General features: G+C 65.0%; 49 protein-coding genes and 4 pseudogenes (1 of these 53 only partly in view). 30 read left to right on the forward strand and 23 right to left on the reverse strand.

What is annotated here, in order from left to right; translation table 11 throughout:
• The 7 genes and pseudogenes from ASG25_RS23545 to ASG25_RS21080 form a co-directional block, all read left to right on the forward strand.
• Positions 1-130 (forward strand): annotated as a pseudogene (locus tag ASG25_RS23545) (ABC transporter substrate-binding protein); the annotation flags it as partial.
• A 71-nt stretch (positions 131-201) separates the two neighbouring features.
• A partial coding sequence (locus tag ASG25_RS23550) for an ATP-binding cassette domain-containing protein (protein WP_244479473.1) occupies positions 202-479 on the forward strand: 278 nt, incomplete at its 3' end.
• A gap of 1 nt (position 480) precedes the next feature.
• Positions 481-1,120, forward strand: a pseudogene (locus ASG25_RS21065) (ATP-binding cassette domain-containing protein); the annotation flags it as partial.
• Positions 1,117-1,473: pseudogene (locus ASG25_RS23555) on the forward strand (sugar ABC transporter permease); the annotation flags it as partial. The pseudogenes ASG25_RS21065 and ASG25_RS23555, both read left to right, overlap by 4 nt.
• Before the next feature lies 1 nt (position 1,474).
• A pseudogene (locus ASG25_RS21070) lies at positions 1,475-2,308 on the forward strand (sugar ABC transporter permease); the annotation flags it as partial.
• A 122-nt stretch (positions 2,309-2,430) separates the two neighbouring features.
• Positions 2,431-3,159, forward strand: coding sequence for an SDR family oxidoreductase (locus tag ASG25_RS21075; protein ID WP_062479102.1), 729 nt, complete (start codon positions 2,431-2,433; stop codon positions 3,157-3,159).
• Between the two features lie 62 nt (positions 3,160-3,221).
• On the forward strand, positions 3,222-4,859 hold the full coding sequence (locus ASG25_RS21080; RefSeq protein WP_062479105.1) for an FGGY-family carbohydrate kinase: 1,638 nt from the start codon (positions 3,222-3,224) through the stop codon (positions 4,857-4,859).
• A gap of 74 nt (positions 4,860-4,933) precedes the next feature.
• Here ASG25_RS21080 and ASG25_RS21085 read toward each other — a convergent pair whose 3' ends face one another.
• The 5 genes from ASG25_RS21085 to ugpC all read right to left on the reverse strand — a co-directional run bounded on the left by ASG25_RS21085 (position 4,934) and on the right by ugpC (position 12,052).
• Positions 4,934-7,714, reverse strand: a complete 2,781-nt coding sequence (locus ASG25_RS21085) for a glycoside hydrolase family 2 (protein ID WP_062479107.1) — start codon at positions 7,712-7,714, stop codon at positions 4,934-4,936.
• Between the two features lie 116 nt (positions 7,715-7,830).
• Complete coding sequence (locus ASG25_RS21090) at positions 7,831-9,162, reverse strand: extracellular solute-binding protein (protein ID WP_244479474.1); 1,332 nt, start codon at positions 9,160-9,162, stop codon at positions 7,831-7,833.
• A 52-nt stretch (positions 9,163-9,214) separates the two neighbouring features.
• Positions 9,215-10,063 carry a carbohydrate ABC transporter permease gene (locus ASG25_RS21095; protein WP_200942849.1) on the reverse strand — a complete coding sequence of 283 codons (849 nt, stop codon included), beginning with the start codon at positions 10,061-10,063 and terminating at the stop codon, positions 9,215-9,217.
• Positions 10,060-10,947 carry a sugar ABC transporter permease gene (locus tag ASG25_RS21100; RefSeq protein ID WP_062479116.1) on the reverse strand — a complete coding sequence of 296 codons (888 nt, stop codon included), beginning with the start codon at positions 10,945-10,947 and terminating at the stop codon, positions 10,060-10,062. Before ASG25_RS21100 ends, ASG25_RS21095 begins: the two co-directional genes overlap by 4 nt.
• The gene (ugpC, locus tag ASG25_RS21105) at positions 10,934-12,052 is read right to left on the reverse strand and encodes a sn-glycerol-3-phosphate ABC transporter ATP-binding protein UgpC (protein ID WP_062479119.1); all 1,119 of its coding nucleotides are present in this window, start codon (positions 12,050-12,052) and stop codon (positions 10,934-10,936) included. The genes ASG25_RS21100 and ugpC overlap by 14 nt, the downstream gene beginning before the upstream one ends.
• Before the next feature lie 126 nt (positions 12,053-12,178).
• Here ugpC and ASG25_RS21110 point away from each other — a divergent pair, with 126 nt between their 5' ends.
• Positions 12,179-13,213: a LacI family DNA-binding transcriptional regulator gene (locus ASG25_RS21110; protein ID WP_062479121.1), complete on the forward strand. Its 1,035-nt coding sequence runs from the start codon at positions 12,179-12,181 to the stop codon at positions 13,211-13,213.
• A 113-nt stretch (positions 13,214-13,326) separates the two neighbouring features.
• Here ASG25_RS21110 and ASG25_RS21115 read toward each other — a convergent pair whose 3' ends face one another.
• On the reverse strand, positions 13,327-14,928 hold the full coding sequence (locus tag ASG25_RS21115; RefSeq protein ID WP_082480447.1) for a globin-coupled sensor protein: 1,602 nt from the start codon (positions 14,926-14,928) through the stop codon (positions 13,327-13,329).
• Positions 14,929-15,268: 340 nt separating this feature from the next.
• On the opposite strand from ASG25_RS21115, the gene ASG25_RS21120 reads away from it, so the two are divergent.
• A complete protein-coding gene (locus tag ASG25_RS21120; RefSeq protein ID WP_062479125.1) occupies positions 15,269-17,290 on the forward strand; it encodes an EAL domain-containing protein in 2,022 nt (673 codons plus the stop codon).
• A 63-nt stretch (positions 17,291-17,353) separates the two neighbouring features.
• Here ASG25_RS21120 and ASG25_RS21125 read toward each other — a convergent pair whose 3' ends face one another.
• From ASG25_RS21125 to ASG25_RS21140, 4 genes are all read right to left on the reverse strand, one after another.
• A complete protein-coding gene (locus ASG25_RS21125; protein ID WP_062479128.1) occupies positions 17,354-18,307 on the reverse strand; it encodes a sugar-binding transcriptional regulator in 954 nt (317 codons plus the stop codon).
• Between the two features lie 21 nt (positions 18,308-18,328).
• Complete coding sequence (locus ASG25_RS21130; RefSeq protein ID WP_062479131.1) at positions 18,329-19,795, reverse strand: FGGY-family carbohydrate kinase; 1,467 nt, start codon at positions 19,793-19,795, stop codon at positions 18,329-18,331.
• A 108-nt stretch (positions 19,796-19,903) separates the two neighbouring features.
• The gene (locus ASG25_RS21135; protein ID WP_062479134.1) at positions 19,904-20,860 is read right to left on the reverse strand and encodes a transketolase family protein; all 957 of its coding nucleotides are present in this window, start codon (positions 20,858-20,860) and stop codon (positions 19,904-19,906) included.
• Positions 20,860-21,669, reverse strand: coding sequence for a transketolase (locus ASG25_RS21140; protein ID WP_062479136.1), 810 nt, complete (start codon positions 21,667-21,669; stop codon positions 20,860-20,862). The genes ASG25_RS21135 and ASG25_RS21140 overlap by 1 nt, the downstream gene beginning before the upstream one ends.
• A 253-nt stretch (positions 21,670-21,922) precedes the next feature.
• Here ASG25_RS21140 and ASG25_RS21145 point away from each other — a divergent pair, with 253 nt between their 5' ends.
• The 10 genes from ASG25_RS21145 (at position 21,923) to ASG25_RS21190 (ending at position 32,941) form a co-directional block, all read left to right on the forward strand.
• Positions 21,923-22,903 (forward strand): ABC transporter permease, encoded by a 981-nt coding sequence (locus ASG25_RS21145; protein ID WP_062479139.1) that lies wholly within the window; start codon positions 21,923-21,925, stop codon positions 22,901-22,903.
• A 154-nt stretch (positions 22,904-23,057) separates the two neighbouring features.
• Positions 23,058-23,987, forward strand: coding sequence for a sugar ABC transporter substrate-binding protein (locus tag ASG25_RS21150; RefSeq protein ID WP_062479148.1), 930 nt, complete (start codon positions 23,058-23,060; stop codon positions 23,985-23,987).
• Positions 23,988-24,015: 28 nt separating this feature from the next.
• Entirely contained in the window at positions 24,016-25,494 is a 1,479-nt protein-coding gene (locus ASG25_RS21155) for a sugar ABC transporter ATP-binding protein (RefSeq protein WP_062479151.1), read from the forward strand.
• A 22-nt stretch (positions 25,495-25,516) separates the two neighbouring features.
• The gene (locus ASG25_RS21160) at positions 25,517-26,305 is read left to right on the forward strand and encodes an SDR family oxidoreductase (protein WP_062479154.1); all 789 of its coding nucleotides are present in this window, start codon (positions 25,517-25,519) and stop codon (positions 26,303-26,305) included.
• Between the two features lie 218 nt (positions 26,306-26,523).
• Positions 26,524-27,306, forward strand: a complete 783-nt coding sequence (locus ASG25_RS21165; RefSeq protein WP_062479157.1) for an SDR family oxidoreductase — start codon at positions 26,524-26,526, stop codon at positions 27,304-27,306.
• A gap of 154 nt (positions 27,307-27,460) precedes the next feature.
• Positions 27,461-27,802: a metalloregulator ArsR/SmtB family transcription factor gene (locus ASG25_RS21170; RefSeq protein WP_062479160.1), complete on the forward strand. Its 342-nt coding sequence runs from the start codon at positions 27,461-27,463 to the stop codon at positions 27,800-27,802.
• Between the two features lie 29 nt (positions 27,803-27,831).
• Positions 27,832-28,734, forward strand: a complete 903-nt coding sequence (locus ASG25_RS21175; RefSeq protein ID WP_156379657.1) for an SRPBCC domain-containing protein — start codon at positions 27,832-27,834, stop codon at positions 28,732-28,734.
• A gap of 131 nt (positions 28,735-28,865) precedes the next feature.
• Positions 28,866-29,561: a DUF72 domain-containing protein gene (locus tag ASG25_RS21180; protein WP_062479165.1), complete on the forward strand. Its 696-nt coding sequence runs from the start codon at positions 28,866-28,868 to the stop codon at positions 29,559-29,561.
• Between the two features lie 121 nt (positions 29,562-29,682).
• Positions 29,683-31,599 (forward strand): diguanylate cyclase, encoded by a 1,917-nt coding sequence (locus ASG25_RS21185; RefSeq protein WP_210168468.1) that lies wholly within the window; start codon positions 29,683-29,685, stop codon positions 31,597-31,599.
• A gap of 184 nt (positions 31,600-31,783) precedes the next feature.
• A complete protein-coding gene (locus ASG25_RS21190; protein WP_062479168.1) occupies positions 31,784-32,941 on the forward strand; it encodes a capsular biosynthesis protein in 1,158 nt (385 codons plus the stop codon).
• Between the two features lie 75 nt (positions 32,942-33,016).
• Here ASG25_RS21190 and ASG25_RS21195 read toward each other — a convergent pair whose 3' ends face one another.
• Together ASG25_RS21195 and ASG25_RS21200 are read right to left on the reverse strand one after the other, a co-directional pair.
• The gene (locus ASG25_RS21195) at positions 33,017-34,396 is read right to left on the reverse strand and encodes a gluconate:H+ symporter (protein WP_062479170.1); all 1,380 of its coding nucleotides are present in this window, start codon (positions 34,394-34,396) and stop codon (positions 33,017-33,019) included.
• 151 nt (positions 34,397-34,547) lie between these two features.
• On the reverse strand, positions 34,548-34,757 hold the full coding sequence (locus ASG25_RS21200) for a hypothetical protein (protein WP_062479173.1): 210 nt from the start codon (positions 34,755-34,757) through the stop codon (positions 34,548-34,550).
• A 334-nt stretch (positions 34,758-35,091) separates the two neighbouring features.
• Here ASG25_RS21200 and ASG25_RS21205 point away from each other — a divergent pair, with 334 nt between their 5' ends.
• Positions 35,092-36,072, forward strand: a complete 981-nt coding sequence (locus ASG25_RS21205; RefSeq protein ID WP_062479176.1) for a TerC family protein — start codon at positions 35,092-35,094, stop codon at positions 36,070-36,072.
• Between the two features lie 104 nt (positions 36,073-36,176).
• On the opposite strand, the gene ASG25_RS21210 is transcribed toward ASG25_RS21205, so the two are convergent.
• Positions 36,177-36,827: a pyridoxamine 5'-phosphate oxidase family protein gene (locus tag ASG25_RS21210; RefSeq protein ID WP_062479179.1), complete on the reverse strand. Its 651-nt coding sequence runs from the start codon at positions 36,825-36,827 to the stop codon at positions 36,177-36,179.
• A gap of 133 nt (positions 36,828-36,960) precedes the next feature.
• Here ASG25_RS21210 and ASG25_RS21215 point away from each other — a divergent pair, with 133 nt between their 5' ends.
• The gene (locus ASG25_RS21215; RefSeq protein WP_062479182.1) at positions 36,961-37,923 is read left to right on the forward strand and encodes a LysR family transcriptional regulator; all 963 of its coding nucleotides are present in this window, start codon (positions 36,961-36,963) and stop codon (positions 37,921-37,923) included.
• Here the strand turns inward: ASG25_RS21215 and ASG25_RS21220 are convergent.
• Positions 37,895-38,542: a DUF1109 domain-containing protein gene (locus ASG25_RS21220; protein WP_062479185.1), complete on the reverse strand. Its 648-nt coding sequence runs from the start codon at positions 38,540-38,542 to the stop codon at positions 37,895-37,897. The two genes, ASG25_RS21215 and ASG25_RS21220, sit on opposite strands and share 29 nt — an antisense overlap.
• The gene (locus ASG25_RS21225; protein WP_062479187.1) at positions 38,526-39,083 is read right to left on the reverse strand and encodes a sigma-70 family RNA polymerase sigma factor; all 558 of its coding nucleotides are present in this window, start codon (positions 39,081-39,083) and stop codon (positions 38,526-38,528) included. The genes ASG25_RS21220 and ASG25_RS21225 overlap by 17 nt, the downstream gene beginning before the upstream one ends.
• A 183-nt stretch (positions 39,084-39,266) precedes the next feature.
• On the opposite strand from ASG25_RS21225, the gene ASG25_RS21230 reads away from it, so the two are divergent.
• From ASG25_RS21230 to ASG25_RS21245, 4 genes are all read left to right on the forward strand, one after another.
• Entirely contained in the window at positions 39,267-39,539 is a 273-nt protein-coding gene (locus ASG25_RS21230) for a pentapeptide MXKDX repeat protein (RefSeq protein WP_062479190.1), read from the forward strand.
• A 135-nt stretch (positions 39,540-39,674) separates the two neighbouring features.
• Complete coding sequence (locus tag ASG25_RS21235) at positions 39,675-40,541, forward strand: cytochrome b/b6 domain-containing protein (RefSeq protein ID WP_062479275.1); 867 nt, start codon at positions 39,675-39,677, stop codon at positions 40,539-40,541.
• Positions 40,538-41,314: a molybdopterin-binding protein gene (locus ASG25_RS21240; protein WP_062479193.1), complete on the forward strand. Its 777-nt coding sequence runs from the start codon at positions 40,538-40,540 to the stop codon at positions 41,312-41,314. Before ASG25_RS21235 ends, ASG25_RS21240 begins: the two co-directional genes overlap by 4 nt.
• Before the next feature lie 114 nt (positions 41,315-41,428).
• Positions 41,429-42,046, forward strand: a complete 618-nt coding sequence (locus ASG25_RS21245) for a hypothetical protein (RefSeq protein ID WP_062479196.1) — start codon at positions 41,429-41,431, stop codon at positions 42,044-42,046.
• A gap of 81 nt (positions 42,047-42,127) precedes the next feature.
• Here the strand turns inward: ASG25_RS21245 and ASG25_RS21250 are convergent, their stop codons facing one another.
• The 4 genes from ASG25_RS21250 to ASG25_RS21265 all read right to left on the reverse strand — a co-directional run bounded on the left by ASG25_RS21250 (position 42,128) and on the right by ASG25_RS21265 (position 46,339).
• Positions 42,128-42,373 (reverse strand): DUF982 domain-containing protein, encoded by a 246-nt coding sequence (locus ASG25_RS21250; protein ID WP_062479199.1) that lies wholly within the window; start codon positions 42,371-42,373, stop codon positions 42,128-42,130.
• Positions 42,374-42,456: 83 nt separating this feature from the next.
• Entirely contained in the window at positions 42,457-42,924 is a 468-nt protein-coding gene (locus ASG25_RS21255) for a chemotaxis protein CheW (protein WP_162241396.1), read from the reverse strand.
• Positions 42,924-44,873, reverse strand: coding sequence for a methyl-accepting chemotaxis protein (locus ASG25_RS21260; RefSeq protein ID WP_062479205.1), 1,950 nt, complete (start codon positions 44,871-44,873; stop codon positions 42,924-42,926). Before ASG25_RS21260 ends, ASG25_RS21255 begins: the two co-directional genes overlap by 1 nt.
• A 350-nt stretch (positions 44,874-45,223) precedes the next feature.
• Positions 45,224-46,339, reverse strand: coding sequence for a branched-chain amino acid ABC transporter substrate-binding protein (locus ASG25_RS21265; protein WP_062479207.1), 1,116 nt, complete (start codon positions 46,337-46,339; stop codon positions 45,224-45,226).
• Between the two features lie 426 nt (positions 46,340-46,765).
• On the opposite strand from ASG25_RS21265, the gene ASG25_RS21270 reads away from it, so the two are divergent.
• Together ASG25_RS21270 and ASG25_RS21275 are read left to right on the forward strand one after the other, a co-directional pair.
• On the forward strand, positions 46,766-47,593 hold the full coding sequence (locus ASG25_RS21270; protein WP_062479278.1) for a gamma-glutamyl-gamma-aminobutyrate hydrolase family protein: 828 nt from the start codon (positions 46,766-46,768) through the stop codon (positions 47,591-47,593).
• Between the two features lie 316 nt (positions 47,594-47,909).
• Positions 47,910-49,862, forward strand: coding sequence for a methyl-accepting chemotaxis protein (locus ASG25_RS21275; protein WP_062479211.1), 1,953 nt, complete (start codon positions 47,910-47,912; stop codon positions 49,860-49,862).
• 77 nt (positions 49,863-49,939) lie between these two features.
• Here ASG25_RS21275 and ASG25_RS21280 read toward each other — a convergent pair whose 3' ends face one another.
• The 3 genes from ASG25_RS21280 to ASG25_RS21290 form a co-directional block, all read right to left on the reverse strand.
• Complete coding sequence (locus tag ASG25_RS21280; protein ID WP_244479475.1) at positions 49,940-50,359, reverse strand: cyclophilin-like fold protein; 420 nt, start codon at positions 50,357-50,359, stop codon at positions 49,940-49,942.
• Between the two features lie 89 nt (positions 50,360-50,448).
• A complete protein-coding gene (locus ASG25_RS21285; RefSeq protein ID WP_062479214.1) occupies positions 50,449-51,588 on the reverse strand; it encodes an alpha/beta hydrolase in 1,140 nt (379 codons plus the stop codon).
• Between the two features lie 30 nt (positions 51,589-51,618).
• Positions 51,619-52,788 carry an MFS transporter gene (locus tag ASG25_RS21290; RefSeq protein WP_082480487.1) on the reverse strand — a complete coding sequence of 390 codons (1,170 nt, stop codon included), beginning with the start codon at positions 52,786-52,788 and terminating at the stop codon, positions 51,619-51,621.
• A 250-nt stretch (positions 52,789-53,038) separates the two neighbouring features.
• Between ASG25_RS21290 and ASG25_RS21295 the strand changes: the two genes are divergently transcribed.
• Positions 53,039-53,926 carry a LysR family transcriptional regulator gene (locus tag ASG25_RS21295; RefSeq protein WP_062479217.1) on the forward strand — a complete coding sequence of 296 codons (888 nt, stop codon included), beginning with the start codon at positions 53,039-53,041 and terminating at the stop codon, positions 53,924-53,926.
• A 144-nt stretch (positions 53,927-54,070) separates the two neighbouring features.
• Here ASG25_RS21295 and ASG25_RS21300 read toward each other — a convergent pair whose 3' ends face one another.
• Entirely contained in the window at positions 54,071-54,472 is a 402-nt protein-coding gene (locus ASG25_RS21300; RefSeq protein ID WP_062479220.1) for a DUF1236 domain-containing protein, read from the reverse strand.
• A gap of 312 nt (positions 54,473-54,784) precedes the next feature.
• Between ASG25_RS21300 and ASG25_RS21305 the strand changes: the two genes are divergently transcribed.
• Together ASG25_RS21305 and ASG25_RS21310 are read left to right on the forward strand one after the other, a co-directional pair.
• Positions 54,785-56,608 carry a CHASE4 domain-containing protein gene (locus ASG25_RS21305; RefSeq protein WP_062479223.1) on the forward strand — a complete coding sequence of 608 codons (1,824 nt, stop codon included), beginning with the start codon at positions 54,785-54,787 and terminating at the stop codon, positions 56,606-56,608.
• On the forward strand, positions 56,605-57,262 hold the beginning of the coding sequence (locus ASG25_RS21310; RefSeq protein WP_062479225.1) for an EAL domain-containing protein. The gene runs 1,223 nt beyond the window's last position; the window shows 658 of its 1,881 coding nt (coding positions 1-658); the start codon lies at positions 56,605-56,607; its stop codon lies beyond the right edge, outside the window. The genes ASG25_RS21305 and ASG25_RS21310 overlap by 4 nt, the downstream gene beginning before the upstream one ends.

Here is a 57,262-nt window from a genome sequence, read left to right on the forward strand (position 1 = left end):
GCTTTTCGTTCCCGCCGTCGTCACGGCCGAGAACATCAAGGCCGAGATCTTCGACAAGAAGATCCAGACCGCCGCCGAAGTCTGCACCGGCGAATATGCCGACGGCTGCGCCAAGCTCGGCATCAAGTAGAGCCCTCGCTGACAGCGACCGGTCGAGCGCCGTCTCGACCGGTCCATCCCTTTCAACAGAGCGTGCGCACCATGGCGAACAGACAGACGGAAGGCCCGGCGACGGGCGGTCCCATCCTCCGGTTGACCAAAATCTCCAAGAACTTCGGTGCGGTGTCCGCGCTGACCGATATCGACCTCGAGGTGAAGGCCGGCGAGGTTGTGGCGCTTGTGGGCGACAACGGCGCCGGAAAGTCGACCCTGATCAAGATCCTCGCCGGCGTGCACCAGCCGACGTCGGGGCAGATCGAGTTCTGCGGCAGGCCGGTCAGTCTCGACAGCCCCAGCCGGGCGCTGGAGCTCGGCATCGCNTCTCGCCGGCGTGCACCAGCCGACGTCGGGGCAGATCGAGTTCTGCGGCAGGCCGGTCAGTCTCGACAGCCCCAGCCGGGCGCTGGAGCTCGGCATCGCCACGGTGTTCCAGGACCTGGCGCTTTGTGAAAATCTCGATGTCGTCGCCAATCTGTTCCTCGGCCATGAAGTGTCGCCATGGAGCCTCGACGAGGTGGCCATGGAAGTCCGCGCCTGGACGCTCCTCAAGGAGCTTGCGGCCCGTATCCCGTCGGTGCGCGAACCGATCGCTTCCCTGTCCGGCGGACAGCGCCAGACTGTAGCCATCGCCCGTTCGCTGCTGCTTGATCCCAAGATCATCATGCTCGACGAGCCGACGGCGGCCCTCGGTGTCGCCCAGACGGCCGAGGTTCTCAATCTCATCGAGCGCGTGCGGGCCCGCGGGCTCGGCGTCATCATCATCAGCCATAATATGGAGGACGTGCGCGCCGTCGCCGATCGCATCGTCGTGTTGCGGCTCGGGCGCAACAACGGCGTCTTCAGTCCGGATGCGTCCAACCACGAGCTTGTCGCCTCGATCACCGGCGCGACGGAAAACGCCGTGTCGCGCCGTATCGAACGCAAATCCGACGTCAGCACCATGGGCGGGAGCACCGCATGAGCCAGACCCCCAATGCGAAAGACCCTGCGCTCGACCGCAGCGACGTACGCGTCGTCCATGCCGAGGGCCTTGCGGGTGCGTTGCGCACCCTCGTCGGACGGGTGAAGTCCGGTGACCTCGGCATGCTGCCGGTCGCCATCGGCCTGATCGTCATCTCCACCGTCTTCAGCCTTCTGAATCCGATATTTCTCGCGCCGAACAACCTCGTCAACCTGCTGTTCGACTGCGCCACGGTCGGGATCATCTCGCTCGGCATCGTCTGCGTCCTGATCCTGGGCGAGATCGACCTTTCCGTCGGTTCGATGAGCGGACTGGCCTCGGCCATCATCGGCGTTCTCTGGGTCAATTCCGGGNCTACGCCTTCATGTACAATCGGCTCGGCATGCCGAGCTTCGTGGCCACGCTTTCCGGCCTTCTCGCGCTGCTCGGCCTGCAGCTCTATATCCTCGGGCCGACGGGTAGTATCAACCTGCCCTATGCCTCGCCGCTCGTCCGCTTCGGCCAGATCCTCGTCATGCCCGGCTGGATGTCGGCACTGCTCGGCCTCGTTCCGGGCCTCGTCATGATCGTCGTCGGCCTGTCGGTGCGCAAGCGTCGGGAGGCTGCCAACCTGTCGTCCCAGCCGCTGAGCACGCTCATCGTCAAAGCCGTCATCCTGACGGTCGTGATCGAGGCCGTCGTGTTCTATCTCAATCTCGGCCGGGGCGTGCCGTGGATGTTCGGGCTGTTCGTGGCGCTGGTCATGATCCTGAACTATGGTTTGACACGGACGCAGTGGGGCCGGTCCATGTTCGCCGTCGGCGGCAACCGCGAAGCCGCAAGGCGCTCCGGCATCAACGTGCGCCGCATCTATACCAGCGCCTTCGTGCTCTGCTCGACCCTCGGCGCCCTCGGCGGGATCCTGTCGGCATCCCGCCTCGCATCGTCGAGCCAGCAGGCCGGCACCGGCGACGTCAACCTCAACGCCATCGCGGCCGCCGTGATCGGCGGAACGAGCCTCTTCGGCGGACGCGGAAGCGCCTATTCCGCGCTGATCGGCATCATCGTCATCCAGGCCATCTCCAACGGCCTGACCCTGCTCAACCTGAACTCGTCGCTGCGCTACATGATCACCGGCGCCGTGCTCGCCATTGCCGTGATCGTGGATTCGCTGGCGCGCCGCTCGCGCGTCAGCCACGGCCGCGCCTANCTCGTCGCTGCGCTACATGATCACCGGCGCCGTGCTCGCCATTGCCGTGATCGTGGATTCGCTGGCGCGCCGCTCGCGCGTCAGCCACGGCCGCGCCTAGAAAAAACTGGAGAATTCTCGGATGTCTGATCTCATGACCGGAAAAGTCGTCGCCATCACCGGCGCCGCCTCTGGCATCGGCCTTGCCTGTGCCCGCACCTTGATTTCGGAGGGCGCCACCGTCGTCCTCATCGACCGCGCGGCCGACAAGCTCGACACGCTTTGCGCCGAACTGGGCGACCGCGCCAAGCCGCTGGTCATCGACCTCATGGACGGCGCCGCACTTTCCGGGATCCTGCCCCGGATCCTGGACCTTGCCGGGCGTCTCGACGTCTTCCACGCCAATGCCGGCGCCTATGTCGGCGGCGCGATCGCCGAGGGTGATCCCGACGCGTGGGACCGGATGCTGAACCTCAACATCAACGCCGCGTTCCGGTCGGTCCATGCGGTCCTGCCGCATATGATCGCCCAGAAGTCCGGCGACATCCTGTTCACGAGTTCGATCGCCGGTGTCGTGCCGGTGATCTGGGAGCCGATCTACACCGCATCGAAGTTCGCCGTTCAGGCCTTCGTCCACGCGACACGCCGACAGGTCGCGCCGCACGGCGTCCGCGTCGGTGCGGTGCTGCCCGGTCCGGTGGTCACCGCGCTTCTCGACGACTGGCCGAAGGCGAAGATGGACGAAGCGCTGGCCAATGGCAGCCTGATGCAGCCGAAGGAGGTGGCCGATGCCGTGCTCTTCATGCTGTCGCGGCCGCGCAACATCACCATCCGCGATCTCGTGATCCTTCCAAACAGCGTCGATCTCTGATCGGCAGACCGCCCTTGGTTCGACACCCCATCCGCGCCGACCAGCAAAAGACGAGACGAGACATGCCCGATCGAGACAGCTCCAACATGCCGCCATCCGACCGGTATGTCCTTGGCGTGGATGTGGGAACGGGGAGCGCGCGCGCCGGCGTGTTCGATCTGGCCGGGCGACTGCGCGGCGCGGCAAAGCGCGATATCACCCTGTTCCGGGAGGCCGGCGGACTGGTCGAGCAGTCGAGCACCGACATCTGGGCCGCCGTCTGCGCCGTCGTGCGCGAGGCGGTTGCGGAAGCGGGGATCGATCCCGGCGCCGTGATCGGTCTCGGCTTCGATGCCACGTGCTCGCTGGTCGTGCTCGGGGAGGGGGGCGCACCCCTTCCCGTCGGCCCTTCGGACGATCCCGACCGGGATATCATCGTCTGGATGGATCATCGGGCGGTGGCGCAGGCCGCGCGGATTAACGAGCTCGGCCATGATGTCCTGCGCTATGTCGGCGGCCGGATCTCGCCCGAGATGCAAACGCCGAAGCTTCTGTGGCTGAGGGAAAACCGGCCCGCGATCTTCGCCGCGGCCTGGCAGTTCTTCGACCTTGCCGACTTCCTCACCTTCAAGGCAACGGGTAGCCTTGCCCGCTCCACCTGCACGGTGACCTGCAAATGGACGTATCTCGCGCACGAGAGCCGCTGGGACCCGACCTATTTCGCGCGCGTAGGGCTCGATGTCCTGGCGCTCGAGGGCTTCTCCCGGATCGGAACCGACATCGTCGCCCCCGGCACGCCGCTCGGGCAGGGCCTGTCGGCGGAGGCGGCGCGCGCGATGGGACTAAAGCCCGGAACGGCGGTCGCCGCCGGAATGATCGACGCCCATGCCGGCGGCATCGGAACGGTGGGCATCGATCAGGGGCCGGGCTCCAATCTGGGATATGTCTTTGGAACCTCCTCCTGCACGATGACCTCCACCACGGAGCCGGTCTTCGTTCCCGGCGTCTGGGGTCCCTATTTCTCCGCCATGGTGCCGGGGATGTGGCTGAACGAGGGCGGGCAGAGCGCCGCAGGCTCGGCCATCGACCATCTCCTGGCGTTCCACCCGGCTGCCGCCGAGGCCAGGGCTGAGGCGGCAAGCGCGGGGGTGCCGCTTCCCGTTTTTGCCGCAGACGCCGCAGCCTCCCGGTCGCCCTCGGCCTCCGACGCCGTTCGACGTGCGACCGGCCTGCACGTCGTTCCCGAATTTCTCGGCAACCGCGCGCCGTTTGCCGATCCCCAGGCGCGCGCCGTCATTGCCGGTCTCGGCATGGAGGCGGATTTCGACAGTCTGATCGCCCTTTACATCGCCGGCCTCTGCGGCATCGGCTATGGCCTTCGCCAGATCATCGACACGCAGGCCCGTGCCGGCGCGCCGGTCGAGCACGTCGTGATCAGCGGCGGTGCCGGCCAGCACCATCTGGTCCGCCAGATCCTTGCCGATACCTGCGGAAAGCCTGTCGTCGGAACCCGCTCGCAGGAGCCGGTCCTCCTCGGGTCGGCCATCCTCGGCGCCGTGGCCAGCGGCGCCTTTGCCGACACCCGCTCGGCCATGCAGGCGCTGAGCCATGCAGACCGCACCTACCTGCCGGCCGAGGGCGAGATTGGCCTTCTCCACCAACGCCGCTACGAAGTCTTCACGACGCTGCAGGCGCACGCGCGAACCCTGCGCGCCGTCTGAGGCCGGCCCCGCGCGGTCGTTGCCGCTGCGGGGTCGCGGGTCGTCGCCCCATCACGCGGCGTGAACGGTCTTGATCAGGGAGATTCCGTCAGGCGCATCAGGCCGTCGAGCAGCGCGGTGCTGACGGGATCATCCGTCAGATGGCTGCCCAGAAGCCTGAAGGTGGTCGCCACGAGCTTGCCACGGCCAAGCCGTTTCTCGATGAGAAAGGCTGCCGGCTTGTGGACCCAACCGATTACGACGCCGGCGTGAACGCGGCCGTGAAACTCCCAGGGTCGAAATCCGGTCATGACCTGATGCGGCACGACGTCGTTGAAGGACAGGTCGAGAAGCGGACCGCCCGGCACGTGCGAGAACGGCCCGTCGCGCCTCAGCCAGGAGAAATTGCCGACCCAGTCACCCCTCCAGAGCGACTTGTGCCGGTCCACCAGCGAATAGCCGGGGAAGGTGAAATAGGCACCGGAAATCAGGCCGCCGGCCCCCGGATCGATTTCGATCGTCGTCGGCCCGTCCCGCGGCGGCGTGTCGTCGCGCAGCCGGCCCGGCGCCTTCGAGACGATCTGCAGGACGTGGAGGCCGCCATGGATCCTCTCGATCATCTCGGGGGTCAGCCGGTCGGTCACGAAGACCTCCGCCTCCTGGGGTCCCCGCGCGCCGTAGCCGAGACCCGTCAGACGCTGTTCGACGTCCTCACGATCCGTCGCGAAGGCAGGGCTTCCGGTGATCTCGCGTTCGCCGTAGAGCGACAGGGTTTCGGTATTGGTCGCGAGCGGCGCACCGTTCGGGGCAAGCAGGCGAAAGGCGACCGGCGCACGCAATGACGTGGCCACCGGGCCCACGGCGATGTCGAGCGAGGCCTCGTGGACCTGCATCGGCCGGATCTCGGGAACATCGACAACGCCCCTCTGGTCTGCGAGCGACCATTCGAGCCGGCTTCCGGCCGGGACGAGCGAACCGCCTGCCGACAGCGCGAGCTCGAACCGGGCGGTCCCGCCGGAGGCAACCGCATGGGTGACGGTGCCGGGCGCAATCACGACGTCGCCGTTGACCTCGGGAAGCGCGGTGGCGAACACGCGCGGATTGCGCGCCATGTCCATCAGGCCGTTGCCTTCCCAGTGCACGTCGGTCAGTTCGGTGACCACGTAGCCGCCGATCTCAGGGTGTCGCCGGATGACCTCGATCTCGTATTTGAGGTTCATGTACTGGTGCCACTGCACCTGCTCGATGAAGGCCGGGAACGGGCCGAACACCTGCGACAGGCCCAGTTCGCGATAGCGGGCCTCGACGCCCTGGGGCAGGGCTGTCCCGTCCGCCCATGTCGCACCGTAGCTCGCCCACCAGGGGTCGCGCCCGTCGTCTCCGCGCAGGCGTGCCGGGTCGGGCAGGCCCCAGACGCCGAACTCGGACAGGATCAGGGGCTCCTTGCCGGTCTGGACCGCTTCGTCGTCGGTCGAGAAGGTCCAGTCCGCGTTCCCGGCGAATTCCTTGCAGAGCAGGTCCCACTCGTCCCGCCTGTCGGTTGCCGTCCGGTAGAAATGGTAGTCGTTGATGTCGGTCTTCACGTGGTAGTTCGGGAAGCAGGCCGAGTTGTCGACGACGAGCCGCATCGGATCTTCCGCCCGCAGCCAATCGACCATCTCCGAAATCCAGCGGCGCTGTTCGGCGGATTCGCGCAGGCGCGTTCCCCAGTCCTCGTTGATCAGGGTCCATATGACGATCGACGGGTGGTTGCGGTCCCGCGCGAGAATGCCCGCCATCGTCTCGTGCAGGCGCCGTGCAGCCGCCGGCGAGAAGGTCTCGATGTTCGGGATCTCCGTCCAGATCAGCATGCCGAGCCGGTCTGCGACATCGTAATAGCGCGGATCCGGCACCTTGATGTGGCATCGCAGGCAGTTCAGCCCCATGGCCTTCGACTTGCGGAGCTGGTCTTCGAGCATCTCGAGCGAGGGCGGAGTCCCGAAGCCGTCGGGGTAGTAGTCCTGATCGAGCGCGCCGCGCAGATAGAGCGGCTGATCGTTCAGCCAGAGATAGCCGTCGCGCGCGACGAAGCTTCGAAAGCCGAAGGTCGAGACCCGTTCGTCGGCGGCAGCATCGGGCGAAGCGCCCTCCGGCTGCAGCGACAGTTGCGCACGGTAGAGGTTCGGCGCGTCCGGAGACCAGGCCGCCGGCGTCTGGATCTGAAGCGTGTGTGCAGCGACACCGGTGGTCGCATGCACCGTTTCCGTGGCGACGAGGGCGCCGGCAGGATCGGTGACCGTCAAGGTCAATACGGCGGCGACCGGCTGCGACAAGGTGGCCCTGATGTCCAGCCGGCCGTCCGGCCAGTGCGGATCGAGGCGCAGGCTGCTGATGTGCAGGGCGGGCCGTGCCTCGAGGTGGACGGACTGCCAGATGCCTGCCTGCGGCCCGTACCAGCTCTGCTTGCCATGCGGAATTTCGGCAAAATCGGGCGTGTCCCCATGCCGGGCGGCGTCGGGCAACGTCGCGATGACCTGCAGCTCGTTCTCGTCCCGGACAAGATGGGGCGGCAGGACGATGTCGAACGGGAGATAGCCACCTTCGTGACGGCCGATCTCCGTCCCGTTCAGGGCCACCGAGCAGATCTCTCCGACCGCGCCAAAGCAGACGGCGATCTCGGATCCGGACCAGCCGGCAGGGATCGAGAAGGATCGGCGGTAGGTGGCCGTGCCGAAGCTCACCGCCAGATCCTCGAAGCAGGCCTGCCAGGGTGCGGGAACGCGCGCCTCGCGCCAGATGCCGTCGCTGTCATGGCGGAAGGACCAGGCGCCGTCGAGCGAAAGCGCCCGGCGGGTTGGGACATGCGGCAAAGCGGGCTTGGCGAACGAAGAGGACATGACGGTTCCCTGGTGATGGGGCCTTCGGAGAGGCGAAAACATGAAGAGGAGGGCAAGGCTCCGCGACGCCCCTCCCTTCCGGGGAGGGGCGCGCGGCAAAACCCGAGGCTCTGCGATCAGCGATTGCGACGAAGAACGCGCTCGACGCCGGCCTGCATGGCCGACAGTGCGGCTTGCGGTTCCGTGCCGGTCAGCCACATGGCATTGAGGTCGGTGATCATCGCGTTGTAGACCGCCCGCTGGTTCTGGACCTGGGGGAGAGCCGTGGCGTTTGTCGCCGTCGCTGCGAATTCATTGCGGTGCGGCAATGCCTTGAACGCCGCGGAGTCCAGGACGGACTGGCGGACCGAGAGATGGCCGGTGCGCGACCATTCGTAGTTGTTGTCATAGAGGAACTTCAGGAAGGCTTCCGCGGCCTTGGTCTTTTCCGCGCTGCGGTTCTCGTCCTTCGGGATCACCCACATGTGGCTGTCGGCCCAGACCTTCTGATTGGCAAAGAGTTGCGGCACATTGGCGACGCGATAGGACTTGAGCGCCGCCTTGCCGCTCTTGGCCTGGCTGTCGTAGTTGTCGACGCCCCAGGTTCCGTTGAGGAGGATGCCGGCCTCGCCGTTGAGGAAGGCCTGTTCCGAGCCCGGATAGTCCAATGCCGGATTGGCCAGTCCCTCGGAATAGATCGCGGAGATCAGCTTGGCCGCGTTGAGCCCCTCGGGCGTGTCGATGCTGGCGGCCTTGCCGTCGGCCGAGACGACGTCCACGCCCTGCTGCCACATCAGGGTGTCGAAGAAGCGCACCATCATGCCTTCGGCGCTCTGGGATTCCGACGCGATAAACGGCTTGCCGGTCGCTTCCTTGAACTTCTTGCCCTGGGCGATCAGCTCGTCCGCCGACTTGGGCAGCATGGGCGAGCCATCGGGATTGGCCATGTTCGCCTGCTTCATGAGATCCATGTTGACGTGGAACAACAGGGCATGGAGATCGAACGGCAGGGCGTAGATCTCGCCGTTCGCGGTCGCGTTCTTCAATGCCGCGGGAACGAAATCGTCGGACGGAATGCCGAGCTCCTTCAGCGGGCCCGACAGGGGGGTCAGGAGGTCGCGGCCGGAAAAGTTGGGCATGACCGAGGCATGCATGACCGCCACGTCGGGAATGTTGCCCGTCGAATAGGTCGCGGTCAGCTGGTCGTAATATGCGCCCCATTCGACCGTCTGGGTCACCACTTTGGCACCCAGCGTGTTTTCCGCGTTGAACTTGTTGGTCAACACCGTGATGATCCCGCACTCGCCGTTCGCCTTGGAAATGTCGGTGACGGTGCCGTATTCCGTGTTGCACTCGCCAAAGAAGCGAAGAAGCGAGATGTCCACCGCCCCTGCGGAGCCGGCCGAGGCCGTCGTGGCGAGCAGTGTGGCGAGCGCGAGCGCTCGGAATGTCTTCAGGTTGCGCATCATATCCTCCTTGTCGATGCAGATGTCGTCCGTGCGGCCTCCCGCCGCATGAACGTTATTTTCCGGCGTTCATGGCCACGCCGGCCACGATGAAGCGCTGGAAGATCAGGAACAGCAGCATGATCGGCAGGCTGGCGAAGACGGCGGACGCCATCACCGAGCCGAGACCCTCTGAAAATGCGAAGTTGCTCTGGATCGAGGCGAGCCCGACCGTCACCGTGTACATGTCCGCCCGGGTGGCGGAGACCAGCGGCCACAGGAAGTCGTTCCAGGCGAAGATAAACGTGAAGAGCCCGAGCGTCGTGAGCGCCGGGACCGAGAGCGGCAGCATGATTTTCAGGAACACGGTCAGCCGGGATGCGTGATCGATTTCCGCCGCCTCCTCCAGCTCCTTCGGAATGGAGCGGAAAAACTGCGTCATCAGGAAGACGCCGATCGGCACGGCCACGCGCGGCATGATCAGGGCGAAATGGGTGTTGTGCAGTCCCCAGCCGGAAATCATCGTGTGCAACGGGATGAAGATCGACTGCTCGGGAACCATCAGGCCGGCCATGACCAGCAGGAACAGGGTCTTCTTGAAGGGGAACCGGAGCCGGGCGAAAGCGTAGCCCGCCATGGACGACACGACCAGCACGAGCGCTGTCATCACCACGGCGACGACGAGGCTGTGCAGCAGCCAGCGCGGCACCGTCTCCATCTTCATGAGGTTGATGTAGTTGTCGAGCGTGAACGGCAGCGGGACAAACCCGGCGGTGGATCGCATCAGCTCCGCATTGGGCTTCAGCGACATCACCACGACCCAGAGGATGGGAAGGAGCCAGAGGAGGGCGAAACCCGCCGTCAGGCCGAGGATCACGAGATCGGTGGTGCGGCGGCGGCGGCCGGTTGACATGGCTGCCATCACGCGTCCTCCCGTCGCCCGAGCCATAGCTGCGCCATGGCGAAGCCAAGCATCAGCAGGAACAGCGCAAAGGCCATCGCGGAGGCGTATCCCACCTGCCAGTCGCGGAAGCTCGTCTCGTAGATATATTGCACCAGCATTTTCGTCCGGTTGGCCGGGCCCCCTTGCGTCATCAGATGCGGCTGCCCGAAGATCTGGAACTGGCCGACGATCTGCAGCACCAGGACGAGCAGAAGCGTGTTGCGGATGGACGGCAGCGTGATGCGGAACAGGGTCGTCAGGCGGCCGGCATGGTCGAGCTCGGCAGCTTCGTAAAGCTCCGGCGGGATCTGGCTGAGGGCGGCAAGGAACAGGGCCATCGGCAGTCCGACGCCCCACCAGAGGGTGGTCACCGTGAGGGCGGGCATGGCGAACGTCGCGTTGCCGAGGAAGTTGATCGGCGTCGCGCCGAACCATCGGAAAAGCGGAACCAGCAGCCCGTTGTCGGCATTGAGAACCATGGACCAGATGAGCGTCACGACCGAGACCGAAAAGACGCTCGACATGAAGAAGATGGATCGCAGGATCCCCTTGAGACGACCGCGCCCGTTGACGGCCAGCGCCAGCAACAGCGCCAGCAGCGTCATGCTGGGGACCGTCATGACCACGAAGAGCAGCGTGTTGCCGACCGCTTTCCAGAAAATCGGGTCTGCCCAGAGATCCTCATAATTGAGGACGCCCACGAATTCGCGGAAATTACCCGCAAGTTCCCAGTCGTGGAGGCTCATCCAGAGGCCCTTGAAAAAGGGATAGACCAGCAGAATGCCGTAAGCCACGAGGAATGGAGCCAGAAAGAGGAGTGCGGTCAGCGCCTCCTTCCGGCGTGCCGGCGTTCTAGGCGTCGCCATGTCGCCCCTCCCGCGCAAGCGGCGTTCCCGCGGTGATGGCATGGCCGTGGCCGTCGAACACATGGCGGATGCCGGAGCCGATGGCAAAGCGGATCGCGGCCCCGATCGCGGGCGCCTTGCCGCCGCGCTGTTCGGCGACGATGGCGGTGCCGTCGGCAAGGGTCGCGTAGACCAGCTGCAGGGAACCGAGTTGCTCGACCACGTCGACCGTGCCGGTCAGGCTGCCGGCTTCCGACGGCATGAGGTTTTCCGGCCGCAGCCCGATCGTCACCATGTCTCCGACGCTCGCCGCGCCATCGGTCGCCATGGCGTCCAGCGGGATGCCGCCGGGACCTTCCAGGGTCAGGGCGCCGCCTTCGACGGCTGAAACTCTGGCGGGGATGAGGTTGATGCGCGGCGCGCCGAGAAAGCCCGCGATGAAGCTGTTGGCCGGCCGGTCGTAGAGCTCGATCGGCGTGCCAACCTGCTCGATGCGTCCGGCCCGCAACACGACGATCCGGTCTGCCATGGTCATGGCTTCCGTCTGGTCATGGGTGACATAGATCATCGTCGCGCCGAGCCGATGGTGCAGCCGGGCGATCTCGGTGCGCATCGACACGCGAAGCGCCGCGTCGAGATTGGAAAGCGGCTCGTCGAACAGGAAGACGTCCGGCTCCCGCATGATGGCCCGACCGATCGCCACGCGCTGGCGCTGGCCGCCCGACATGGCATTGGGCCGACGTTCGAGATAGGGCTCGAGCTGGAGGATGTCGGCGGCCCGGGCAATGCGCGCCTCGATCTCCGCCTTCGGGGTGCCGATGTTCTTTAGCCCGAAGGCCATGTTCTGTCGCGCCGTCATGTGGGGATAGAGCGCGTAGTTCTGGAAGACCATGGCGACACCGCGATCGCGGGCCGCCTCCCGATTGACGGACCGTCCGCCGATGCGGACATCGCCGTCCGTTGCATCCTCAAAGCCGGCGATGATGCGCAGAAGGGTGGATTTTCCGCAGCCCGAGGGGCCGACAAACACGACGAACTCGCCATCGGCGATGTCCAGGGACACGTCATGGATTACTTGGACGGCGCCGAAACTCTTCGACACCTTCTCCAGGGCTACCTCCGCCATCCACTCCTCCCAGAATGTTTAGTTATATTTTCATCTTTATAACCAAACTGTCCGAGTTATCAAGTGGTGAACTTGTTGATGAGCGCATCCTTGTGATAAGCGCAGGGACGCAACAAGGACGCCATCGTGACGAAGAAGCCTACAATGTCGGACATCGCCGTCGCGTGCGGCGTTTCCCAGGCGACGGTCTCTCTTGTTCTCAACAATGCGCCGGGCACCCGGATCTCGTCCGCGACCCGTGACGCGGTCATGACCAAGGCAGCGGAGATCGGCTACACGACAGTCCACCGGCGACCGGACAGGCGGCCGGTGATCGCGATGATCATCAACGACGTCACCAGTTCGCCCCACGTCGCCGGCCTGATCGACGGCGTCACGGAATCCGCCAACGAACGGGGGCTGCTCGTGTCCATCATGCCGACCGGGGGCGACAGCGACGCGGAACAGGCCGTGCTCGATCACCTCGCCGCCATGCCGATCGCCGGGGTCATCTATGCGCGCCTCATCACCCAGCAGATCAATATTCCTCCGGGTCTCCTGAATGTGCCGACTGTCCTTCTCAACTGCTACACCGGCGACCGAAGCATCCCCAGCGTTGTGCCGGGAGACCTGGTGGCCGGACAGACGTCTGCCCTGCTCCTGATCAAAGCGGGGCATCGGCGCGTCGGCTATATCGGCGGGGAAGACACCATCGAGGCGGCGCGGGAGCGCATCAAGGGCTACCGGCGCGCCTTGATGATGCATGACATCGCGCTTGACCCGGCGATCGTCTTCAAGGGAGGCTGGACGATCCGCGGCGGATACGACGCGTTCAAGAGCATCATGATGGTGCCGGATCCGCCGACGGCCATTTGCTGCTTTTCCGATCGCACCGCGATGGGCGTGTACGCGGCTGCGGCGGAGCTCGGCCTGAAAATTCCCGAGGACATCTCCGTCGTCGGTTTCGACAACGAGACCTATACCGCCGACATGGTGCCGCCTCTCACTACCATGGAGCTCCCGCACAGCGAAATGGGGAGATATGCGGCCGAGCATCTGGCCGATCTGCTCGCCTCTCCCCGCAAGACGTCCCGCAACTTTCAGGTCAAAATCGAATGCGAGCTGATCGAGCGGCAGTCGGTCAAGGTCCTGGACCGCACCGGGGCTCTGCCTGTCGCGTGACACACGTCGGCTCCTGACCGCGCGGAACGCCGGCGCGCGCCATGGACGGCTCTCGTTGCCGGCATGCCGCCCGTGAGACTGTGGCGGCGGCAGCGCCGTACCGCCGATGCGCGTCAGGCGGCGTTGCGTGCGGGAACAGGCGAGGGCCGTCCGCCAGACCCTGTCTGCGACGTCGCCCCGGTCCGGAACTCGCCCAGCATCTGCGCGATTCGGGCCACCTCCTGGACGAGCGCATGGCTGGAGGCGGTGGATTGCTCGACCATCGCGGCGTTCTGCTCGGTCCCCTGGTCCATCAGGTTGACGCTCGCATTGATATCCTGCAGGGCGGTGGCCTGTTCGCGGGCCCCGTCGACGATGGCGGCGATATGGTGGTTGATCTCCTTGACCTCCCCGACGATGACGACCAGCGCCGCGCCGGTCTCGCCAACGAGCGAGACGCCGCTCCTGACCTGCTCGCCGGACGTGTTGATCAGCGCCTTGATCTCCTTTGCCGCCTTAGCGGAGCGTTGCGCGAGCTCCCGCACCTCTTGGGCAACCACGGCAAAGCCCTTGCCGGCTTCTCCGGCGCGCGCGGCTTCCACGCCGGCATTCAACGCCAGAAGGTTGGTCTGGAACGCGATCTCGTCGATGACGCCGATGATGGACGAAATCTCCCGGGACGAGGCGTCGATCGCACCCATGGCGGCGACCGCCTTTTCCACGACGCGGCCGGACTGCTCGGCGCCGGCCTTGGTGCGGGCGACGAGCATGCCGGCTTCCTCGGCCCGCCGGGCGGAGTCCTTGACGGTCGCGGTGATCTCGTCCAGCGCCGCCGCGGTCTCCTCGACGGTGGCCGCCTGCCGCTCGGTCCGCTTGGCGAGATCGTCGGCCGCGGCGCGCATCTCGTCTGCGCCCGCCTTGATCTGGGAGGCGCCGGCGTCGATCCGGTGAATGGTGGTCGACAGCGCGTCGAGGGCGACGTTGAAGTCGTCGCGCAGTTGCCAATAGGCCTCGGGCAGGTCGTCACGGATGCGATAGCTCACGTCCTTGGCGACGATCGCCGCCATGGCCTTGCCGAAGCAGCTGCTCACGAGCGCGCGCTCGGCTGCGATGGCCGCCGCCTGCGCCTGCTGCTTGGCGATCTCGGCCTCGTCGATATAGACCGAGATGGCCAGATCCATATCGAGCAGCGCCGCTTTGACCAGGCTCGACAGCGCCGTGCCGAAAGCCGCGGCCGTCGTTGTCTTCCGCGAAAACACGCTTTTGGGGAAAGCTTCGGCAACCGCCGTGGTGATCAGGTGGTCGAGAATGATCGCATAGCCGCCGATATACCATTGCGGCTCGAGCCCGATCCGCGCATGCACCGCTCCGATCGTGCGGACCCTGCGGCCATAATCTTCGCTGAAATCGCCGTTGGAGATATTGACCCAGTGTCCGGCCTGGGCGCCCTTCGCCCGGACGATATGGTCATCGGAGGAAAAGAAGCGCTTCACGTCCGGGGTCTTGCGCAATTGCGCGTAGAACCGGTCGAGGCCCTTCGGCAGCTCGCGTTCGATCAGGCTTTTCAGCGACCGGATGCCGGTCTTGCCCGCCTCGTCCAACTGCATGAAGTCGAGACGGCGCGCGATGCTCTCCTCGCTGAACGGGGCGGCGGATGCATGACCCGCGGGCGCCGGACCCGGGGATGCCGGGGGAGACGCCGTGTGGCGGGCAGGGGCGGACGCGGGGTTCGTCATGACAACCTCTGAAGGACGGAAAGGGACAGGGAAGGGGACAAGGAGACAGCAGGAGCACGCGATCGACGACGTCCCAGCTCCGTCGTCATGTCGGCAACCGGATCTTCTCCCGAGTATGCTCGACGTCTGATTTAGAAAGTATGAATATGGTGTTTGCTTCCGTTCGGGAGGCCGAACGCGCCGGTTTTCCGCTGTGTATTGCCGGCCGCAGGACGTTTTTACCGCGTGTTAATCGCGCTCGATTGCGGCTTGTTAAGTCGAAACGCACACAATGGGGTTGCGGAGCGATGGATGTCTTCGCCGCGGGGACATGACGGCCCCACTGGTATCTGGACGTTTAATGGCGGTAGGTAAGCTCTTTTCACTGTTTCGGGTCACCGGCGACGATGCCGACCTGGTCAGGGCGCAATATGCGGCCTTCTCCAAACAGGTCCCGCTGATGTACTTCATCCTCCTGGTCAACAGCTGGGGCCTGGCCGCCACCCACATCAATACGGCGCCGGTCTTTCTGACGATCTGGATCCCGTCGCTTCTCACCCTGGTCTGCGCCTGCCGCCTCGTCTACTGGTGGATCGAAGGACGCCGGCCGACAAAGGGCATGAATGCGCTGCGGGCGCTGCGCAAGGCCAACGTGCTGGCCTGGCTGCTGGCTGCGGGCTTTGCCAGCTGGGGTCTCTCGCTCGCGCCCTATGGCGACAGCTATCAGCAGAGCCATGTCGCCTTCTACATGGGCATCACGGTGATCGGCTGCATCTTCTGCCTCTCGCATCTTCTCTCGGCGGCCTTGGCCGTCACCGTGATCGTCGGTCTCGCCTTCGCCGGCTATTTCGGCATGACCGGCAACATGGTGTTCATCGCCATGGCGGTCGACCTCATCCTCGTTTCCGCCGCGATGATCGCCGTTCTCTCGGTCCAGTATCGCGACTTCATGGCGCTGATCTCCTCCAAGCGGACACTGCTGGCCCTCAACGACGAAAACCTGCTGCTGGCAAATCAGGACAGTCTAACATCGATGCCCAATCGGCGCCGCTTCTTTGCCGAGCTCGAGACCGACCACCAGGCCGACAGCGCCGGCCGGGAGGCCATCTGCGTCGGTCTCATCGATCTCGACGGGTTCAAGCCGGTCAACGACATCTTCGGACATGGAACCGGCGACGATCTTCTCATCCAGGTCGCGCAGCGCCTGTTGACACTGGCGGGACCGGGCGCCGAGGCGTCAGAGGGGGAAGGGCCTGCGGGTGCGAAGCCTGCCGGTCCGCAGACCTTCTTTGCGCGGCTGGGCGGCGACGAATTCGGCTATATCACGCGGGGCGGCGGGCTGGCCGCGGCGGTCGACATCGGCCATGCGGTCTGTGCGGCGCTCTCGGAGCCCTTTCACATTGCCGACGCCCGGATCGAGCTGTCGGCCTCGATCGGCATTGCGGCGCTGTCGCCGACCGATACGACGGTTGCGACCGTCTACGAGCGTGCGGATCATGCCTTGTACAAAAGCAAGCGCCAGGGGCGTGGCGGAGTCGTGGTGTTCTCCAAAGAACATGGCGAAGCCTTTGCGCGTCTCCTGACCATCGAGCGGATCTTCGGCAAGCATGTCTACGAGGAGGAGGTCTCGCTCGTCTACCAGCCGATCGTGGACATGGCGTCGGGCCGGGTCGTGGCGTTCGAGGCCCTGGCCCGCTGGTACAGCCCGACCCTCGGTCATGTTTCCCCCGCCGAATTCATTCCCGCCGCGGAACGGTCCGGCGTCATCAATTCCCTGACCCGGCTGCTGCTGCGCAAGGCGCTCGAGGACGCCCGGTCCTGGCCGAGCGAGATCGGCCTGTCGTTCAATCTTTCCGCACGCGACGTCTCGTCCGGCGAGCAGTCACTCGCGCTGCTCGACATCGTTCTCTCGAGCGGCGTCGCGCCGAAGCGTGTCGATTTCGAGATCACCGAGACGGCCATCCTGGCTGATATGAGCCAGGCGCGGACCGTGGCCCTGATGTTCAAGGCCGCCGGCGTTGGCATTTCGCTGGACGATTTCGGCACCGGCTATTCCAGCCTGACCCATCTTCACGAAATGCCCCTCGACAAACTGAAGATCGATCGCAGCTTCGTCAACGGCATCAACGACAACTCGACGGGCAAGAAGATCGTGACGTCGATGCTGCGGATGTGCGCGGATCTCGACATCGGGTGCGTGGTCGAAGGCATCGAGACGCCCGAAGAATACGAGACCATCAAGGCGCTCGGCGGTCCGGCGGCGCAGGGATTTTTCCTCTCGAAGCCCCTGCCGCCCGACAAGGCGCGCGCCCTCGTCACAGACGACATGGGTGTGGACGACATGGGCATCGCTGGCAATGCCGGGGTCATGTTGGCGTCGTGAGAGGAGAGGCCGGGAGCGCAACGCGCTTCTGGGCCTTGTGTCCGACCCGCCGCAGATGCGGATCTACAGGGCCAGCAGGCGCTGCGCCGTGAACTTGTCGGTCACGAGAATGTCGATGATGCCGACCTTGAGGGCACCGGCGATGGCAACGGCCTTCTTGGCGCCGCCGGCGAGCGCGATGACCCGGTCGACATTCGCCAGATCCTCGAGCGGCAGGCCGATGACCCGGTCGTCGAGCGGCGTCTTGACCGCCTTGCCGTCGATGTCGAAGAACCGCAGCGAGATGTCGCCGACCGCGCCGGCATCGGCAAGATCGGCCAGTTCGCGCGCGGAGAAGATGTTGCCGGAGCGGGCGAGAAGTTCCGACGGCTCCACGGCCCCGATGCCGACGATGGCGAGCGTGATGCTGCCGAAAAGATCCACCGTCTCGCGCACGAAGGGATCCGCCATCATCAGAAGCTTTGCCTCGCGCGACGAGGTCACGCCCTGGACCGGCAGGAGCTTGGGCTCGGCACCCGTCAGGCCCGCCAGCCGCGTCGTCAGCTGCGTCGCATGCGTCTGGACCGAGGGATCGCCCATGCCGCCGAGCGTCTGCACGACGAACTTGGCGCGCGCGCTCTTCTGGGGATGGATGTTCTCCACCATCTTGAAGATGGTCTGGCTCCAGCTGGACACGCCGATGGTCTCGCCCGGTGCCAGCGTGATTTCAAGAAGATGGGCGGCGGCTTCGCCGATCCGCGCCATGATCGCACCGTCGCGATCCTCCGTGCATTCGACGACGACTGCTTCCGGCAGGCGATAGCGCTCGCGCAGCGCCGCTTCCAGATCGCCATAGGTGCCGACCGGGGGGATGACGCTGGTGCGCACGATCCCTTCCGTTTCCGCCCGCTTCAGCATGCGCGACACGGTCGCCTGCGACAGCCTCAGATGATCCGCGATCTCCGCCTGCCGGCGCCGCTCGATGTGATACATCTGAGCGACCCGCGAGATCAGGCGGAGTTCGTTGAGGCGTCCCATGGGCGTTCCCGTTGTGAATTTTTATTCACTCTTAGCGGCTGCCGGGTCGAGCGTCGAGCGGGCGAGTGCGTCATTCCACGTTTTGAGCCGCTCTGCCGCGTCGTCGGCTGCCGGCGGGATCGGTGTGGTCTGCCGGGGGAGGGCGGAAATCGCGGCGAGGTCCGGAAAGATGCCGAGCGACAGGCCTGCGAGATAGGCCGCACCGAGCGCGGAGGCTTCCGGGGCCTCGCACTGGATCACCGTATGGTGCAGCATGTCGGCAACGCATTGCATCAGGAACCGGTTCTGGCTGGGGCCGCCATCGACATAGAGCGCGCCGATCGCGCCGCCGCTCTGGGTCTTCATGGCGGACACGACGTCATGTACTTGAAAGGCGAGGGAATCGGTGACCGCGCGGGCCATCTGCGCCCGGCTGGTGTTGAAGTTGATCTGGGAGAACAACGCGCGTGCGGTTGAATCCCAGTAGGGTGCGCCGAGACCGACGAAGGCCGGCACGAAGCCGGGACCGCCCGGCTCCGCCGTCGCGGCGAGATCGACGAGGGCCGCGACGTCCGGCAGGCCAAGAATGCCGGTCATCCAGGGCAGGCTCGCGGCGGAGACGAGAATGTTGCCTTCGAAAGCGAAGGTCGGCCGGCCAGCAATCCGCCAGGCGACCGTCGTGGTGATGCCGTTGCGCGGCGCGATATAGGCCGAAAGCGTCGTCATGATCGACGATCCCGTGCCGAAGGTCACTTTTCCATCGCCCGGCCGGAAGGCGCCATGGCCGAAAAGGGCCGCGTGGCTGTCGCCGATCGCCGCGCGAATCGGGGTGCCGTCGGGGATGCCGGGCACGCCCGACGTCGTGCCGAAATCGGCGGCACTGTCACGGACCTCCGGCAGGACGGCCGGATCGACGCCGAAGATGCCGCAGAGCTCGTGGCTCCACGCCTGTGCGTTCAGATCGAACAGCTGGCTGCGGGCCGCGTTCGACGCGTCGCAGGCATGAACCCGTCCCCCGGTCAGGCAGTGGATGAGCCAGCTGTCGATTGTGCCGGCCCGCACAGGGCGGCCCTGCGGCACGCGATCAAGAAGCCAGCGGAATTTCGCCCCGGGAAACATCGGGTCGAGCGGCAGGCCGGTGATCTGCTGGACGCGGTCGAGATGGCCGTCACGGGTCAGCCGCTCGCAATCGGGCGCCGTGCGCCGGCACTGCCAGCTGAGAACCGGGCCGAGCGGCTCGCCGGTTGCCCCGTCCCAGACGGTGACGGATTCGCGCTGGTTGGAAATCGCGACGGCTTCGACGGTCGTATCGGGCGCGGCCTCGAGGCAGGCGGCGATCGCCTCGCAGACGGAGGCCCAGAGGCGGGACGGGTCCTGCTCGACCCAGCCGGGCTTTGGGTAGCTGATTCCGACGGGCGAGGATCCCCGGGCCAGGACCTCGCCTGCCAGGGACACGAGCACGGCCTTCGAGTTGGTGGTGCCCTGGTCGATCGCCAGTATCGCCTGCATGTCTTTCTCCTCACCCCGGGGAAGCCCGGACACCTATCAGAAACCCGGGCACCCCTATGAAAGCCGGGCCGGCGATGAAACCGCCCGCCCGGCTGAAGGGTCTGCCGACTACTTGCGCCGGATGACGGCTTCCGCAGCGTCGGCGATCGCCTCCGGCGCCATGCCGAACTCGTTCAGCAGGAACTCGGCCGAGCCGGTCGGCGCAAAGATGCCGGGAACGCCGAGCCGCTTCATCGGCACGGGTGCGAGATCGACCACCACTTCGGCCACGGCCGATCCGAGGCCGCCAAACGTCGAGTGCTCCTCGGCCGTGACGATCGCCCCGGTTTCGCGAGCAGCGGCGACGATGGCGTCCTCGTCGATCGGACGCACCGTCGCGAGATTGAGGACGCGGGCGCTGACGCCGCGGGAGGCCAGGATCTCGGCCGCCTTGACCATGCGGTGCGTCAGCGTGCCGTTGGCGATCAGCGTCACGTCGGAGCCTTCGCGCAGGAGATTGGCCTTGCCGACCGTGAAGACGTGGCCCTCGGGAAGGAGGTCGGGGACGCCGACGCGCGACAGGCGCAGGAAGCACGGGCCGGCGGTGTGCGCAGCCCATTCGACGGCTGCCGCCGTCTCGATATGGTCGCACGGCGCTATGACGGGGAGGTTGGGCAGGACGCGTGTCCAGGCAAAATCCTCGATCGAGTGATGGGTCGGCCCGAGATCGCCATAGGCCATCCCGGAGGAGATGCCGACGAGCTTCACATTGGCGTTGGAGTAGGCAATGTCGGCCTTGATCTGCTCGAGGGCGCGACCCGTCAGGAACGGTGCGGCGGCGCAGACATAGGGGATGCGCCCGCCATTGGCGAGGCCGGCCGCCACGCCGATCATGTTCTGCTCGGCGATGCCGACATTGATCAGCCGTTCAGGAAATTTCGCCTTGAAGCCGCCGAGCTTCGACGAGCCGACGGAATCGTTGCAGACGACCACGATCGTCTCGTCTTCCGCCGCGAGGCGCTCCAGCGTGGCCGCAAAGGCGTCGCGGCAGTCGTGGAGCTTCTGGGATGGGACGTGCGCGTTCATTAGAGGGCCTCCGACAGTTCTTTGACGGCGATGTCGTACTGTTCCTTGTTCGGAACCTTGTGGTGCCAGTCGACAGTGTCCTGCATGAACGAGATGCCGTGGCCCTTGTTGGTGTGGGCGACGATGCAGTGCGGTCGCGACCCGCGATGCTCGAGCGCTGCAACGACCTCGCCCATCGCATTGCCGTTGATCTCGGTGACCTCCCAGCCAAAGGCCTCGACCTTCGGGCGGAGCGGCGCGAGACCGTTGGTGTCGGCAATGGACGCACCCTGCTGAAAGCGGTTGTGGTCGATCAGCAGCGTCAGATTGTCGAGGCCGAAATGGGCGCCGGCCATGATGGCCTCCCAGTTCGAGCCTTCCTGCATCTCGCCGTCGCCGGTCACGACATAGGTATGGTAGGCCGCGCCCGAAAGCTTGGCGGCCTTCGCCATGCCGACGGCGACCGGCAAGCCGTGGCCGAGCGGCCCGGTATTGGTCTCGACGCCGGGCACCTTGTTGCAGTTGGGATGGCCGTTCAGGCGCGAATAAGGCTTGAGGAAGGTCGAGATCTCGTCCTCGGGAATGAAGCCGCGCTTGGCGAGCGTTACATACAGCGCACAGGCCGTATGCCCCTTGGACAGCACGAACCGGTCGCGTTCCGGATGCTTCGGCTGGTCGGGCCAGATCTTCAGGACGCGGAAATACAAAGCGGTGAGCACGTCGATGACCGACATCTCGCCACCGATATGGCCCGCGCCGGCTTCGAACACGGCCTGCAGATCCCGCAGCCGGATTTGGCGCGCCATGCGCTCAAGATCATCAATCTCCATCAGTTCCTCGCGTGAATAAATATGCATGTGGTGATATTCTTGCATAGTTACCCCAATAGTCAACCCCCTGTCGCAAGCTTGCCTCTGCGCGATATGCTGCACCGCAACGAGCACTTCACGATAATTCGATGTACGCATCCGGACAATTCCGGTTGACACGATCAGCGGGGCTTGGTAGTGAATTTTCCGGCAGGAGTGAATATTTATTCTAGCAGTTGATGGCCATCGGTCTCGCTGCTTGCGAGGAGGACGAATGGTGGCGCTCGACATCAACGGACAGGCCCGGCCGTCCGGCACGTGGCGGAAGAAACTCAGTGGCGCGACGGGACCTCTCGTCGGATTGCTCGCGCTCTGCATCTTCCTCGGCGTCAGCACGGATGCCTTCTTCTCGCTGCGCAACGGCCTCAACATTCTCGACCAGATCACCGTGATCGGCATCATGGCCGTCGGCATGACCTTCGTCATCCTCATCGGCGGCATCGATCTCTCGGTGGGCTCGGTCCTGGCGCTCTCCATGATGGTGATGGGCTGGACCGCCAACATCGCCGGCCTTCCCCTGGGTCTCGCCATCGTGGTCGCTCTCCTCGCGTCCGCCGTCAGCGGGCTCATCGTCGGACTTCTGGTGACCGTCTTCCGGGTTCCTGCCTTCATCGCCACGCTGGCGATGATGTCGGCTGCCCGCGGCGTCGCCAACATGATCACCGACGGCCAGCAGATCGTCGGCTTCCCCGACTGGTTCATGATGCTCGCGATCGACCGGCATTTCGGCATTCTCACGGCCACCGTGTTCCTGATGCTCTTCGTGGTGCTCGTCGCCTGGCTGTTTCTGCACTACCGCGCCGAAGGCCGCATGCTCTATGCGGTCGGGGGCAATCCCGAGGTCGCGCGCCTTGCCGGCATCAATGTCCCGTTCGTCACTATCGCGGTCTACGTGATCAGCGCCATCCTGGCGGGCCTTGCCGGCATCGTGCTCGCCGCACGCCTCGACTCGGTCCAGCCGTCGAGCGGCTTCGGCTATGAGCTCGACACGATCGCCGCGGTCGTCATCGGCGGCACGTCCCTTTCGGGCGGGGCTGGGGGTATCGGTGGCACGCTGATCGGCGTCCTCATCATCGGCGTTCTGCGCAACGGCCTCAACCTGCTAAACGTCTCGCCCTTCCTGCAGCAGGTTATCATCGGCGTCGTCATCGTGCTTGCGGTGGGTGCCGAAACCATGCGCCGCCGCCGCGCCTAGTCTCTTGTCCGGCTGAAGGTCTCTTGTCGGCTGACGTTCGGCCGATCCAGCGGTGCTTCAGGACACGCAATTCCCCTCCGAAAGGTTTGGAGCGGAGCTTATGCCCCAGGGGTGGAGGATTATCCCCGGGTTCAATCACAACGGAGGAACGACCATGACATTTGCACGTACTCTTCTGACATCGGCAGCCATTCTCGGCCTCACGCTCGGTTCCGCCCATGCGGCCGAGGTCAAGAAGATCGGCCTTGCCGTCGCCAACCTGCAGGCGAACTTCTTCAACCAGATCAAGCAGTCCGTCGAAGCCGAAGCCAAGAAGCGCGGCATCGAGGTCGTCACCGTGGACGCCAAGGGTGATGGACCGACCCAGATCAACCAGATCCAGGACCTTTTGACGCAGAACATCGACGCACTCATCTACATCCCCGCCGGCGCAGCAGCCGCGACCGTTCCGGTGAAGCTGGCAAAGGCTGCCGGCGTGCCGGTCGTCAACGTCGACCGCAATGCCGAAGGCGCACCGGGCGACACGTTCCTGGCAACGGACTCCGTCTCCTCGGCCAAGGCGGTCTGCGACCATATCCTCAAGGAAGCCGGCGGCAAGGGTGACATGGTCATCATCCATGGCCAGAAGGGCACCACGCCGGAAGTCGATCGCTCGAAGGGCTGCGCCGAAGCGCTGAAGGCCTATCCGGACGTGAAGGTCGTCGCCGAGCAGTATTCCAACATGTGGGCCCAGGACGAGGGCTTCCAGATCATGCAGAACATGCTGCAGGCCAACCCGAACATCTCGATCGTCTTTGCCCAGGCTGACGGCCTTGCGCTCGGCGCGGCACAGGCGATCAAGGTCGCCAATCCCTCGCAGAAGATCGTTGTCGGCGGCTTCGACGGCGATACGGCAGCTCTGGAAGCGCTGAGCAAGGGCGTGTTCAACGTCACGGCAACGCAGCAGACGCAGAAGATGGGCCGCGAAGCCGTCGAGAACGCGGTGAAGATCGTGGCCGGCGAAAAGGTGCCGCCGGTGCAGCTGCTCGACGCGACGCTGACCACCAAGGACAATGTTGCCGAGTTCATCGCCAACCATCCCTGATGACGTCGTGACCGAAAGGACGTTTGCCATGACTCAGCCGGTTCTGTCCCTCCGAGGCATCTCGAAACACTACGGACCGCTCCAGGTTCTCAAATCCGTGGACCTGGACGTGCATGCGGGTGAAGTCGTGGCGCTTCTCGGCGAGAACGGAGCCGGAAAGTCGACGCTGTCCGGCATTATTGCCGGATCGCGGGCGCCGTCCGAGGGAACGATGACGTGGCTGGGGCAGCCTTATGCCCCGGCCACGCCACGCGAGGCGATCGACAAGGGCGTCGTCCTCATCCACCAGGAACTGAAACTCCTGCCGCAGCTGTCCATCGCCGAAAACGTCTTCATCGGACGCTGGCCGACCCGCAACGGCGTGGTCGACCGCGCGCAGATGGAGCGTCGGGCCCAGGAACAGCTCTCGCGCCTCAACCTGCATATCCCGGCGTCCCGCAAGGTGGCGGGGCTCTCCACCGCCAACCAGCAGCTGATCGAGATCGCCAAGGCTCTGGCGCTCGACGCGAAACTCCTGATCCTCGACGAACCGACGGCCGCGCTCGGCGGCGCGGAGACCGAAGCGCTGTTCGAACAGGTGCGCAAGCTGCGGGCCGAAGGCGTCGGCATCATCTACATTTCCCACCGTATGGAAGAGATCAAGAAGATCACCGACCGCATCGTCGTGCTGCGCGACGGCGAGCGCGTGCAGGAATTCGCCGACAGCGCGACACCCGTGCGCACCGTCGTCGAAAGCATGGTCGGCAGATCGCTCGACCGACTGTTTCCGCCGGTGCCGGTGCCGACCGAGCGCGCGGTCCTGCAGGTGTCGAACCTCACTTCCACGCGGAATGCCTTCCGCGACGTCAGCTTCGAGGTGCGGGCCGGCGAGATCCTGGGCATTGCGGGCCTCGTGGGCGCCGGCCGGACCGAGCTCGTGCGGGCGATCGCCGGGGCGGATCCGGTGAAGGCGGGCACGATCCGGCTCAACGGCGATGTTCTCAAGCTCCGCGATCCCGCCGATGCGATCGCCAAGGGCATCGTGCTCGTGCCCGAAGACCGCAAGGACCAGGGCCTCGTCGTCGCCCACAAGATCAGCGAAAACCTGATCTACGCCAATCTCGACAAGCTCGGCTCCCGCTGGATCACCGCCGGCCTCAAGAAGGCTTTCGCCGAGACCGCGATCGCGAAATTCAACGTCAAGGGACAGGCCGAGCAGCATGCCTCCGACCTGTCGGGCGGCAACCAGCAGAAGATCGTCATCGCCAAGTGGCTGATGCGGGATCCGAAGGTCGTCGTTCTCGACGAACCGACCCGCGGCATTGACGTCGGCGCGCGCGCCGGCATCTACGATATCATCGTCAACCTCGCCCGGCAGGGCGTCGCGGTCATCGTGGTCAGCTCCGACCTCGAGGAGGTGCTGGGCGTCTCCAACCGCATTCTCGTGCTCGCCCAGGGCAACCAGGCCGGCATCCTCAACCGCGAACAGGCCAATGACGTGTCCGTCATGGAACTCGCAACGATCTGAAGAACCAAGGAAAGGAAGAGCCGTGTCCGACATCGCTCTGAACGCCCCCAAGCTGTTCGACCTCACGGGCCATGTGGCCCTCGTCACCGGTGCGGGCAGCGGCATCGGCCAGCGCATCGCCATCGGCCTTGCCCAGTGCGGCGCCGATGTCGCGCTGCTCGACCGGCGCACCGACGACGGTCTGGCAATGACGGCGCATCACATCAAGGCCGCCGGCCGTCGCGCGATCGAGATCGCAGCCGACGTCACCAGCAAGGCTTCGCTCGCCGACGCCGTTGCGCGGACGGAAGCAGATCTCGGCGACCTGTCGCTCGCTGTGAACGCCGCCGGCATCGCCAATGCCAATCCGGCCGAGGAGATGGACGAGGATCAGTACCAGACCCTCATGGACATCAACCTCAAGGGCGTCTTCCTCTCCTCCCAGGCCGAGGCACGCGCAATGCTGAAGCACGGCCGCGGCGCGATCGTCAACATCGCCTCCATGTCCGGCGTGATCGTCAATCGCGGGCTGAGCCAGGCGCATTACAACGCCTCCAAGGCCGGCGTGATCCACATGTCGAAATCGATGGCGATGGAATGGGTCGATCGCGGCATCCGCGTCAACACGATCTCGCCCGGCTACACCGCGACGCCGATGAACACCCGGCCGGAAATGGTGCACCAGACGAAGCTCTTCGAAGAGCAGACGCCGATGCAGCGCATGGCCAAGGTCGACGAGATGGTCGGCCCGGCCGTCTTCCTCCTGTCGGAAGCCGCAAGCTTCGTCACGGGCGTCGACCTGCTGGTCGATGGCGGCTTCTGCTGCTGGTAGTCGACCCTCCTTCGCCGTTCCGGTGCGCAACGACATCGCGCCCCGGGACCGAACGACACCCATAGCGGTTTCGGCACCTCCCTGACGAAACCGCGGGCGGATCGTGCGTCAAGCGACGTTGCCGTGCGATCCGCTTCTTCATGCCGGGCTTCGTCCGACGGAGGGGAGACGCGCGCGCACCGGAAAAGGTGACGCGCCAGCCTTGGAGGACACATCCCATGAAACGTTTCGATAACAAGACGGTCGTGATCACCGGCGCAAGCCGCGGGATCGGCGCGGCAATTGCCGCCCGCTTTGCCCGCGAGGGCGCCAATCTCGTCGTATCGGCCAATGAAGACCGCGTGCACGAGGTTGCCGAGGCCATCGCCGCGGCCGGCGGCAAGGCTATCGCCTTTGTCGGCGACGTCACCAGCAAGGCGAGCGTCGTCGCCCTTTACGACGCGGCAGAGGCCGCTTTCGGATCGGTCGATGTGTCCATCCAGAACGCCGGCGTGATCACGATCGCCCGGGTCGAGGATCTATCGGAAGGCGACTGGGACAAGGTCATGGCGGTCAATACCAAGGGCGTCTTCCTCTGCGCCCAGGAAGCGATCGCCCGCATCCGCAAACACGGCCGCGGCGGCCGTATCATCAACACCGCCTCCGGTCAGGCCCGCGACGGTTTCATCTACACCCCGCATTACGCAGCTTCCAAGATGGGCGTCGTCGGCATCACCCAGAGCTTGGCAAAAGAGGTCGCAACCGACGGCATCACGGTCAATGCCTTCTGCCCCGGCATCATCGAAACCGATATGTGGGCCTACAACGACGAGGCCTGGGGCAAGCTGCTTGGCACCTACGCGCCGGGCGAGCTGATGAAGGAATGGGTCGAGGGCATTCCGATGAAACGCGCGGGATCGGGCGAAGACGTCGCAGGCCTCGTGACCTTCCTCGCCAGCAACGACGCCGCCTATATCACGGGACAGACGATCAACGTCGATGGCGGCCTGATCATGTCCTGAGATCGCCTGGCCGCTGGCCAGCGATGTCCGAGCGTTCCATCGCTCCTCTCTCCCGCCCCTTTTGAATCCCACGCTCTGTCACGACGCGCAAGAAACTTAGCCAAACGGCTAGGTTTCCCTTGCGCGGCGGAGGATTTTCGTATTGGTTAGTCGCATGGCTAAGCATGACGTCGATCTCTCGCTTCTGTTTCAGGCTCTGGCGGACCCGACGCGGCGGTCGATCCTGACGCGGCTGGCCGAAGGGCCGGCACGGGTGACGGAACTTGCAGGTCCCACGGGCCTGCGTTTGCCGACCGTCATGCGGCATCTTTCGGTTCTGGAAGAGGCCGGCCTGATCGCGTCGTCGAAGGACGGGCGGGTGCGCACCTGCGCACTTCGGCCGGGCGCGCTCGACCCGGGCCGCCGTTGGATCGAGGACCAGCGCGCGACGTGGGAAGCCAGACTGGATCGGCTCGAGGCGCTGGTGATGCGCGGGATGGAGGAACGTGAACCATGACGACGACCACGACGGACAGCCGAAAGGCAATGCCTGCGACCGGCGAGGACGGCAGCCATTTTTCCACCTTGACCTTCGAGCGGACGATCGGCGCACCGCTTGCCACGCTCTGGGAGGCTTGGACAGCGCCCGCCATGCGGGCCGTATGGGCAGCGCCGTCCCCGGCCGCCGAGGTGACGTTTCTTCAAGCTGAAACAGGTGTCGGCGGATGCGAGGTGTCCCTCTGCAAGGTAGACGGCGAGCCGGATCGCCGCTGCGAGTGCCGCTGGCTGGAGATGCAGCCCGGAGCGCGCTGCGTGAATGCCGAAGTGGTGTCCTGCGAGGGCGTGCCGCAATCCTGCGCTCTGGTCACCGCCGACTTTGCCGAGCAGGGCGGGCCGGGCGAAAAAAGCAGGCTGGTGGTCACGGTGCAACTGTCCGCGCGCGACGGCGAGATGGAGGATGGCTACCGGCAGGGTTTCGCCGCCGGCCTCGACAATCTTTCCGGTGCAGCGCAACGGACCCTGCTCCTGCGCCGGGTCATCAAGGCGCCCCGGGCTGCGGTCTGGAAAGCCTGGATGAACGCCGAGACGCTGCCGCTCTGGTGGGGACCGGACGGATTCTCCTGCCGCACCCGCAGGATCGATCTGCGCCAGGGCGGCGAATGGGTCTTCGACATGATCGGCCCGGACGGAACGATCTATCCCAACCATCACCTCTACGGCGACGTCGTTCCCGAGGAACGGTTCGGCTACACGCTTCTCTGGGGCGAGAACGGGCCGAAACATGCGGATGCCTGGGCCGCGTTCGACGAGAAGGATGGGGCGACGACGGTTACCCTCGGCATGGTCCTCAGCACGGAGGCGGAATTCCAGGACGCCAAAGGCTTCGGCGCCGAGGCGCTCGGCCAGCAGACCCTCGGCAAGCTCGAGCGTTTCGTGACAGCCGTCTAAGTCGCATCGCCGTCTGGAACCTCTCACGCCGCTCCCTGTTCTTCTGTCCGTGACGGGATGCGCAGCCGACCATCAAGGCGGCAAAAGCGTCCCGGCCCATCGATGATGTGGGGTCAGGAAGGACGCAAGGCATGCCGGTGATTGCGACAGCAGCCTGGTCGGTTCCGGGCACGGTTGCCGAACATTTTCCAGCCGAAGGCTCGGGACTGGCGCGCTATGCCGCCGTGTTCCAGGGCGTGGAGGTCAATTCGACCTTCTACAGACATCACAGAGAATCCACCTATGCCCGCTGGGCCGCCAGCGTTCCCGACGCGTTCCGTTTCGCGCTCAAGCTGCCCAAAACGATGACGCACGAACATCGCCTCACGGAGATCGGGCCGCTGTTCGACGCGTTCCTCCAGGAGATCGCGCCGCTTGATGAGAAAATCGGCCCGCTCCTCTGTCAGCTTCCGCCGAGCCTGCCCTTCGATCCGGCCGTTATCGAACCGGCGATGACGGTGTTTCGAAACGGGTTCGGCGGACAGATCGTCCTGGAGGCGCGTCACCGGAGCTGGGCGTCCGGGGAGGCACGCACCTTGCTCGACCACCACCATATCGACCGCGTTCTTGCAGATCCTGCGCCTGTCTGGCCCCTGGAGACCTTCGAAACGCCGCCCGTATACGTGCGGCTGCACGGCGCGCCGACGATCTATTATTCCGCCTATGACGATGCGGAGATTCAAAGGTTCCGGACAGCCCTGTCGGCCGACAGCTGGTGCGTCTTCGACAACACGGCATCCGGGGCCGCGATCGAAAACGCCTTGACGATGTTGCATCTGCCCGGGTGATCGTCGACGGGCGGGCACCGGTCGTTCGGCTGGTGTTTTGGTGCGGCCGTCGAAGCGATCTTTCCGAACGTCGATCTTGTCAGGTTTTCGTTGACGTTCTTCCGCTAGGATGTCGGACTGCATGCGGATGGAAACGATGACCCTCTGGAACAATCTTCTTGGAAACCTCGCCGTCGTCGCGATCGCAACGTGCTTGCTGACCTTCGGGAACCCGTGGTTCTCGCGCCTGCACCCGCGCGTCTCGCCGATCGCGCTCGGCGTCATCATGGCCTGCGGGACGGTCTGCGTCATGATGCTCCCGTTCCAGTTCCTGACGGGCATCTATCTGGACCTGCGCTACACCTTCATCGGGATCAGCGCTTTCTTCGGCGGGCCGCTCGCCCTTGTTCTGCCGCTGGTTTCGGCGCTGGCGTTGCGGATCTCGCTCGGGGGCACCGGCGTCGTCACCGGCGTCACCCATATCTTGCTGACCGCCGTCTCCGGGCTCGTCCTGTGGCGCATCACGAGAAGCAAGCCGGTCACGCCCGGACGGCTGGCGGCCCTCGCCGGTGCGGTTGCGGCGAGCGGGACCGTCGGATTCGTCTTCACGGTCGCGATCGATCGCTGGAGCGTCGTGTTCCCCTCCGTTGTCGCGCCGTTCGCATCGGTCCTGTTCGTCTCCACGATTTTTTCGGGCCTCGCCATTCTCCAGGAGCGGCGGCGCGTCGATATCACCAACGAAAACCGGATCTACAGAGCGATCATCGAGGCGCTCCCCGATTGCCTGAACGCCAAGGACCTGAGCGGCCGCTTCATCGCCGCAAACCCCGCGACCGCCACCCTGATGAATGCGCCAACCGTGCCGGCTCTTCTCGGGAAGAGCGACATGGACTTTTATCCCGCCGATATTGCCGCGGAATTTCGCACCATCGAACAAAGCCTCATCGCGCAGGGAAAGCCGCTGATGGTGGAACAGCGGTTCACGAGCCTCGACGGACGGGATGTCTGGTTGGCAACGCTGAAAGCGCCCATCTTGGACGAGCGAGGCGCGATCACCGGCCTCGTGACGCACAACCGCGAAATCACCGAACAGAAGCAGACGGAGCTGGCGCTCGCCACCGCCCAGACGCGTCTGGCCGATGCGGTATCGAGCATGGCTGACGGGCTCGCCATGTTCGACGCGAGCGGCAAGCTTCTCTTCCGCAACGAACAATACCTTGAGCTGTTCCCGCTGACGGCCGATATCCGCGATGTCGGAACGTCGCTGAAGGACGTTCTGCGGATGGCCATCGCGCGGGGCGAGGACCAGGCCGTGCCCAGCTGTCCGGAGGACACGGTGGAGCGCACATTTGCAGCCTTCATGACGGCGGGAACCCGCCAGTTCCGCCTTGCCGACGGCCGCTGGATCGAGGCGCGCACCCGGCATGCGACCGATGGCGGCGCGATGATCGTCTTCACCGACGTCACAGCCGCGAAGAAGGCGGAGGTCGACCTGAAGGTCCTCAACAGTCACCTGGCCGGGCTTGCCACGACCGACGCGCTCACCGGCCTCTTCAATCGCCGCGCCTTCGACGTGGCGCTGGACGACATGACGCGAAAGGCCGTCGAGGCCGGCCAGGGTCTCGGCCTTCTCCTGATCGATGTCGATCGCTTCAAGGCCTTCAACGACACCTACGGGCATCCCGAGGGCGATGCGTGTCTGAAGGCGATCGCGACGTCGCTACTGCAGGCGTCGTCCATCCATCCGGGCGCCGTCGTCGCTCGTTATGGCGGCGAAGAGATTGCCGTCATCCTGCCCGATGTCCGGGACGGGGCGGCGCTGGAGATCGCGGAGGCGCTCTGCGCGGCCGTGCGCGCCCGCGGCATACCCCATGCCGGCAGCGAGAAGGGCATCGTCACGGTCAGCATCGGCGTCGCCCAGTCGAGCCTGCGCGGCGCGCACCGAAAGGATGACCTGTTGAAGGAAGCCGATAGCGGCCTTTACAGCGCCAAGGCGCTGGGACGCGATCAGGTGCAGCTGGCGCAGCCGCATCCCGAGAAGCGGAGGTCAAGACGCTAGCGGCGTCTTCCGCTCCGCACCGCCGTCATCTTGGGCGCGTCAGCGTTGCGGGATGGACGAAGCGTGAGCGACGTTCGACCGCCATCGGCGGGAACATGATTGGTTTTTCAGCCGGTCAACGGTATGTCGGTGCGCGCTGCCTTGCGTAGCGCCAACAGTGATGCCAATCGCGCGGATCCACGCCATGCCCCATGACCACGCTGCCGAGAATACCTGGAACCCGATACTCTATCTCAAACGGCAGAGATCGGCGCTCAAACCACGCTCCTATGTCCTCGGCCTCAGCCCTTGGAAGGCATTTCTGCGGGACTGGCTTGGAGGCGAGACGATTGTTCAGTGGAACAGGAAAATCAGCCCACTGAAATTTTACACGCTTGTGGCGCCTGCCTTGCGTATCCGCAAAGGCTCCAAGGTTTATGTCTGGGGATACAAGATACCGGCCTTTGTCGAAGCGTTCTGTGACCGGCACGGGATCACGCTCATTCGCGTGGAGGACGGCTTTCTCCGATCGCTCGCTCTCGGCGCAACGAAAGCGCCTCCGATCTCTCTCTGCTTCGATCGGGGCGGCATGTATTTCGACGCCACGACGCCGTCGGATCTCGAACAGATCCTTCAGACCTATGACTTCGCCGCCGATGCGCCGCTGCTGGAACGGGCCCGCCGCGGCATCGACAGCCTCGTGGCGTCACGGCTCTCGAAGTACAACACATCGAGGGATATCGATATTGCGTCCGTCTACGGCCCGAAGACGCGCACACGCATCCTGGTGGTGGGGCAGGTCGAGGGCGATGCGTCGATCCTGAAAGGCTGCGACCGCAAGATCGACAACAACGACCTCGTTCGCGTCGCCGCGCAGGAAAATCCGGACGCCCAGATCATCTACAAGCCGCATCCGGAACTGCTGCACGGCACCCGTCCCTACCAGTCCGATCCGCGGGACGTACGCCATCTCGCCTTGATCCTCGAGGAGGACATCACGCTGGCCGACGCCTTCGAGACCGTGGATCGCGTCTATACGATCACCTCGCTTTCGGGCTTCGAGGCCTTGATCCGCGGCATCCCCGTGACCTGTCTCGGGATGCCTTTCTATGCCGGCTGGGGAGCGACAGACGACCGCCAGCTTTGTCCGCGCCGGACGGCAAGGCGCAGCACGACCGAGATCTTTGCTGCGGCCTACATCCTTTATCCCCGCTACTTCGATCCGGCCCTCCGGACGGAACTCGATTTCGAAGGCGCCTTGGCCCTGCTCGCCGCCATGCGCGAAGACCGGAGATCGGGCACGGAACAGGGCCAGCCAGTGACAAAGCCGCGCCCGTTCTCGTGGCTTCGAAGGGGTCGCTAACAGGCAGATCCCGGAGCGCTCGAACGCAGGCAGGCGGTCTGGCGCTGCCGGCGTGTCCGCTGCCGATTGCCGCGTCTAGGCGAGCGCGAACATGAGGCTGGCCAAGGCGAAGCCGACGAGGCCGACGAGCGTCTGCATGACGGTCCAGGTCTTGAAGGTCGTCTTGACATCCATGCCGAAGAAACGCCCGACGAGCCAGAAGCCGCTATCGTTGACATGCGACAGCATGACGGAGCCGGATGCGAGGGCGATGACGATGGCCGAAAGCTGCAGGCCCTGATAGCCCGCGGCCTGCACGGCCGGCTGGATGAGGCCCGCCGCCGTGATAAGCGCAACCGTGGCCGAGCCCTGCGCCACCCGCAGGGCCGTGGCCACGAGGAAGCCCGCGACCAGCACCGGCAGGCCGATATCCGACAAGGCGTCCGACAGGGCGGCACCGATTCCGGACGCACGCAGCACGCCGCCGAACATGCCGCCGGCGCCCGTGATCAGGATGATGGAGCAGACGGGACCCAGCGCGGAATCCAGGATGCGTTCGACCTCGATCGCCGTCCGGCCGCGCATCGGGCCCAGCACGTAGCTGGCGACGAGAACGGAGATGAGAAGGGCGACCGGCGTCGCGCCGAGTGTCCGCGCGAGCTGGAACCAGGCCGCATTCTTGTCCACCCATCCCTGCGCTCTGGCGAAATCGAGCCCGGTGTTCATGAAGATCAGCAGAAGCGGCAGAAGGAGAAGGGCAACAACGAGACCCGGGCTCGGCGGATGCGCGCCGTCGTCCTTGGGTACGGGTGCGGAAAAGCTCTCGGGAACCGGCAGCATGATGCGCTTGCCGATCCAGGTGCCGAACAACTGGCCGGCGATGATCCAGGTGGGGACGGCGACTGCCAGGCCGGCGAGAATGAGGAGGCCGGCATCGGCGCCCAGGAGCTCGGCGGCCGCAACGGGTCCGGGATGCGGCGGCACGAAGACATGCATGACGGAGAAGGCCGTGGCGACGGGAATGCCGTAGAGCAGCAGGCTTCCGCCCAGCCGGCGTGCGATGGTGAAGACCACTGGCAGCATGACCACGAGACCGGCATCGAAGAAGATCGGAAAGCCGAAGATGAGCGATGTGATGCCGAGCGCCATCGGTGCCCGCTTTTCGCCGAAGCGGGCCACGAGATCGTCCGCAAGCGCCTGCGCGCCGCCGGAGATTTCGAGCATGCGCCCGAGCATGGCACCAAGACCGACCAGAAGCGCGACACCGCCCAAGGTGGAGCCGAAGCCGTTCGTCATCGTCGTGAGAATGCTGCCGGCAGGAATGCCGGCGGCCACGGCCGTGAGGAGACTGACGAGGATGAGGGCGACGAAGGCGTGCACGCGAAACTGAATGATCAGCAGCAGCAGGAGAAGGACGGCGCCGACGGCGATCGAGATCAGCGCGCCAGCGCCGAGTGTCTGTTCAAATTCCGGCAAAATTCCATCCCTTCAGCGTGCCGGACGACAGGTCCGGAACGTACATCTTGGGCGGTTTTATAGGAATTCGCGTCTGCAGCGACAAGCTGTATCTTTTCGGCATGGGCAGAGAGCCTGCCCGGCGCGCACCCGTTGAAGGCCTGTGTGCGGCTCAGATATCGAAGAGGACGTAGCTTTCCTCGACATTCGCCGTGTTGGGCGAGGGGACTTTCGTTGCACCCTCATGGCCGAGAAGCAGGGCGAGTTCCTGCTCGTCGTCCCCGAACTGCTGGACGATGCGCTCAGCTTCGTCCGGGCTGACGGAATAGGTCTCGATGATGGTGTCCATCGCGGCCGGCAGGTTCTTCTCGTCGCTGTCCATGGCATCCTCCTGGGAACATGATGACGTTCTTTGAAAGACAACGGATGAGGCACCCAACCGTTCCATGGGGCTCCATGGCCTCTCCCAGTCTATGGCCGGTTTGAGCCTATAGTGCCTGCGAGCCTATGGTCAGCACCGTGAAGAGGATGGGTCTTGCCATAGGAAATCCGGTTTCTTGAGATCCGCCGGTTTTTTATCGGGAGGCCTCTTGATTCGTTTTGGGGCCGTTCCCATCTCGCTTCCAACCCGCTGGTCCGGGCCCCTCTGGCGAGAGCTCCGGCGCTCTTGCGATGTCGGACCCTATCCCCGACACCGCGCCGGCAGAGGTTGATCCATGGATTTCGCGTTTCTCTTTATCGACTGGCTGGGCAAGCCTGTCTGGATGTGGGCCGGTTTTATCGGCATCGTCATCGCCCTCCTCACCTTCGACCTCGGCGTCCTGCACAAGGAGAACAAGGAGATCGAGGTCGGGGAAAGCATCAGGCTGTCCGCGCTCTACATCTCGCTCGGCCTCGCCTTCGGCGGCTGGGTCTGGTGGTATCTCGGTGCGGAGTCCGGTCTGGCCTACATGACCGGCTTCGTGGTCGAAAAGACGCTGGCACTCGACAATGTCTTCGTCATCGCCCTGATCTTCTCCTTCTTCGCGGTGCCCCGTCTCTATCAGCATCGCGTGCTGTTCTGGGGCATCCTCGGCGTGATCGTGCTGCGCGCCATCATGATCGGCGTCGGGGCCACGCTCGTGGCCGAGTTCTCCTGGCTCCTCTACGTCTTTGCCGCGTTCCTGGTCTTTACCGGCGTGAAGATGCTCGTGATGAAGGATGCGGAGCCCGACATTGCCAAGAACCCGCTCGTCCTGTGGATGCGCCGCCGCTTCAACGTGACCGAGACGCACCATGGCGAGCACTTCTTCGTGCGCCAGCCGCATCCGGTAACGGGCAAGATGGCCCTCTTCGTGACGCCGCTTTTCATGTCGCTGGTGCTGATCGAGGTTGCCGACGTCATTTTCGCCGTCGACTCGGTCCCGGCGATCTTTGCCATCACCACCGACCCGTTCATCGTCTACACCTCGAACATCTTCGCGATCCTCGGCCTTCGCGCGCTCTACTTCGCCCTGGCGGCGATGATCCACCGCTTCAAGTATCTCAAGCCCGCACTGGCGGTGGTGCTGATCTTTATCGGTTCCAAGGTCTTCCTTGCCGACCTCCTCGGTCTTGAGAAGTTCCCTGCCGCCCTTTCTCTCGGCATCACCTTCGCCATCATCGCAAGCGGCGTCGTGTGGAGCCTGGCCAAGACGCGTGGCGCAAAAGCCGGTTGACCCCGCGCGTCACGCCCCTGCCGGATCGGGCAATCCCCTCCGGCAGGCAGGCGTCGAAGCCTGACGCTGCGCGGCGAAAGCGTCTCACGCCGCCCGAGCTCCCGTCATGATGCCGCCGGGTCCTGATCCTGAGCGCGTCCGAGGGATCGATCGAGGGCGCGCTTCAGGCTTTCATTCTCGGTCTGGAGCGCGGCAATGCGCTCCCCGAGCCGCTCCATCGCCGCGGCCACGTCGGCCGCATCGAGTTTCTGGGGAATATGCTGCGGGCAGTTCACATCCCACGCCTCGACCTTGAACAGGATCGCCTGTTCCGGCCGAGCGCGATAGTTCTCGGGCATCAGGCGCTCGAGGAGACCCGGATCGTCGGTCACGACGCGTGCGCGGCCCCAGAGCTTGATCCGGCGGCGATGGGCGTAATCCATCAGGAACAGAAACGCCTTGTCGTTCTCTTCGAGGTTTCCGATCGAAACATACTGCCGGTTTCCGGCATAGTCGGCGAACCCGAGCGTGGTGTCGTCGACCACCCGGATGAACCCCTTCGGACCGCCCCGGTGCTGGGCATAGGGCTGGCCGGCGGCATTGGCGGTTGCAAGATAGGCCGTATCGACATGTGCGAGGAAGGCGACAAGATCGTCACTGATCTCCGTACGGAAGCCGCCGTCCTGCTCCATCCGCGCATAGGCGATGCGCGATCCCCGCTCGGCCTGAAGCGCCTTGACCGTGGGTGTGAAGGCAATATCGCTCGAAGCCGGCATCGGTTTCATCCTTCTGCATCGCGACATCCGGAGATCAATGCCGCCCTGTTACCGCAGCTTTCTAGCTTGTTGCAGAAACATGCGGTATCTGCGAAAATCACAAGCCTTCCTTCTGTTTTGTGGAACCCTCGCCATGGATCGTTTCGAAGCCATGCGCACCTTGCTGGCCGCGGTCGACGGGGGCAGCCTGTCGGCCGCATCGCGTAAACTTGGCGTACCGCTGCCGACGGTCAGTCGCCGCGTTTCCGATCTCGAAGCGCATCTCGGCGCGCAAATGGTCGTGCGCACGAGCCGCAAACTCCTGCTGACGGATGCGGGGCACGCCTTTGTCGCCGCCTGCCGCCGCGTTCTGGACGAGCTCGACCAGGCGGAGCGTGTCGCGACCGGAGAATATCGCACCCCTCGCGGCGACATGCTGATCACGGCGCCGATCATGTTCGGGCGGATGCATGTCGAACCGGTCGTTCTCGCGTTTCTGCAGGCCTATCCGCAGATCAACATCCGCCTCGCTCTGTCGGATCATGTCCTCGATCTCGTCGAGAACCATGTCGATCTCGCGGTGCGGATCGGCCCGCTGCCCGACAGCAGCCTCAAGGCAACGCGTCTTGGCGATGTTCGCTGGGTCACCTGTGCCAGTCCTGCCTATCTCGCGGCGCGCGGAAAACCGGAAAGCCTCGACGCCCTGGCGGAGCATGACTGCATCGCCTTCGAGCGGCTTTCTGCCGGCGCCGTCTGGCTGTTTGGCGGCGGCAAGACCGCCGGAACGGCGGAGCGGGCAGAGACGATCGCCGTGCCCATCCGGCCGCGCTTTGCGGTCAACACCGCCGACGGGGCCATCGATGCAGCGCTGGCGGGCGCCGGCATCGTCCGCATCCTGTCCTATCAGGCAGCGTCAGCCCTTGCCGACGGGCGGCTGGTCGCGGTGCTGAACGATGCCCAGCCGGAGCCCTTGCCGGTTCATCTCGTGCATACGGGGCAGGCGATCATGCCGCTGAAGATGCGGGCGTTCGCGGACTTCGCCGTGCCGCGCCTGAAAGGCCGGCTTGCCAGCGTTCGGGATGCCGGGCTCACCATTTCAGCCAAAGGCGACCCATGATGCTGCCGAGCGTCGTGCACAACACGATGCCGAGCGTGTACCAGAGCGCGACGAAGGGGAGGCCGTTCTCGATGCAGCCCCAGCTGTAGATCCAGGCGCCAAGCGCTCCGCCGCTGAGGCCGGCGATCGCTCCGGCAAGCCCCGGCGCGGTGGGCGCGCTCCTGCGCAGAAACCAGAAGGTCGCTGCCATCGGCGCCGCACCGGTCGCAAGGATGATCAGCGGGCAGTAGAGGGCGGAGATGCCCATGATCAGCCGATGGCTTTCATCCGGCGTGGTGGCCTGGCGCAACTGCAGGACGGCAAGCCCGACCAGCAGCGCGTAGACGATTGCGACCTGCAGGGCGCTGCCGACCGGACGCCCGCCGGGTCGCGCGACGACGAGGAGCGCCCCGACACCGATGAGGCCGAGCAGCAGCGGATAGGCGGACTTGACCCAGAAGGCAGGCAGGAAGAGCGCCGCGCCGAGATCCGGGCGCAGCCCGTGCACGAACAGGATGAAGGCGGTGGAGAGCGCCAGCCCTGGCAGCAGAGCGCGGCCGAGCAGCCACGCCAGCGCGTGCCTGTGCACAGGCCGGAGATCCCGCACGAGATCGTCGATCAATTCATTCGTCCCTGCCATGATCGCCTCTCAATCTTGCCGCCAGCGCCTTGATACCTCTGTGAATGCCCACCTTGACCATGCTTTCCGAACGCCCGGCATGCAACGCGGCCTCCGTGATCGAGCTGCCGTCGAGCCGGACCTGACGGATCGCCTCGGCCTGCCACGCGGGAAGTCCGGCGAGCAGCCGCTGGATATCCATCTGCGCCGACACCGCATCCTCGCGATAGCCGTCCGGCATCTCTCCCGCCGCTTCCAGCCCGACATGGCCCCTGTTGCCCGTCCTGCGGTGGTGATCCACCAGCTTGTGGCGGGCAATGGTGAAGAACCAGGCCGTAAAGGGCCTTTCGCGGTCATAGGTAATCCGGCGCTGGTGCAGCGCAAGCAGCGTGTCCTGCACCAGGTCGTCCACATCGCTCGTGTCGGACCGTCCAAGCCGCCGTGCATAGTAGCGCACCAGAAGATGCCGGAGCACGTCGAGCAGGCAGCGATAGGCCGCCTCGTCGCCGTCGAGCGACAAGAGCATCAGCACCTTCAACTCGGACTCGGTCACAACGGTCATGTCTCTGGAAAGCTCATACGGGAACGCGTCGAAACGGTTACAGCGTGTTTCGAAAAAAGCGAGCAAATTTCCCGTGCGATCACATCGGCGTGATGGGTGTAACCGGATGCAGGCCCGGTCCGAATGAGCTTTCCGTGACCATCGACGCAGCCCGCGTCCGGCACACCAGCCAGGAGAACCATCATGACCCATCGCATCATCGCCGCCACCATCCTCGGTCTCGCCCTTTCGATTGGCGCAGCGCAGGCCCAGACCAGCACGGATGCCATGAAGAAGCCGGATGCCATGCAGACGGACACGATGAAGGCCGACCCGATGAAGCCCGATGCCATGAAGCACGACGCCATGCAGCACGATGCGATGAAGGGCACCAAGGCCGACTGCACGCACAAGGCCGGCATGGAAAAGGACAGCATGAAGAAGGCCGACATGATGAAGGGCTGCGACGCGATGTAGGCTTCGCCGTCGCGGTGATCTTGGTCGTTCCCCGGCGCGTACACGCACCAGAGCCGGGGAACGACGCGTCCGCCTTCCGGCATGCGGGGCGGACCGGACAGTCTCACAGACATTGCCGACCTCGGAGGGAACGTCATGTTCGGCTCATCTTCCACGACATCCGGCCAGCAGACGCTGATCCGCCGTCACAGCCTGACCGTGCGGTTGTCGCACTGGCTGAACGTGCTGGCGATGACAGTGCTTCTCTTCAGCGGATTGCAGATCTTCAACGCACACCCCCATCTCTATTGGGGGCAGTACGGTGCCGATAACGACCCGTCGGTGCTGTCGCTCGACGCCGTCGACAGCGATGGCGTTCTCAAGGGCGTCACGCGCATCGGCGGTTTCTCGCTCAACACCACCGGCGTGCTCGGCGTGTCCAGCGTGGACGGCGAACCCACCGTGCGCGGCTTCCCTGCCTGGATCACGCTGCCCAGCTACCAGGATCTCGCCACCGGCCGTCGCTGGCATTTCTTCTTTGCCTGGGCCTTCGTGCTCAACGGCCTCGTCTATCTCGCCTATGGCATCTTGTCGCGGCATTTCCGGCGCGACCTTGTGCCGACCAGATCCGAGCTGACGCCGGCCCATCTCGGCCACGAGATTGCCGATCATGCGCGGCTGCGGTTTCCCAAAGGCGAAAAGGCAAGACATTACAACGCCCTGCAGAAGATCACCTATCTCTTGGTCATTTTTCTCATGCTTCCGGGCATGATCCTGACGGGGCTGACCATGTCGCCCGGCTTCAATGCAGTCGCCCCCTGGCTCCTCGATCTCTTCGGCGGCCGGCAGTCCGCCCGTACGCTGCACTTCGTCTTCGCCACGTCGCTCGTCGCCTTCGTCGTGGTGCACGTGGCGATGGTGCTTGCCTCCGGCCTCTTCAACAACATGCGCTCCATGATCACGGGCCGCTATGCGATCCGCACGGAAGCACCGCTTGCCAGCCCATCGGAGATCGCGCCATGACAAGCCTCCTGACCCGCCGCAACTTTCTCATCGGCTCGACGCTGACCGCGTCGGCACTCGGCCTCACCGGCTGCGACGCGCTTGCAGAGAACGGCAATGTCCAGTCCGTCATCCGGATGGCCGAGCGCCTGACCATGGGGACGCAGCGTTTCCTGATCGGCGACACCGCGCTTGCCCGGGAGTTCGGCGCCGGCGATCTCTCGCCGACCTTCCGCGCCAATGGCACCACCATGCCGGACGGGGCCGAGTACCAGGACCTGCTTGCCGGCCGCTTCGCCCGGTGGCAGCTGCAGATCGGCGGCCTGGTCGAGCGCCCGACCAGCCTGTCGCTGGCCGCCCTGAAGGCGATGCCGTCGCGCACGCAGATCACGCGTCACGATTGCGTGGAAGGCTGGAGCGCCATCGGCCAGTGGACCGGGGTGCCGCTCGGCAGCCTGCTGAAGACGGCCGGCTTGAAGAAGGAGGCGCGCTACATCGTCTTTCACTGCGCCGACGAGTACGAAAAGACGCTCGACGGCAGCGGCTGGTACTATGAGAGCATCGACCTCGTCGACGCCTTCCACCCACAGACCATCCTCGCCTACGCCATGAACGGCCGCGACCTCGAAGTGCCGCACGGCGCGCCGCTGCGGCTCAGGGTCGAGCGGCAGCTCGGCTACAAGCAGGCGAAATATCTCATGCGGATCGAGGCCGTCGCCGACCTCGCCACGTTCTATGGCGGGAATGGCGGCTTCTGGGAGGATCGCGGCTACGAGTGGTACGCCGGGATCTGACGATTTGCAGGCGGTCTTCGGGCCTTTGAGCGTTGAAGACCGACCTTGCGAAACCGGCGGATACCACCCCGCATCCGCCGGACATGACGACAGGGGATGAACAAGGAATGACACATGTCCTATCTCTCGAAAACCGGCGTCGCGGCCCTGACCGGCGCCCTCATGTCGGCCATGATCGGCACGGCGGTCCAGGCGGCCGATGCCATGCGTGTACGCGGCACCGTCGAAAGCCTTGAGGGCAACACGTTGTCCGTGAAGACGCGGGAAGGCGCCGAGGCGAAGATCCTGCTGAAGGACGGCTGGGCGGTTTCAAGCGTCGCCAAGGCTTCGATCGACGACATCAAGACCGGCGATTTCGTCGGTATCGCATCGTTGCCGACGGCCGAGGGCGGCGACGGCGCGCTCGAGGTGCTGATCTTCCCGGCGGCGATGAAGGGCACCGGCGAGGGCAGCTATGCCTGGGATCTGAAGCCCAACAGCTCCATGACCAATGCCACCGTCGCCAATGCCGTGAAATCGGTCGACGGCCAGACGGTGACGGTGACCTACAAGGGTAAGGAAAAGAAGATCGCCATTCCCGCAGGCACGCCGGTCGTGACCTTCGCGCCGGCCGTGAAGGCGGACCTGAAGGCCGGCGCAACTGTGTTCGTGCCGTCCGAAAAGGCGGCCGACGGCACCATCTCCAGCAGCCGCGTCGTCGTCGGCACCAATGGCGTCCAGCCGCCGATGTAAGACGGCGAACCGTCCGCCGCGGGCTTCTCTCGCGGTGGACGTCGCCGACTTTCTGTGCCGGATGCGGGCCCCTGTCCGCGACTAGTCCCTGATCTCGAGCCCCGCCTCGTGTGCCGCCGCGATGAAGGACAGCCGGGCGGCTTCCGCCGACGTCTTGCCCTTCATGGCCGCTTCGAGCGCCAGGAGCGCGGCGTCGAGCGCCGGGCCGTCTTCCAACGGCCAGTCTTCGATCAGGGCCCAGGAGGCTTCCTGGTTGTTGCGGATGGTGGTGAACGCGCCGGGTCCTTCCAGCGCTAGCGACACAGCCTTGTTCCAGTCTTTGCTCAAGCGAATGCCTCCATGCCGATGATGCCGTCTTCTACAGCGGCGGCCTCCGGATGCAAAGATCGCTTCGACGCAGACGGCCGGCTCTAGGCCGCCGCCATCATCTCGGTCTCGCTCCTGTTGAACATGCGTTCGAGGTTCAGGAAGCAGATCATGCCCGTGGGCTGCACGATGATGCCGTCGGAATAGGCCGTCGCTGCCGAGGTGGTGACGTCGGGAACCGGCTGGAGAAGATCGGCCGGAACCATGAGGATATCGGAGACCCGGTCGACGAGCAGCCCCATGGCCATGCCGTGCACCTCGGTGACGACGATGGCGCTGCGCTCGGTGGGCTCGGCACCCCGCATGCCCAGCTTGAGGGCGAGGTTGATGACCGGAATGACCGTGCCGCGCAGGTTCATGACACCGAGAACCTCGGGTGGCGCCTGGGGAATAGGCGTTGCCGGTGCCCAGCCGCGGATTTCGCGGATGGTCACCGTGCGGACGCAGAATTCCTGCTCGTGGAGCCGGAACGCAATGATTTCGAGCATGCCGTTGGTTGTCGTGTCACGCATCAGAATTCCTTCCATCCATCGTTTGTGGCGGCCTTGCCGGCCGATGCCCCTGCGGCTCTCCGCGGGCGGGACTGCGTTGGCGCAGGCGCGCGCTGCGGCGCGCTTGCGGCTCTCATGCTGGCGGCCGTCTGGCGCAGGGCCTGGGCCGGCGATCCGGCGGCGCCGAGGGCGAACTGGCCGATGAGGTGGCGAAGCGTGCTGCTCTCGCTGGCGAGCGTCATGCCGGCCGCACTCGTTTCCTCCACCATGGCGGCGTTCTGCTGGGTCACCTGGTCCATCTGGTTGACGGCGATGTTGACCTCGCTGAGGCCGATCGACTGCTCGCGCGCAGAGGTGGCGATCGAGTCCATGTGGGCGTTGATGGTGACGATGTAGCCCTCGATCGTCTGCAGAGCCTTGCCGGTCTCGCTGACGAGCTGCACGCCGTTCTGAACCTCGACGGAGGAGTTCCGGATGAGTTCCTTGATCTCCTTGGCAGCCTTTGCCGAGCGTTGTGCCAGTTCCCGGACCTCCTGCGCCACGACGGCAAAGCCCTTGCCGGCATCCCCGGCGCGCGCCGCCTCGACGCCGGCGTTCAGCGCCAGCAGGTTGGTCTGGAACGCAATCTCGTCGATGACGCCGATGATGTTGGACACCTCGTTCGAGGAGGCCTCGATCTTGCCCATCGCCTCGACGGCCTGGGCGACCACCTGGCCGGACTGGCTGGCGCTGGCATTGGCCTGTACGGCGACCGCGCGGGCTTCATCGGCGCGCTTGGAGGAATTCGAGACATTGGCCGTGATCTGGTCGAGCGCTGCAGCCGTTTCCTCGAGGGACGCCGCCTGCTGTTCGGTCCGCTTGGACAGATCGTCGGCGCCGCGGCTGATCTCCTGCGATCCGCCGTCGATGGAGCCGGCCGCCTGCGCCACGGAGCGGAGGGTCTCGCCGAGCTGGCGGACGGCATTGTTCAGATCGTGGCGCAGGGCCTCGAAGTCCGGCGAAAAGGGTTCGTCCAGCTGGAAGGTGAGATCGCCGGCGGCCAGGCGCTTCAGGCCGCTCGCAAGGCCCGACGTCGCTTCGTTCAGCCGCTGCTGGGCCGCGGCCTCCGCTTCCGCCGTCAGACGGATCCGGTCGGCTTCGGCCTGCCGGCGAGCGGCTTCCGCCTCGTTCTCCAGCTTCCTGTTGACGATGGCGGCCTGACGGAAGACCTCGACGGCGCCGGCCATCTCGCCGACTTCATCGGCACGGCCAGAGCCGGGAATCGTCAGATCGATGCGCCCTGCAGCCAGGTCGCGCATGGCATCGTTGATGCCCCGCACGGGGCGGACGAGACCGAGATTGAGGACAATCAGCGCGAGCAGGGAAACGGCGAACATGCCGATGCCGCCCGCGATGTTGTTGAAGCGACCGGACGCGGCGGCAGCAGCGGCAGCCTCGGCGCGCGTGCCGAGCAGCCCGGCCTCGACGCCGATCATCTCCGCGATGGTCGCGCGGATGCCGTCCATGGACGCCTTTCCGGCACCGCTGGTTTCGATCGCCCGCGCCTGATCCCGGGTTGCCGCGTTCGCCATCAAGGCAATCTCGGGCGTGGCCACCTTTGCGTGCCACTCCGCGACGAAGCGCTCGAGCGTATCGAGGCGCTTCTGCTGCGCCGGATTGTCCGAGGTCAGCGTACGAACGTTCTTCAGATCGGACGCATAGGCCTCCAGACCGGCCTTCTGGGGCGCCAGAAAGGCGTCGTTCGTGGAAACGAGGTAGCCGCGAATGCCGGTCTCCTGATCGACCATGCTGGCGGCGATACCGTTGAGGGCGTTGATGACCTTGTAGGTGTGGTCCGTCATCGCGGCCGTCTGCTCGAGCTTGGAGAGGGATCCGTAGCTGGAATAGCTGACGCCCATGGCAATCAGGATCAGCATGAAGAGGGTCGCGGCGATCTTGGTGAGAATACGCAGATTGTTGAAGGAAGACATCACGGCTCTCGATGTGTGGCCTGCCGCGGGGGGAGGGCTGCGGGCAGGCAATGGGCATTGTCGGATGGGCAGCTTCAGATGTGCGATCGGACGTCGGACGGGAGGAACGAGCAGACCGACCGTACCCAACCTGTGTATTAGAAAAACCGGAAAGAAAGAATGAACAACGCGGGAAGAAGTGAACCTAATCGCGGGTTTAATGATCGCGCCTGTCCTGCTTCCCCGTTCTCTCGCGCGTCCTCGCGCAAGCCGGCCCTCTCCTCCGGCCGCTTCACGGACCATGTGCACCAACGCAAACGGGCGCCCGCAGGCGCCCGTCTCCTTCGTATCCGGCTTTGAGAGGCCGATGTTTACTCGACCGCGACGGTCTTTCCGGCTTCCCACTTGTAGACCGAGAAGCTCTGCGACGTCAGGTCGCCGGTTTCGCCATAGGTCAGTGCGCCGATCGCGGTCTTGATGGGGGTGCCGTCCTTCAGCGCTTGCGCCACGGCTTCGGCATCATCCGTGCTGCCGGCCTTGGCGATGCCGGCGGCGATGACTTCGACCGCGGCATAGGCGTTCAGGGTAAAGGCTTCGACCGGGATCTTCTTGGCCGTCAGGGCGTCGGCAGCAGCCTTGCTGTCGGCACTCTTCAGGGCGTCGGCGGCATTGGTGTAGATCGTGCCGTTCGCATCGTCGCCACCGGTGGCGATGAACTCGCTGTTCGACAGGCCGTCGCCGGCAATCAGCTGTACGGACAGGCCGGCATCCTTCATCTGGCGCACCAGAAGCCCGGCCTCCGGGTGATAGCCGCCGAAATACAGGACCTCGACGCCTTCGGATTTCATGCGGGTGACGAGGGCGCTGAAATCCTTGTCGCCGGCGGTCAGCGCGTCGTTGAAGATTTCGGTGACGCCGGCGGCGTTCAACGAGGTTTTGAAGGCGTCGGCGAGACCCTTTCCGTACTGGCCCTTGTCGTTGAGGATCGCGATCTTCTTGTCCTTGAAGTTTGCGACGACGTATTTGGCCGCCACGTCGGCCTGCTGGTCGTCCCGGCCGCAGGTGCGGAAGACGGTCGTCAGGCCGCGCGCGGTCAGCTCCGGCGACGTCGCCGTCGGCGTGACCATCAGCGTGCCATTTTCCGCAAAAGCCACGGATGCGGGGATCGATACGCCGGAGGTGACCGGGCCGACGACGAAGCGGATGTTGTCGGCGATCAGCTGGTTGGCGGCGGAGACGCCCTGTTTCGGCTCGCCGGCGTCATCGGCGATCTTGAGGACGATCTTCTCCCCGTTGACGCCGCCCTTCTTGTTGATCTCCTCGACGGCGGTCTCCGCGCCGTTCTTGATCTGGGCGCCGATCGCGGCGACCGGACCGGTGAGGGGGGCGACGAGGCCGACGGTGATATCGGCAAAAGCGGCGGTTGCAGCAAGCGGCGAAAAGGCCAGCGTGGCGGCAAGCGCCGCGGTGATTGTCTTCAATGTCATATCCGTCTCCTTGGAGCGCGGCCTCCCGGTCCGCGCGTGATGATCTCTCGGGCTTTCCCATCGAACGGGTGCGTTCGACATGCGGGAACGAAGGGCTCAGCCCTTCGCCCGGGACGCGGCCATGTTTGGCTCGCATCGTAAGCGACAGATTTCTAAGAATTTTCGGGCTTTCGCGCAAGAACATTACCGAAAACAGCCGCCATTTGGCGCAGAAATTCCCCACACGTTTCTGCAGACGCACAGGCCCGCGACCCGCGTCAAGGCCCCTTCCGCGATGCCGCCCCAAACCTCGACGGATCCGTCCCGGTTCGCCCGGGCGCTTGACGCAAACGTGACCGACGGACGGAGGGTCCCTGCCGATCAGGGCGAACCATGAAGGCCGCACTGCGTTACCGAGTGCATCTTCTTCACCGGATCGGAAATTCCTTGCCTCTTCGTCTTCTTGTGGTCGACAGCGAAACCGCCGACCAGAAAAACGAGCGCCGCAATGCCAGTGGCGCCGCCTCCTATGAAACCTATGCCGAGACGCTTCGAACCATCGATCCGGACGCCGTGATTGAAACGGTCTGCTGCATCGAGGGCGCCGATATCTCGGGCGCGCTCACCCGTTTCCAGGGCGTTCTCTTTGCCGGGTCTCCCATCCAGATGCACAAGCAGACGGACGAGACGCGCGCCGCCGCCAATTTCATGACGCGGGTGTTTTCCGCTGGCGTTCCTGCCTTCGGTTCCTGCGCCGGGCTTCAGATTGCCGCCGTCGCCGCGGGCGGGGTTTGCAAGCCGCGCGATGCGGGCATGCAGGTCGGCTTCGCCCGCGATATCGTTCCGACGGAGGACGGAAGACGCCATCCTCTGCTCCAGGACCGGCCGCAGGTCTGGACGGCCCCGGCCATGCATTCGAGCGTGGTCGATCGCCTTCCGCCGGGCGCGATCCGCCTCGCGCAATCCAAGGCGACACCGACGGAAGCCGCCGAGATCCGCTTCGGCAACGGCGTCTTCTGGGGCGTCCAGTACCATCCGGAGCTCGACCTTTCCGAGATCGCCCAATCCATCCGCCGCCAGTCCGAGGATGTGCTCGAACAGGGGCTTGCCGAAAGCGTGGCGGCCGTCGAGGCCTATGCCGAGACACTGGAGACGCTCAATGCGGACCCGGGCCGACACGACCTTGCGTGGCAGATCGGCGTGGACGAGGAGGTTACCCTGGCCTCTCGCCGGCAGGTGGAACTGGTCAATTTCCTGCGGTTTGTGCGCGCATAGAGGTCGTTGCGAGGATCCGGCATCCCAACCGGGGGTCGTGCAATCGGAGCAGCAAGAGATCGTTAATTATCCGTTATCAGCGCGAAGGCAGAGCTAGCGATGGACGCTCCGGCTGGTTGGTAAGTGATTTACGACATCGTTAAGACATCACTTTTAAGGTTAAAACACGAGCAATGGCGAAATGATCCGCCTTTTGCGTGTGTCGCGATGAGCAGTTCGGTCGATGACAACCGAATAGCGCGACAGGGGTCGCCTCGGTAAATGATTTGCTTGTGGTCAGCCTCGATCGGATATCCGGCTTCTGGGGGACACAGACGTGAAACACATCTCTATTATCGGCAAGTTTCTGATGATCATGGCCGGGTTCGGTCTGTTCACGCTGGGAACCACGCTTTACTCGGGTTGGCAGACATCGGCCATCGATAGCGGCTATTCGGCGCTTCTGGCGAAGGAGGCGACAGCCTCTCTCTATCTCGCACGCGCCAACCGCAGTCTGCAGGCAATGCGCTCTTCGATCGGCGACCTGCAGATGTCGCGCACGCCGGAGAGCAACGACGCCGCATCGAAGGAAATGGAAGCCAACAAGGCAAGTTTCGTCAAGTTCATCGACAAGGCTGCCACTGCCTTTCCGGAGCGTCCAGAGATCGCGACCTTGAAGGTCGACGGCCTTACGATCATTGACAAGACATGCGCTGCATCGATCGACGCCGCCCGCCTTTCAACGACCGAGGCCGCCATCAGCGCGTCGCAGGCCAAATACCTGACCGAATGCCAGCCGGCCTTCGTCGCGATCTCCCCGCGCTTCATCGCTCTCACGAGCGCGTTCGTGGACAGCGCCGACGCTGCCAGCGACAGTCTCTCGGCGCAGGCCAACACGACCATCCTGACGACGGGCGGTCTGGTTCTCGGCGGTCTTGTGCTCGTCCTGCTGGCCGGCTTCCTGGCAATCCGTGCTTGGCTCGTCCGTCCGATCAGGGATCTCTCGCAGACGATGGACGTTCTCGCCAATGGCGATCTGAACACGGAGGTCAGCGGCACCGATCGCCGGGACGAGATCGGCGGCATGGCCAAGGCGGTTCAGGTGTTCAAGGACAATGGTCTGCGGTCCCGCCAACTGGAGCAGGAAGCCGTTGCATCCCGCACCGCAAATGAGGCGGACGCCGCCCGCGTCGCCGAAAGTGACCGCCAGCGCGCCCAGGCGATGGCGCAGGCCACATCCGGCCTTGCCGAAGGTCTCAAGAGCCTTTCGGGCGGCGACCTGACCTTCCGCCTAACGCAGCCCTTCGCAGCCGATTTCGAAGCCTTGCGCTCCGACTTCAACGCGGCGGTCTCGCAACTGTCGGACAGCCTGCGTTCGGTTGCCGATGCGACCGGCTCGATCGACAGCGGCGCCCGCGAGATCAGCCAGAGCGCCGACGATCTTTCCAAGCGCACGGAGCAACAGGCCGCCTCTCTCGAGGAGACGGCGGCCGCCCTCGACCAGATCACGGTCAACGTCTCGCATTCCTCCAAGCGCACCGAAGAGGCCCGCAACGTCGCCATCGAGGCCAACCGCTCGGCGCGCCATTCCGGCGAGGTCGTCGCCAGCGCTGTAACGGCGATGCAGCGCATCGAGGAATCGTCGAGCCAGATCTCCTCCATCATCGGCGTGATCGACGAGATCGCCTTCCAGACCAACCTCCTGGCACTGAACGCCGGCGTCGAAGCCGCCCGCGCCGGGGAAGCCGGCAAGGGGTTTGCCGTGGTCGCCCAGGAGGTTCGCGAGCTTGCTCAGCGCTCCGCCCAGGCTGCTAAGGAAATCAAGGACCTGATCCGCAATTCATCGGCCGAGGTCAGCACGGGCGTCAAGCTGGTGCAGGAAACCGGCGAGGCCCTGAAGGTCATCGAGGCCCAGGTGGTGACGATCAACACCCAGCTGGACGCCATCGCCACCTCCGCGCGGGAACAGTCCGTTGGTCTTGCCGAAGTCAATACGGCGGTCAACCAGATGGATCAGGTCACTCAGCAGAATGCGGCGATGGTGGAAGAGTCGACCGCGGCAAGCGCGACGCTCGCCGGCGAGGTCAACCGCCTGCGCGAGATCATTGCCGACTTCCGCCTGGGAAGCGCGGGTTCCGGCCCGGCGGCAGCGGCGCCCGTGCACAAGCCGCAGCTGGCAAAGGCCGAGCACAGGCCGATCGCCTCGCCCGCGCGCCGGATGATGGCGAAGGTAGCCGGTGCCGTGGGCCTTGGCGGCGGCGCTGCAGCCGAAACCTGGGAAGACTTCTAGGCCCGGCACTTCGGCAGATCGGACGACAGCGAGAGAGGGCGGCCAGAAGCCGCCCTCGTCTGCGTCATGGCCCCGGCCTATCGCGCCGCGTCTACCGTCACCCGGACCTTGCCCGGGCGGTCGAAGATCGAGACGTCGCCGGTGACCTGCCCCAGAACGACGATGCCCGGAGGCGGAACCTTGCCGTTGCGATAGTAGATGACAAAATCACTTGTGCTCCACAGGCCGAGCATGCCGACGGAAAAGGCGCGCTGGCGCGGAGCCTCGGGCAGGGCGGTCGGCAGATCGCCAGTCTTTTCCTGGCGCAGATGATCGTCCATCTCGATCGTCACCGGCAACATCGCGACGAGCGCGCGGGCGGCGGCATTGTCGGCAAGCTCGGCGGTCACGTCGCCCCAGTCGGACGACAGGCGGATCTGATCTCGCGCCATGGCGGACCCTCCCATGAAAAGCGTCAGAAGAAGTGCGGCAGATGTCGATCCGGCAATCCATGCCATGTTTCGTCTTCCCATTGGTTGTCGGCCAGTCCGGGAAGCGGGCAGGGCCCGGCGGCGCCGGACCGCCGCCTGGCTCTTTGCCTGTCCGATCAGGCCAGATGCTGGTCGAAGAAGCCCTTCAGCTTGTCAAACGGGATGAGATCCACGCGGTCGTAGAGATCGACATGGCCGGCCCCCTTGACGCAGACGAGTTCCTTCGGCTCCGACGCCCTGTTGTACGCGTTCTGGCTGAACTCCTTCGAATGCGCCTTGTCGCCCGAGATGAACAGCATCGGCCGCGGCGAGATCGTCTCGATGTCGTTAAACGGGTAGAAATTCATGAACTTGACGCTGCTGCTGAGGCTCGGCTTCGTCGTGCTGGCCCTGTCGACACCGACCGGTGTGAATTCGCCGCGGGGCGTGCGGTAGAAATCGTAGAACTCCCGCTGGATCGGATCGGTCTCGGCCGTCAGTTCCAGCGTCGTGCCGCCGATATACTGGGGATCGGCTCCGTCCGCCTCTGCCCAGCGTTGTTCGGCCGCCGTGGCGATGAAGGTCTTGCGCTGTTCGACCGTCTGAGACCTGTTCAGGGCATCCCGGAAGGCGGCTCCCATGTCGTACATGCTGACGGTTGCGACCGCCTTGATGCGCGGATCGATCTTGGCGGCGCTGATGACGAAGCTGCCGCTGCCACAGACCCCGATCGCGCCGATATTGCCGCGATCGACGAAGGCGTGCGTGCCGAGAAAATCGACCCCGGCGCTGAAGGCTTCCGCATAGGCTTCCGGCGAAACGAGGTTGCGGGGCTGCCCCTCGCTCTCGCCCCAGAAGGGCAGGTCGAGCGACAAGGCGACGAAGCCCTGCTCGGCCATCTTGGTGGCATAGAGATTGGCGCTCTGTTCCTTGACCGCACCCATGGGGTGGCCGACGACGATCGCCGGGTGCTTGACGCCCCTGTCCATGTCGTTGGGCACGAACAAGTTGCCGGCGACCATCGTCTGGTACTGGGTCTTGAACGTCACCTTCTGAAGGGTCACCCGATCGCTGCTGTAGAAGTTGGAAGCACCGTTGGACATGTCCTGAGCCTTTGCGGTCATGGGGTCGAAAAGAGAGACCGTACCGAGGGCGGCGATGCCGGCACCCGTGATCTTGAGGAGGTTGCGGCGGTCGATGCCGGATGCCTGGGCCTGAGCTTGTGCCTGGGCCTCAGCCTGAGCTTGGGCGTCATTGAAGGGGATGTCGTTCGTCATGTTTGGGGTCCTTAGACGAGAGGGAAGAAATCAGCCGTTCTGGCAACGTCCGGCCGCTGCGGCGAGAAGGGAGGAGGCGGCCAGAAGGGCGGCGGCAAACAGGAAGGTCGCCCACCAGCCCAGGGCGTCAAACAGCAGGCCGCCGGCGGACGCACCGAGCGTGATGGCAAGCTGGATCGTCGCCACCTGCAATCCGCCGCCGGCTTCGGCGTCCTCGGGCATGGTGCGGCTCAGCCAGGTGCCCCAACCGACGGGTGCGGCGGTGCCGAACAGGCCCCAGCCGACAAGGAGGGTCGCTGTCGCGGCAACGGAGGATCCGAACGCGACGAGCGCCACCGCAATGGCGGCCATGACCAGCGGGATCGCGATCAGCACGGAAAACAGGCGTGTGTGCAGGAGGGTGCTGACGAGGTAGGTGCCTGCTACGCCGGCAAGGCCCATCCCGAGGAGGAGCAGCGAGAGAATGGGGATCGATACCGCAGTCACCGTCTCCAGAAAGGGGCGGAGATAGGTAAAGAGCGCGAACTGGCCCATGAACAGGAACAGGATCGACGCCATGCCGAGCGCGACCGGCCTCCGAAGAAGAAGCCGGAACACGTTGGACGACGTCTTGGGGCTGCTGGATGTTCCTTTGGCGGACGCGGCGGGACCCGACGTCGTCTCGATGCCCCGAGGTGGCAGCGACGGCATTTTCAGCCACTGCCAGACCAGCGCCACGATCGCCAGCGGCACCACCGCGAAGAAGGCGCCGCGCCACCCGACATAGCTTTCGAGCAGGCTGCCGAGAGGCGCCGAGACCGTCGCGGCAATGGCGTTCCCGGCGTTCAGAATGGCCAGCCCCCGCGGCAGGCCGTCCTCGGGCACGAGGCGCATGACGATCGCCGTCGACATCGACCAGAAGCCGCCGATCGCGATGCCGAGAAGCGCACGCCCGATCATGAGGACAAGATAGTTGGGTGAAAACGTCACGATCATCCCGGAGATCACCAGCATCAGCGAGAAGGCGGCGAGCACCAGCCGCCGGTCCAGCCTGCGGGTGAGGCCGGCCACGAACAGGCTCGTCAGCACCGCGAACAGCCCGGAGATGGAGATCGCCTGACCTGCCCGCCCTTCCGTCACGCCAAGCGCGGTCGCGATGGGAGAGAGAAGGCTGACCGGCAGGAATTCGGATGCGATGAGCACGGCCACGCAGAGGGCCATGGAAATCACGGCGCTCCAGGCCGGTGTGGACACGGTCGTGCCGGCGGCCGTCGCGGTTTCCGAGCGGTCGCCCGGCGTGACGTCGGGAAGGCCGGCGTCGTGCGGTGCGCGTGCGTCTGTGCGGGCTTGCTGTGTCATGCGGCCAAGGTAAGGCGAATGCAGTCCGGGAACTAGCCGTTGCAATTCGCATGGACTTATCGATGATGGACATCAATCGGCGAGCGGACCGGCGAAACGGATACGGGCAACCATGAAGCGCGAAGATCTGAACGACATGCTCTGGTTTCTCGCCGTCGCGGAGGAGCGCAGCTTTACCAAGGCGGCGGCGAAGCTCGGCACGTCGCAATCGACCATCAGCCATACGATCAAGAAGCTGGAAGCGCGGATGGGCCTGCGCCTTCTGACGCGGACGACGCGCAGCGTCGTTCCGACCGAGGCGGGCGAGCGCCTGATCCGTTCGCTGGCGCCGCGCATCGAGGAGCTCGAGACCGAGATCGACCAGCTGATGGAGATCCGCGACAAGCCGGTGGGCTCAGTGCGGATCACGCTGTCGGATTATGCCCAGGAAAGCATCGTCTGGCCCAAGCTTCGCCCGCTTCTGCACCGGTACCCTGACATCAAGGTCGAGCTGAACAGCGACAACGGATTTCGCAACATCGTCGAGGAGAAGTTCGATGCCGGTGTCCGGCTCGGCGAAAGCGTCGACAAGGACATGATCGCGGTTCGCATCGGCCCGGATTGGCGGCTGGTCGCCGTCGCATCCCCGGACTATCTGGCGACGCGAGAGACGCCGCGAACGCCGCAAGAGCTGGTCGGCCATATCTGCATCAACCATCGTCAGGCGCGAGCCGGCGGTCTCTATGCATGGGAATTCGAGAAGGACGGGCGGGAGGTTCGGGTGCGTGTCGACGGACAGCTGACGTTCAGCACCTCCTACGCCATGATCGATGCGGCGGTTGCGGGCTACGGCATCGCCTATGTTCCGGAAAGTCTCGTCACCGCGGATATCGCCGCCGGTCGCCTTATCCAGCTCCTCGACGACTGGTGCCCTCTGTTCCCCGGCTACTATCTCTACTATCCGAGCCGCCGACAGAACTCGCCGGCCTTCCGCATCGTGGTCGATGCCCTGAAGGCCTGACCAGCATCGCCAAGTGACCAGCAACGCCAAGTGATCGGCATCGCCAAGTGATCGGCAAGCCGCACATATTCAGATGCTCCCGGCGAAAAACGAAAAAAGGGACCTCTCTTGCGAGAGGCCCCTTCTGAATTGGTCATTACAGACTTACTGAACGATCTGGACGACCTGTCCGGTCTGCGGGTCGACGATCAGGCGCTGCTGGTCGACGATGGCGTAGGAATAGGACGGATCTTCGGGAATCGGGGTGAGAACGACCGTCTGCGGCACGCGCTTGCCCACGACGATCGGCTCATCGACGACGACGCGCTGCGTCGGCATGGGCTGCTCGCGGACATAGGTGACGACGCGTGCCGGCGGCGGATCGATCGCCGTTCCGGCAATCGCGCCGACGGCGCCACCCACGACGGCGCCGACCGGGCCGCCGACGACGGCACCCGTTGCCGCACCGCCGGCAAGGCCGGTCACGGTGCCGTTACCATCGGCATAGGCAGCCGTGCCGAAGCCCAGCGACATCACGGCGAAAGGAATAAGAAGAGCGGTTTTCATGGTTCTGGTCCTTGTGGTGTTTCGAAGCGTCTTGTCGTGTGGTTCGAGACGGAAAGGCTCTGCATCACCTCTTGGTTCCGGCTCGGGACTTCAGTCCAAGCCATGCGCCGGCGCATCGGACTTAAGTCTGACGTGTGGCGTGAAAGGGAAAAGGGGAAGGCGGGAACGGCGCCGGGCCAAGATTCGTCCGTAAGCGAGTCTGGAAATTCTGGCGGCGCCGGAAGGCGTGGTCGAAACGAAGACGGATGTTAACCACCATCCGCAACCGCGGCTTTACGAAGACGATGTAAGGATGCCCCAAAGGGATCTTTCATGCGTCTTGTCACCAAATTGAACGTTGCGCTGCTCGGCGTCGTCGCCGTTTCCGCGGTTCTCAACTTCGCGACCTTGCGGCTTGCGGTGCTGCCGAGCTTCTCCGCCCTCGAGGAACAGTCGGCCGAGCGAAACCAGACCCGCGTGCTGGAAGCCATCCAGCTGCAGAAGGATCAGGTCGCCAACAGTGCCGGCGACTATGCCATCTGGGACGACACCTATGCCTTCATGCAGGGCGAGGGGCCCGACTATCAGGACAAGAACGTCACGGCGGAGTCGCTGAAGACGCTGGGCGTCACTTTCTTCGTTGCGATCGACACCGAGGGACGCGTGGTCCTCGACAGCGGCTATGCCGACGACGCGGAGGAGCCGCGACCGGTGAAGCTCCTGTCGGCGGACCGCGTGCCGCAGGGCAGCCCGCTCCTGTCCGAGCCCGAAGGCGTGGCCATCCGCTCGTCCCTGATGCAGACGGCGGAAGGCCTCGCCGTCATCGGCTATTCGCCGATCCTGCGCTCCGACAGGACAGGCGCTCGTGCCGGAACGCTCATCCTTGGCCGGCTTCTCGATATGGACGCGATCCGCGCGGCGACCCGCGTCGACTTCGATCTCGTGGCAACGTCAGCCTTCCCGACGCGGCCGATGGCCGAAAGCGACCGGACGGTCGACAAGATCGATCCCCTGCTCGGTCCGGACGGCCGGGCGTTGGCGATGATCCGGTCGCATACGCCGCGCGACATCACGGCCGTCGGCGAGAAGACGATCCTCACGACACTGCTGCTCCTGCTCGCCGGCGCCACGGTCCTCTCGCTCGTGCTCGGCGTGATTCTGCGGACCATCGTGATCCGTCGCATCGAGACGCTGCGCGCGCACCTCCTGTCGGTCGCCGCGACCGGACATCTCGATCCGATGCGGGAGGACGGCAAGGGCGACGAGTTGAGCGAAACCGTTATCACCTTCAATGCCATGGCGCGCCAGCTCGACGACCTCAGGGCCAAGCTGCGGCGGCAGGACTATGACCACGGCGCCGCCGACGAGGCCGCCGGCCTTCTGCACAACGTGCGCAATGCGCTCAGCCCGATCTCGGTCGTCGCCTGGGGGCTGGCGAAGGCGAACGCCGCACCCTGGAAGCAGAACCTGAGCAAGGCGCTCGACCAGCTTGGTGAGCAGGGGCTCGCACCCGACCGTGCCGCCAAGCTGCAGCAGTTCGTCGCCTTGTCGTCGGCGCGACTGATGGACGATGACCGGGCACGGCAGGAGGAAGTCGGCTCGCTGGTCGCCATGCTCCGCCATGTCGACGACATTCTCAAGGATCAGGACCGCGCGGCCCAGCGGGAGCGCGTGCTGGACGCGGTGGACGTCGCCGCCTCGGTGCGCAACGCCATGCCGCTGATCGAACGGCGCAGCGGCATCTCGGTGGATCTTAGCGACCTGCAGTCCCTCGCGGTCCTCGGTCATCGCGTTCCGCTCGAACAGGTCTTCGGAAACCTGATCGTCAATGCGGCCGAGGCGATCGAGGCGTCGGACAGGGGTACGGGCACGGTGCGGATTGGCGTGCGGCCGGTCAGCGACGCCGCGGGCACGGAAACCGTCGAGCTGACCGTCACCGATGACGGCGTCGGCATCGACGGGGAAAACCGGGATCGGCTGTTCGAGAAGGGATTCTCGACGAAGACGGGCGGCAAGCGTGGCGTCGGCCTCCACTGGTGCGCCAATGCCGTCAATGCCATGGGCGGCCGCCTGTCGGTCGAAAGCAACGGGCCGCAACAGGGGGCCACGTTCCGGATCGTCCTTCCTGCGGCACTTTCAAGACGAGACGCAGCATGACGATACCGACCCAGGAAAAACGCCGGATCCTGATCTGCGACGACGAAGCGGGTATTCTCGACGCCTACCGGCGGATCTTTTCTGACCTGCTCGCGCCCGCAGCAGACGCGGCCGCCAGCGACTACGACGCCCTGGCCGCCGATCTCTTCGGCGACGCGCCTGCGGCCGCGGTCGGCGTGATCGACGAGATCGTCACCTGCCGTCAGGGCGAGGAAGCGGTCGAGGCGGTGCGCGCGGCAAAGGCCGCCGGCCAGCCTTTCGGCGTGGTGTTTCTCGATGTGCGCATGCCGCCCGGGATCGACGGCGTCGAGGCGGCGCGGCAGATCCGCGCGATCGAGCCCGTGATCAACATCGTGATCGTCACCGGCTATTCCGACCACCGCCCGGCCGAAATTGCCGGCATGGTGGGAACGCTCGACCGGCTGTTCTATCTCGTCAAACCCTTCGATGCGGACGAGGTGCGGCAGATGGCGACGACGCTCGTCAACCGCTGGACCAGCGACAGCCGGATCGCGACGGAACTCGCGGCTCAGGTCGAGGCGCTGGAGGAACTCAACAAGGCGTTGCAGGCCAGCGAAGCATCCGCCCATCGGGCCGCCCGCCGCGACCCGCTGACGAACCTTCTGAACCGCACCGGCCTTCAGGAGCAATTCG

Source organism: Rhizobium sp. Leaf384, assembly GCF_001424065.1.
Classification (GTDB): Bacteria; Pseudomonadota; Alphaproteobacteria; order Rhizobiales; family Rhizobiaceae; genus Ferranicluibacter.

Coding starts and splice junctions, on each gene's coding strand:
- ASG25_RS21075 (WP_062479102.1), top strand. CDS start 2,431: ATGTCTGATCTCATGACCGGAAAAGTCGTCGCCATCACCGGCGCCGCC.
- ASG25_RS21080 (WP_062479105.1), top strand. CDS start 3,222: ATGCCCGATCGAGACAGCTCCAACATGCCGCCATCCGACCGGTATGTC.
- ASG25_RS21085 (WP_062479107.1), bottom strand. CDS start 7,714: ATGTCCTCTTCGTTCGCCAAGCCCGCTTTGCCGCATGTCCCAACCCGC.
- ASG25_RS21090 (WP_244479474.1), bottom strand. CDS start 9,162: ATGATGCGCAACCTGAAGACATTCCGAGCGCTCGCGCTCGCCACACTG.
- ASG25_RS21100 (WP_062479116.1), bottom strand. CDS start 10,947: ATGGCGACGCCTAGAACGCCGGCACGCCGGAAGGAGGCGCTGACCGCA.
- ugpC (WP_062479119.1), bottom strand. CDS start 12,052: ATGGCGGAGGTAGCCCTGGAGAAGGTGTCGAAGAGTTTCGGCGCCGTC.
- ASG25_RS21115 (WP_082480447.1), bottom strand. CDS start 14,928: ATGACGAACCCCGCGTCCGCCCCTGCCCGCCACACGGCGTCTCCCCCG.
- ASG25_RS21120 (WP_062479125.1), top strand. CDS start 15,269: ATGGCGGTAGGTAAGCTCTTTTCACTGTTTCGGGTCACCGGCGACGAT.
- ASG25_RS21125 (WP_062479128.1), bottom strand. CDS start 18,307: ATGGGACGCCTCAACGAACTCCGCCTGATCTCGCGGGTCGCTCAGATG.
- ASG25_RS21130 (WP_062479131.1), bottom strand. CDS start 19,795: ATGCAGGCGATACTGGCGATCGACCAGGGCACCACCAACTCGAAGGCC.
- ASG25_RS21135 (WP_062479134.1), bottom strand. CDS start 20,860: ATGAACGCGCACGTCCCATCCCAGAAGCTCCACGACTGCCGCGACGCC.
- ASG25_RS21140 (WP_062479136.1), bottom strand. CDS start 21,669: ATGGAGATTGATGATCTTGAGCGCATGGCGCGCCAAATCCGGCTGCGG.
- ASG25_RS21145 (WP_062479139.1), top strand. CDS start 21,923: ATGGTGGCGCTCGACATCAACGGACAGGCCCGGCCGTCCGGCACGTGG.
- ASG25_RS21150 (WP_062479148.1), top strand. CDS start 23,058: ATGACATTTGCACGTACTCTTCTGACATCGGCAGCCATTCTCGGCCTC.
- ASG25_RS21155 (WP_062479151.1), top strand. CDS start 24,016: ATGACTCAGCCGGTTCTGTCCCTCCGAGGCATCTCGAAACACTACGGA.
- ASG25_RS21165 (WP_062479157.1), top strand. CDS start 26,524: ATGAAACGTTTCGATAACAAGACGGTCGTGATCACCGGCGCAAGCCGC.
- ASG25_RS21170 (WP_062479160.1), top strand. CDS start 27,461: ATGGCTAAGCATGACGTCGATCTCTCGCTTCTGTTTCAGGCTCTGGCG.
- ASG25_RS21175 (WP_156379657.1), top strand. CDS start 27,832: ATGCCTGCGACCGGCGAGGACGGCAGCCATTTTTCCACCTTGACCTTC.
- ASG25_RS21180 (WP_062479165.1), top strand. CDS start 28,866: ATGCCGGTGATTGCGACAGCAGCCTGGTCGGTTCCGGGCACGGTTGCC.
- ASG25_RS21185 (WP_210168468.1), top strand. CDS start 29,683: ATGCGGATGGAAACGATGACCCTCTGGAACAATCTTCTTGGAAACCTC.
- ASG25_RS21190 (WP_062479168.1), top strand. CDS start 31,784: ATGCCCCATGACCACGCTGCCGAGAATACCTGGAACCCGATACTCTAT.
- ASG25_RS21200 (WP_062479173.1), bottom strand. CDS start 34,757: ATGGACAGCGACGAGAAGAACCTGCCGGCCGCGATGGACACCATCATC.
- ASG25_RS21205 (WP_062479176.1), top strand. CDS start 35,092: ATGGATTTCGCGTTTCTCTTTATCGACTGGCTGGGCAAGCCTGTCTGG.
- ASG25_RS21210 (WP_062479179.1), bottom strand. CDS start 36,827: ATGCCGGCTTCGAGCGATATTGCCTTCACACCCACGGTCAAGGCGCTT.
- ASG25_RS21215 (WP_062479182.1), top strand. CDS start 36,961: ATGGATCGTTTCGAAGCCATGCGCACCTTGCTGGCCGCGGTCGACGGG.
- ASG25_RS21220 (WP_062479185.1), bottom strand. CDS start 38,542: ATGGCAGGGACGAATGAATTGATCGACGATCTCGTGCGGGATCTCCGG.
- ASG25_RS21225 (WP_062479187.1), bottom strand. CDS start 39,083: ATGACCGTTGTGACCGAGTCCGAGTTGAAGGTGCTGATGCTCTTGTCG.
- ASG25_RS21230 (WP_062479190.1), top strand. CDS start 39,267: ATGACCCATCGCATCATCGCCGCCACCATCCTCGGTCTCGCCCTTTCG.
- ASG25_RS21235 (WP_062479275.1), top strand. CDS start 39,675: ATGTTCGGCTCATCTTCCACGACATCCGGCCAGCAGACGCTGATCCGC.
- ASG25_RS21240 (WP_062479193.1), top strand. CDS start 40,538: ATGACAAGCCTCCTGACCCGCCGCAACTTTCTCATCGGCTCGACGCTG.
- ASG25_RS21245 (WP_062479196.1), top strand. CDS start 41,429: ATGTCCTATCTCTCGAAAACCGGCGTCGCGGCCCTGACCGGCGCCCTC.
- ASG25_RS21255 (WP_162241396.1), bottom strand. CDS start 42,924: ATGCGTGACACGACAACCAACGGCATGCTCGAAATCATTGCGTTCCGG.
- ASG25_RS21260 (WP_062479205.1), bottom strand. CDS start 44,873: ATGTCTTCCTTCAACAATCTGCGTATTCTCACCAAGATCGCCGCGACC.
- ASG25_RS21265 (WP_062479207.1), bottom strand. CDS start 46,339: ATGACATTGAAGACAATCACCGCGGCGCTTGCCGCCACGCTGGCCTTT.
- ASG25_RS21280 (WP_244479475.1), bottom strand. CDS start 50,359: ATGGCATGGATTGCCGGATCGACATCTGCCGCACTTCTTCTGACGCTT.
- ASG25_RS21285 (WP_062479214.1), bottom strand. CDS start 51,588: ATGACGAACGACATCCCCTTCAATGACGCCCAAGCTCAGGCTGAGGCC.
- ASG25_RS21290 (WP_082480487.1), bottom strand. CDS start 52,788: ATGGCCCTCTGCGTGGCCGTGCTCATCGCATCCGAATTCCTGCCGGTC.
- ASG25_RS21295 (WP_062479217.1), top strand. CDS start 53,039: ATGAAGCGCGAAGATCTGAACGACATGCTCTGGTTTCTCGCCGTCGCG.
- ASG25_RS21300 (WP_062479220.1), bottom strand. CDS start 54,472: ATGAAAACCGCTCTTCTTATTCCTTTCGCCGTGATGTCGCTGGGCTTC.
- ASG25_RS21305 (WP_062479223.1), top strand. CDS start 54,785: ATGCGTCTTGTCACCAAATTGAACGTTGCGCTGCTCGGCGTCGTCGCC.